Source organism: Actinoplanes sp. NPDC024001, assembly GCF_040638955.1.
Taxonomy (GTDB): domain Bacteria; phylum Actinomycetota; class Actinomycetes; order Mycobacteriales; family Micromonosporaceae; genus Actinoplanes.
Genome location: NZ_JBEZZB010000092.1, coordinates 1 through 41861, shown reverse-complemented (window position 1 = coordinate 41861; position 41861 = coordinate 1). Strand labels below are relative to the sequence as shown.

Below are 41861 nucleotides of genomic sequence, written 5' to 3'. Positions count from 1 at the left end.
GCCGCGGCGGCGGCCGGCCGGCCCGCCGCCGCGGCCAGCGGCGCGGTGCGCCGGAACCGGACCCGGGCCCGGGCCAGGTGGCTCCCGATCTGGTTGACCGCGATCGCGGCCAGCCACGGCCGGAAACTGCTGGGCGAGCGCAGCTTCGGCAACTGCCGCAGGGCCCGCACCATGACGTCCTGCACGACGTCGTCGACGTCGGCCTCGTCCGGCAGTGCCTGCCGGACGAGGTTGTAGACCATCGGCAGATGACGACGGGCCAGCTCGTTCATCGCGTCCCGGTCGCCGGTCCGGGCCGCGAGCACGACGGCGTCGTCGTCGATGCGCGAAGGCTGCGTCACGGGGGTGTCCTGACTTCGGGGGCGGGAACGATACGGGGTCAGTCGCCGGTGAACGCGCGGCGTCGGGGTTTGTTGAGAGCGCTAACACTCTGTTTCGTGAGATTGCCAGATCGTTTCGGCACATTCAAGAGAAGCTTTGCTCGCCGTGATTTCGGCGGGTGACGACCACGCAGAGCCGATCGGCATAACAACTTTCACCATCCTTTCCGGTGCCGCTGAGTGGTGGTCACCCGCTGCGCTGTTCGCTGCGACTCACAACGTCCTCCTGATGACTGCGAGGCCCTGGGTCATGGCCGCTTCGATGCGCGCGGCGACCCCGTCGGGCAGCACGTCATGGATCCAGATCAGCCGGCAACCGTGCCCGTCGTCGACGACCTGCATCGACGCGTTGTCGTGCTCGGGACCCACCAATGCGTAGACGATCCGGCGAGCGTCGTGGTCGACGGCGATCAGCCGCTCCTGAGCCACCGTGCCGTCGGCGAAGGTGACAGTGCGCTGGTCGCCGTCGGCGCGGGTGTCGACGACGAACCCCGGCGCCATGCGCGAAGGACCGGTGGCGAAGTCGCCGATCACCTTCCAGGCGTCGTCGGCAGTGGAGCTGAGCTGAACTTCCTTGCGGATGGAAGCCATGTTTCCTCCCTCGGTGGTCTGTCCGCAGCCTCCTCCGCCCGCGCGGCGCCGTCTTGAAGATCCTTGCGGGCGAACTTGTCAGACCCCGGGCGTACGTTCGGGTCGTGCTCTCGTCGGATGTGGTGGCCGCCCGGCCCGACTTCACCATCGCCGCCGTGACCTGCCGCGACGACCACCGAAACTGGTCGCCGGCGGAGTCGCACGACAGCTTCCGGCTCATCCTGGTGCGCCGGGGCCGCTTCCGCAGGCGGGTCGGCGGTGTTCGCACCGACCTCGACCCCACGGTGGCCTATCTGGGGGCGCCCGGCGAGGAGGAGTTCTTCGCCCATCCCGCCGGCGGCGACGTCTGCACCTCGATGTTCCTGAGCCCGGCGCTGTGGCACGGCATTGCCGGCGATCGGCAGTTGACCAGCCCAGTGGTGTATGTCGACGCCGAGCTGGACCTGGCGCATCGGCGGCTGCTGGCTTCCGCCCGCGCCGGCGATGTGGACCATGCCGTCGCCGAGCACCTGCTGCACCTCATGAGCCGGGCCGTCACGCAGGCGGTCGCCCAGCCCACCCCGGCCGCCGGCGCCGCCGACCGGCCGTTGGTCGCGGCAGCACGTGAGGCGATCGGCGCCGGCCATCCCGCCGCCGGCGGTCTGCTGCCGCTGGCGGCGCTGCTCGGCGTCTCACCGTTCCGGTTGAGCCGGGCGTTCAGCGCGCAGATGGGGGTCTCGCTGACCCGATATCGCAACCGGGTGCGGGTCGCCCACGCGCTGGACCGGCTGGAGGCCGGCGAGGCCCAGCTCGGGTCGCTCGCGGCCGATCTCGGCTTCGCCGATCAGGCCCACCTGTGCCGCACCGTGCGCGCCCATCTCGGCCACACACCGACCGCGCTGCGCCGCCTGCTGGCGCTCACCCGATGACGGGCCCCGCCGGCATCGCGCGGCCATCCGCGCATGCGTGTGCGTCCCGCCCATCAGCCGCGCGCCGCGCCTGCGGCCCGCCGGCCCGACCTGCCCGTGGGTCGCCAATGCACCGGGCTGTCGGCCTCGCTGATCTGTCCAGCCGGCACTTGCCGGCCCGCGCGGCTGGTCCACCAGGCCGGCCGGCTGTCGACGAGCGCTGCCAGCGGTCGCTGGCCCGCTCAGCTGGCGGGCTGCTCGCTCTGTTCTCCGCTTCGCGCTTTGAATCACCAAGCCGGAGGCTGTCGATCCGCGCTGCCGGCGGCGACCGGCCCGCCCGACTGGCCGGCTGTTTGTCTGTCCCGCCTGCGGGTCGACGGTCCACCCGGCGGGCTGGCTGCTGGTCGAGCGGGCGGCGGGTCGCCGCGCCGTCTGGGCGGCGCTTTCGGCAAGTGCGGTCACGAGGCAAGCGGCCGGGAGCTATCGGCAGGTCGGCGTGTAGCGGTGGATGCGCAGGCCCCGGAATTCCAGCTCGTTCGCGGTCTTGCCGACGAAGACCAGACCGCGCGCCTCGTTGACGGCGGACTCGAACGAGTGCGCCGGAGCGCCCAGCTCCGGCACGGCCGACCACGCCTGCGGCCGGAGGCTGAAGAACCTGGTCACCATCCGCCCGCGGGTCGACGGCACCCGGGTGGCCCACTGCGCGCCGCCGCTCCAGTGCGATGCCGGCCGCAACTGGACATGAAGGTCGTTGGTGGCGCTGTAGGTGAGCAGGAAACCGGCGGACCGCGACAGGTCGGCCTGGCCCTCGAACTGGTTGTCCAGCCAGACCACCGCCACGTGCCACTCATCGTTCAGGAAGGAGATTTTCGCGGTGTAGCGGGCGGTGCCGCGAATCGGCACCAGCATGCTGCCGGTCGCGGGCACGGTGGTGCCCTCGCCGCTTGCCAGCCAGTGCTGCAGGCGGTGGATCGACGGGGTGGCGCACTCGCGAAGGTGACCGGAAGCGGCGCCCGCGGCCTGAGCTGGTGCCGGCGCGGCCAGCATCGCCAGTGTGAGTGCCACCGCTGCCGTCAACTTCCGCATGTGCCGCCCCTGAGCCTCGAATTAGTAAGGATTGTTCATGATTACCCGAGGGGCGGGGACGCAGTCAAGGACATCAATGCTGTCGATGTCCGCGCCGGGGCGGGGCGACTCCGCTCAGAGGGCGTCAAGGTGGCCGAGCTCGCGCTTGGGGCGGGGCGATTCTGCTCAGGGCGTCGATGCGGCCGAGTCTGCGTCGGGGCGGGCAGCTCAGAGGGCGTCAGGGCGGCCGAGCTCACGCCTGGGGCGGCGCGATTCAGCTCAGAGGGCCGTCAATGCGGCCGACTCTGCGCCCGAGGCGGCGGGATTCAGCTGAGAGGGCCGTCAATGCGGCCGAGTCCGTGCCCGAGGCGGTCGATTCAGCTCCGATGAAGTCAGTGGAAAGGACTGCTGGCCCGCGGTCAGCAGTGGGGAGAGACGGCAGCGGCCGGCTGGTCACAGGGTGAGCAGGAGCAGGGGAGCCGCAGCCGCCCACGCCTGCGGGGAGCACGAATGCGGATAGGGCACCGGACCGCAGCCGCGCTCGCGGGTCAGGCCGGTCATCACCTCCGGGAGCCGGCCCTCGGTGTAGGACGCCGCGGCGAGGAGGCCGTCGGCGATGCGCTCGGCGTCGGCTCGGCGGCCGGCGGCGGCCAGGCCGGCCACCGCGATCGCGGTGTCGTGCGGCCACACGCCGCCGCGGTGGTAGGACATCGGGTGGTAGGGGAGCTGGCCGGCGGCGAGGGTTCGCACGCCCCAGCCGGAGAAGAAGTCGTCGTGGGTGAGGCGTTCGGCGACCGTGGCCGCCCAGTCGTCGGCGAGCAGGCCGCACCACAGCAGGTGCCCGGCGTTGGAGGCCAGCGCGTCGACCGGGGTGCCGGCCGCATCCAGGGCGAGCGCGACGAAACCGTCCGGCAGGCGGAAGTCGGCGGCGAACCGGGTGCGCAGGTCGGCGGCGGTGGCGGTGAGCGTCGCGGCCCAGGCGGGGTCGTCCCACACCCGGGAGGCGAGGCGGGCGGTGCCGAGGAGGGCGCGGTAGGCGTACCCCTGGGCCTCGGCGACCGCGATCGGCCCGGCGGCCGGCGTGCCGTCGCGGAAGATGATCGAATCGCCGGAGTCCTTCCAGCAATGGTGGACGAGGCCCGGCAGGTCGGTGCGGTAGCGCAGGTAACCGCCGGTCAGGCCGCCCGGCCCGAGCATCCAGCCGACGGCGGCCCGCGCCGCCGGCTCCAGCTGGGCGGCCAGCCGGTCGTCTCCGGTCAGTTCGTGGTGGGCGGCGAGCAGCATCAGGAACAGCGGCGTCGCGTCGACCGAACCGTAGTAGCGGGCGTAAGGCACCTCGCCGGTGGTCGCGAGTTCGCCCCGGCGGGTCTCGTGGATCACCTTGCCCGGTTCCTCGACGCGCGAGTCGTCGGTGGTCCGGCCCTGCGTAGCGGCCAGCACCCGCAGCGTTCCCGCGGCCAGCTCCGGCCGATGGTGCAGCGCGAACAGCGAGGTCAGCAGGCTGTCCCGGCCGAAAACGGTGAGAAACCAGGGCGCGCCGGCGGCCGGCACGACAGCGCCGGGCACGCCCGGCGCCGGCATGCTCAAAGCATCAAGATCAGAGAGCCCTTTCCGTACGCAACGCGCCAGGTCGTCACGCGCGATCGTCGGGGCGCCGCGGTCGGCAACCGGATCAACGGCCTCGGCGGGCGGCGACGCCGTCACGCTGATCCGCAGCGTCACCGACCCCTGCGGCGGCAGCGTCACCGTCCACCGCACGCCGTCATGGCCGAGCACGCCGACCGGCGCCGCGCCGGCCGTCGTCACGCCGGTGAGTTCGCCGGCAGGCGTGGTGTCTGGCGTTGTGCGGGCCGGCTCGGCGGAAGCGGCGACGTCGACCGTTGTCGCGCGGGTGACGCCGCGCCGCGCATACGAGAAGGTGAGCCGGCTGGGGGACACCTCGGTGGTGCGGACGGCGTCGGACTTGTCGAACGTGCGGGCCGAGCGCAGCTCGAACTGGTCGGCGAAGTCGGCGGCCAGGTCGTAGGACACCTGGACGGTGTGGGGAGCGGCTACGAAGCTGGTCAGCTCCAGCGACTCGACCAGCCGGCCGGGCGTGACCTCGCGCCGGCGGGTGAGGGCGTAGGGCGGGTCGGCGTGGCGGCCCGCCTCCGGTGTGTAGACCGTCGACGTGGCGTCGCTGCGCAGGACCCGCAGCGGTGGGCCGGGCACGTGCAGGATCAGCCGGGACAGGTGGCGGCAGTCGTCCACGAAGAAGCCGTCGGTGGCGGAGCCGGTGACGTCAGGACCTTCGGCGGTGAGCAGGCAGGTGGTGCCCGCGACCGTCGTGTGGCCGGTCACGGGACGCGGAGCAGGTCGAGGACCAGGGCCGCGGTCCAGGCGAACTCGTCGGTGCCGTGGCCGGTGCCGGTCAGCGGGTCGAAATATTCGCGGAAGCCGGCGTCCCGGACCCGGTCCAGCAGGCCCTGCCGGAGGTCGTCCGCGAGGGCCGGTTCGCCGTGCAGACGCAGGCCGTGCCAGAAGAGCCAGGCGGTGTTGACCCAGCCGGGGCCGCGCCAGTAACGGCCCGGGTCGTGGTCGGCGGCGGTCAGGTCGTAGGAGGGCAGGGGACACGCGTCGCGCAGGCGGAAACGGTCGCTCAGGGCGGTCTTGATCAGTTCCGGGGCTACCGGCAGATCGGGCACGACCAGGGGCATCAGACCGCCGACGGAATGGGAGCGCAGGTGCGTACCGGTGTGTGCGTCACGCGGGAGGAACATGCCGGCGCCGGCGTCGTACAGGATGGTGGTCAGCGTGTGGGTGAGGCGGGCTGCAGCTGACCGGTGAGGCTGAGGGTCGTGGCCGATCTCCGCGGCGATAGCCGCGAGGGCGTGCTCGCCGGCGGCGAGCAGCGCGTTGCACAGCGGGTCCTCCACCGCGAAGGCGTGCCCGCGCAGCGAGTCGGCGTAGCCGGCGTCGCGGTAGTCGCGGGCCAGGCGGACATAGCGGCCGTAGTCGGTGTCGGTCGGGCGTTCAGCGGCCGCGGCGTGGTTGAGATCGCGGCGGGTGAACTCGGTGGACGGCACCGGGGTGATCCGCGACAGCGGCGCGTCCCAGGCGGGGCTGTTGTCCATCCCGGACTCCCACGGGTGCACGACACACATCAGACCGCTTCCGGTCAGGTCCCGCCGGGTCGTCAGATAGCGGTGCCAGGCGACCAGCCGCGGGTAGAGCCGCGGCAGGAAACCGCGGGCGCGAGCCGTCGACGGGTCGGCCTGGAAGGTGAGCCAGGCGGCGAGAGCGTGCGCCGGCGGCTGAATGATGCCGGAGGTCGGCACCCCGGGTGCGCCGGGCACGGCAGTGGAACGCCAGAACGACGGGCCGGGAAAGTAGGCGTCGGCGGGCACGTGCGGGTCGAAGACGATGTGCGGCAGCCGGCCGTCGGACCACTGGGCGCCGAACAGGGACTCCAGTTCGCGCTGGGCCCGGGCGGGGGAGAGGTGGCGCAGGCCGATGGCTACGAACGCGGAGTCCCAGCTCCACTGGTGCGGGTAGAGCCGGGCGGCCGGCACGGTGGAGTGGCCCCGCCAGTTGGTGAGAAGCACCCGCCGGGCGGACCGATCCAGATCCTCGAGTGAGCAGCGCACGTCGTGCCGCTCGGTGCAGGCGGTCATGCTGTGTTCGATGGGCATGCCCTTCTGGCCCTCGCCTGCGGCGTTGTTGTCGGGTGCGGCTGGGTGCCGCTCGGTGCAGGCGGTCATGCCGGCACGGTGACGTCGTGGCGGCGCAGGAAACCGGGGATGGCGGCGACCGCGACGGACGGCTCGCCGCGCAGGCGGCACTCCACGGCCAGGTGACCGGAGTAGTCCAGGGCGTCGAGGGTGCCCAGCAACGCCGACCAGTCGAGGTGGCCGGCGCCGGGCTGCAGGCGGTTCGAGTCGCTGACCTGGACGTGACCGAGGTGCGCGGCGGCCTTCACCAGCGCCGTCGTGGGCTCATCCTCCTCGATGTTCATGTGGTAAGTGTCGGCCAGCACCTTCACCGACGGCAGGCCCACCGCGTCGATCAGCTCGACCGCCTGGTCCAGCCGGTTGACCATGTGATCCTCGTAGCGGTTGAGCGGCTCCAGCGCGAGCGTCGCCCCCACCTGCGCGGCGTGCGCGCCCAGCTCGGCGAGGCCTTCGAGCAGCACCGCCCGGTCCTCCTCCGCGCTGCGGGGCGGCTCGAACGGCGGCAGCCGGCGGGAGAACATGCCCCAGGACGCGGGCGTGCAGGCCACCGCGCCCGGACCGCCCACCTCGGCGATCACCGACAGCTGCGACTTGAGCTGCGCGACGGCATCACGGCGCAGCTCCGGGTCGAAGGCGCCGAAGAAGTGCGCCATGTCGACACACACCGACGGCATCGGCACCCCGTCGCGGGCGGCCAGGCGCAACTCCGGCAGCCGGTCGCGGAACGCGAAGTCACCGCGGGCGCGCAGCTCGATGCCGTCGTACCCGGCCTCGCGCGCGAAGTCGAACTTCTCCTGCAGCGTCTCGCCGGGCAGCAGCTGCTCCTGGCACAGGATTTTGATCATGGGAAGGTCAACACCACCTGGAGTGCCTCGTGGGGACTGCGGTCGAGCATCTGGTAGGCGGCAGCCGCCTCGTCGACCGGGATGACGTGCGTGACCAGGCCGACCGGGTCGATCTGCTGGTCGGTGGCCAGCCGCAGGAACGTCTGGTTGAGCCGGATCTGGTCCCAGCGGCCGACGACCGCCGGCGGCACCCCGCCGATCTGCGAGCAGACCAGGCCCACCCGGTTGTGGTGGAACTCGTCGCCGAGGCGCAGGCCGACGCCGTCGCCCTGGTAGAAGCCGGCCGCCACCACCCGGCCGTTGACCGCGACGGCGCGGATCGCCTCGTGCAGGGCCGGGTACGAGCCGCTGATCTCGATCGCCACGTCCGCACCACGGCCGTCGGTGAGCCGGCGGATCTGCTGCCCGACCGTGCCCTCGCGGGCGTCCAGGACGGTGTGGGCGCCGTACTCTCGTGCCTTCTCCAGGCGGCCGGGCACCGCGTCGACCGCGACGACCGTGCCGCCGGAGAGCTGGACGAGCCGGGTGGTGAGCAACCCCAGCACGCCCTGGCCGAAGACGGCGACGGTCTCACCGAGGTGGATGTCAGCGGCCAGTACGGCGTTGAGCGCGACCGCGCCGACCCGGGCGAAGGTCGCCGCGATCGGGGCGAGGCCGGTCGGCACCGTGCAGCCGCGCAGCTTCTCGGCGGCCAGGACGGCTTCGCCGCGGTGGCCCCAGATTCCCCACACGTGCGCGCCGACCGGCGGCAGGCCGGGGTCGTCGGCGACGTCCGGGGCGACCTCGACGACCTGGCCGACCTCCGAGTAGCCGAGCCCGGCCACCGGATAGTGCAGGCCGCTGGTGTCGTCGACGAACAGTCGCAGGTCGGGATCCCACGACTTGTTCAGGTACGGGTTCGAGCCACGGTAGGCGGTCAGTTCGGTGCCGGCCGAGATGCCGGAAAAGATGGTACGGACGCGTACCTGCCCGGCGCGCAGGTCCGGGGTGGGCTGATCGATCACCTCGACGCGATGCGGCGACGTGATCTGCACTGTCTGGGACACTCTGACATTTCACCGCATTTAGCCGCAATCGCGCGGCAAAACGCCGGACGTTAGGTCGGGGAACCGCACGACTTATGTCTGGTGACCAGGCATTAGTCGCTGCCTGCGGTGGGTGAATTCACCGTGGACCGTCCGCGCCCCCAGCCGTGGTCGCAGCGTTGAACCTCGTCATGACCGCCAGCGACCCGTGTCACCCACCGCATCGCAGATGCATACGCTACGCACATGAACGTCTCCGGAGGATTGACGGCCTGTGCTGACCAGGGATAGACGGGGAGGCAACCAGAACTCGGCGGGGCACCTGCTGTGGCTGGTGCGTACCGGGCGCGCCCGTACGCGTGGCGAACTGCAGAGCTACACCGGCCTGTCCCGCTCCACCACCACGCAGCGCATCGACGTGCTGCGCGCGGCCGGCTATCTGCGTGCCGGTGGCGTCGAGGGGTCGACCGGTGGCCGGCCGGCCGAGGTGCTGGAGTTCGACACCGCCCACGGGGTGGTGCTCGTGGCCGACCTGGGCGGCAACCACGCCCGGGCGGCGGTCGTCGACCTCGGTGGGCAGCCGCTGGCCGAGGAGCACGAGCCGATCAAGATCGGTACGGGGCCGGAGGCGGTGCTCGGCTGGATAGACAGCGCGTTCCGCCGGGTGCTGGCCAAGACCGGGTGGGACGCCGAGCAGGTCCGTGGCATCGGGGTCGGTGTGCCCGGCCCGGTCGAGTTCGACTTCGGCATGGTCACCCAGCCGCCGCTCATGCCGGGCTGGGACGGCTATCCGATAGCCGAACGCCTGCGCCGCACCTGGCGGCGCCCCGTCTACGTGGACAACGACGCCAACCTGATGGCGCTGGGGGAGCAGGCGGTCCACTACCCGGACTGCCCGGCGCTGGTGCTGGTGAAGGTCGCGACCGGGATCAGCGCGGGCGTGGTCATCGACGGGCAGGTCTACCGCGGCATCGACGGCGGGGCCGGCGACATCGGCCACATCCGGCTGTACGAGCATCGCGAGGCCCGCTGCGAGTGCGGGCTCTACGGTTGCCTGGCCGCGGTGGCCAGCGGGCTGGCGCTGGCGCAGCGGCTCACCGCCGAGGGGACGCCGACCTCCTCCGGCGCCGAGCTCGTCGAGCGGATCCGTTCCGGGCACGCGGAGGCGGTGCACCTGGCCCGTACGGCGGGCAAGCTGGTCGGCGAGGTGCTGTCCACGGTGGTGTGCATGGTCAACCCCGCGGTGCTGGTCATCGCCGGCGACCTGGCCGACATCCACTTCGTCACCGGGGTGCGCGAGGTGCTCTACCAGAGCGCGCTGCCCCGCTCGACACGCCACCTCGAGGTCAGCACCAGCCGGCTGGGTCCCCAGTCGGCGGTGATCGGTGGGTACGCGATGGTCGTCGACCAGGTCTACGCCCCGGCGGCGGTGGACGCGGAACTCGCCCGGATGATGCCCGCCGGCGAACCGGTGACCTGCTGACCCTTTCGGGCAGAATGTCCGCTATGAAGGATGCCTCGCCGGTCTCGGTCGGTCTCGTCGGAGCCGGACCCTGGGCTGCGACGATGCACGGGCCGGTGCTCGCCGCCGGCCCGGAGACCCGACTCGCTGCCGTCTGGGCACGGCGCCCCGGAGCCGCCGCGGACCTCGCCGGCCGGCTGGGTGCGTACGCCGCCGGCTCGTACGAGGAACTGCTCGACCGATGTGAGGCCGTCGCCTTCGCCGTGCCGCCGGACGTGCAGGCCGCGCTGGCGCCGCGCGCCGCGCGGGCCGGCAAGGCCCTGCTGCTGGAGAAGCCGCTCGCGCTCGATCTTCGGGGCGCGCAAGCGCTCGCCGACGCCGTCGCGGACGCCGGTGTGGTCAGCCAGCTCGTGCTGACCAAGCGTTACCACCCGCGGACGCGGGAATTCCTCACCGAGGCGGCGGCTTTCGACGCGGCCGGCGCTCGCAGCCGGTATCTGCACGGCGCCTTCCTGGACGGCGAACTGGCGACCGGGTGGCGGCTGACGATCGGCGCCCTGTACGACCTCGGCCCGCACCTGCTGGACCTCGTCGACGCCGCGCTCGGGCCGATCGAGGAGCTGCGTGCCGCCGGGGACAGCCGCCGCTGGATCGAGGTGACCTGCGAGCATCGCGGTGGCGCGGTCAGTCAGCTCTCGCTGTCCGGCGCGGTGGGGCTGCCGTCGTCGCAGGCCGGCATCGAACTGTTCGGCCCGGCCGGCACGCTGGCGCTCGACTTCGGAACGGTCGATCACGGGCAGTGCTGGCCGGTGCTGCGCGCCGAGTTCGCGGCGGCGGTGCGTTCCGGGGTGCCCCACCCCCTCGACGCGCGGCACGGGCTGATGCTGCAGGAGCTGCTCGACCGGATCCGCCGATGAGGCGGCGGCTGGCATCCGCGGTCGTTGCGGCTCTGCTCATGGCGGGTTGCTCGTCCTCCTCGGAATTCTTCGATCGTGCGGTGGTGCCCGCAGGCGAGGCCAGGCTGGGCGACGCGGTCATGGCCTTTTTCGTCGGGCCGCAGATCAATGAGGGAGGCGGCCCGGGATATGTGATCCTGGTGAACGCCGACGGGTCCCTCCGCGCCCTGCGGACCAGGGGCATGGACATGATGAGAATGGCCTGGTCCCGCCACGGTCTGTACTTCGCCGACAAGAGCGCTGACTACCGGCTGACCGCGTCCGGGCTGACCACGACCGCGAACCCGAAGAGCGCGGCCCAGAACCTGATGTTCGCACTGCCGGACGGCGGGGCCGTGGGCGTCTACAACGGCGGCGACGTCACCGAGGTCGCCGCCGACGGCCACCGGTACGACGCCCAGGGCACCTATTTCACCGGCGCCCGCTGCGACGGGCAGGTCTACGGCATCGCCGAGAACGCGGGTGCGCACCGGAGCCAGGCGCCCACGTCAGCCGGATGGAAGTCGACGGTCAGTGACACCTTCACACCCCAGATGCTGGCCCGCCTCCACCCGGCCGAGGGCGGTGAGAAGGTCATCGGGTGGCGGCAGTCCTTCGGTGGCACCCCGCCCGGAGAGGTGCCCTGCCACGACGGTGTCATCACGTTCCTGTCCTGGGACGCCGACGCCTACGGCACCAGCCGGGCGAAAGTGGTCTCCTGGGACACCGCCACCGGTGAATCCACGAGCCACCCGCTGACCTTCGAGGCCGGCGTCCACCTGAACGCCGAGGACTTCGGCTATGTGCACCAGGGCTGGAAGGACGGCCGGCTGCACTGGGTCTACGCCGACGGGCGGGTGTTCTCCACGGACAGCGGCACCGGGAAGACCACCACGCTGTTCGCGAACGCCCCGGCGACCGGCGCGGGACGGCCGATACAGACGTTCTACGCGTTCACCGACACCGAACTGCACGCCCTCAGCACGGTCCGTGAGGCTGAGGGCAGCCTGACGTACCGGGTGCTCGACCGCGCCACCGGGGAAACCCTGCGCGAGGTGGCTGTCGCGATTCCGCACACCGAGGTCAACGTCCAGGGTCTGAACCTGTCCCACCTCGCCGTTCCTCCCGCAGCAGGCCAGCACGCAACGCCGGCAGGGCGGCCGCCCCGAACGGGCGCATCACCGGCTCGTAGCCGATGACGTGCCGCACCGCCGCCGACCGGGCCGCGGCGTCGACGGCGATGAGCGCGCCGTAGCCCCGGCCGGCCAACCGCACCGGCTCGCCCAGCGTGGTGAGCCAGGCGAGCAGGTCCAGCACCTCGGTCTCGACGTCGTCGCCGCGGCTCACAGCCAGTTGGACTCGGTGGCGATGCGGATGGCGTCCAGCCTGCTGCGGGCCTCGACCTTCTGCGTGATGGTCGACAGGTAGGTGCGGACGGTGCCCGCCGTCAGGAACAGCGTGGCGGCGATGTCGCGCCCCGACATGCCCTCGGCGGCGAGCCGCAGCACGTCCTGTTCGCGGGGGGTCAGCGGGTTGGGCCGGCCGTTGAGCATCGACGCGGCGATCGCCGGTTCGATGAAGCTCTCCCCGGCCGCCACCCGCCGCACCGCGTCGACCAGGTCGTCGAGGTGGCAGTCCTTCTTCAGGTACGCCCGGACCCGGCAGCCGAAAGCATGCCGCAGGGCGGCCGACGCGGCGACCGTGGTCAGGACCAGGACGGCGCAGTCCGGGCGGTGCTCGGTGAGGATGCCGACGGCGTCGCTCACCGAGCCGTTCAAGGTGTCGAGGTCGACGACGACCACGTCGGCGTCGACGTCGCGGGTCACCTGCGCGGTGGTGCTGTCGGCGACCACGTGGAGTCCGGGCTCGTGCGACAGGGCCCGGCGGAGTGCGGTTCTGAGCAGGCAGGCGTCAGCGACCAGCATGATGCGGATCACGGTGGGTTCCTTCCCGGGTTCGTGCGCTCTGCCCGGTTCGGCCGGGGTGGTCACGGTGGCGAACCGGCAGCTGACAAGGGCACGGAGTCCCGCCGGCACACGACGGCGCCGGCGTGGACGGGAAGGTTCAGCCAGGCGGTGCCGCACAGCCGGGGCAGCGCCCCCGGCGGTGCACGGAGTCGGTCGCCGTGGTGGCGACCGGGGCCGTGTCCGGCCGCCACGCGGCCGAGGTGACGGCCCAGGCCCGCGGCGCGGAGTCAGCTCCGGCCGTGGCCCAGGAGTTCACCACCCCCCAAGAAGCCGGCGTACGCGGGGGAGCGGTTCCCGGGCCGGTCCGCGCCGCCCCGCTGTGCCGGCCGACCGGCGCGTGCGTGTCGCACAGCGGCCGAGCGCCGTGGAACGAGGCCGCCCGGTGCGCCCCTTGGACCGCCGCTTCATGCGCCGCCTCCGGCCTGCTGTCGAGCGCGGCTATCGATGCCGCGGGCAGCGGGGAGATCGCGGCCACTGACTGGCCAGGCAGCTCGGTGGAAGCCACCCGCGGCAGCACCGGCGTGAACGACTCGACAGCGGGCTTGAGTGGCGCAGTGACCTGGCGGAGGGGCGGGTCGAGCGACCCGGTCACTGGCTCGACGGCCGAGGTCACGGGCGTGAAGGCCGAGGCCACCGGCTTGATCGCCGAGGTCACGGGCTCGATGGCCGTGGTCAGCGGCCCGGCGACGGTCTCGACGGTGGTCACGATCGGCGCTGCCACCGGCCGAAGCGTCTCGCCCAGCGGTCCGGTGACGGGTTTCAACGTCTCGCCGAGCGGTTCGGTGACGGGCTTGAGCGTCTCGCCGAGCGGCTTGGTGACGGGCTCCAGCGTCTCGGCCAATGGCTTCGTGCTGCGCTCCAGCGTCTCGCCGAGCGGCTTGGTGACGGGCTCCAGCGCATCGCCGAGCGGCTTGGTGGCGCGTTCCACCGTCTCACCAGCGGGCTTCGTAACGGGCCGCAGCTTCTCATCCAGCGGCGCGATGGCGCGTTGCACCGCCTCGCCGACTGGCTTGGTGGCGCGTTCCACGGTCTTGCCGGCCGGTTCGGTGGCGCGCTCAACGGTCTCAGCAGCCGGTTCGGCGGCGCGTTCCACGGTCTTGCCGGCCGGCTTGGTGACGCGCTCTACGGTCTCACCAGCCGGTTTGGTGGCGCGTTCCACGGTCTTGCCGGCCGGCTTGGTAACGCGTTCTACCGTCTCGCCGGCCGGCTCGGTGGCGCGGGGCGCTGCCTCTTCGGCCGGGGCCTTGACGGCTTCGACCTTCCGCTCCACCGGCTTGCGCACCGCGTCGACAGCCTCGCGCGACCGGTCCCGCTCGGCGCCCTCCGGCTTCCCGCGCTCGACCTCCCGGGGGACCTGATCACGCGCCGGAGCGTCCTTCTTCCGCTCCGAATCCTGCGGCACGGCTTTCGGCGGACCGCTGTCCGGCGCGACCGCCTCCACGACCTCGCCCAGACCGGGAACCGCGGGTTTCTCGTCGGCTTGGGCCGCCGCCGCGCTCACCAGCAGGTATGCCACCACCGCGAAGCCCGAGAAAACGATCAGCCGAAGGAAAACGGACAGGCGGCGCCGCACCGTTCGATCAGGCAGTTCTGCCGTCACCACGGGAACGCTCTCCGTCCTTCTCCGCCGGACCGGTCCAACCAGGACGCTAACCCCGCATCCCGGAGATCGCACATCGGAGAACACCGAAGGGGTGACGACCGCCCGCGCGTTTTCCCCCCGCGCTTTCCGCTAAACGCTGCGTTTGTCAGCAATACCCGGTGAATCGTGTGACCCACTCTCTGACATCGGCGACTGGCCCGCCTTCCCCGGCCTCGACAGGATTGATGCAGACCGATGAGGGAGGCCGAAGTTGGACCGCCGCTACGACGCCTACTGTGCCGCTGACCCGCTCTTCTACGACTCGCTGGCGATCTCCCAGCGCGCGGCCGGGGACTTCCCCGCCGCGCGCCGGCGGTTGCCGGCCGGGTGGAGTATCCGGGCACACGAGGACTGGCTGATCGCCGGTCCGGACGGCGTGACGCTGCCCCGGCAGGGGTGGAAGATCCATTCCTCGGGCCGCCCGGAAAACGCGCAGCGGATCGTCGACACGATCTGGCACTACTGCGTCCCCCGCGGGATCTCGTTCAAATTCCTGCGCTCCGCACAGGTCCTCTTCCTGCGTAACGCGAAATACGCGCCGCGTGCCGCCAGCGGCAAGCTGGCCACCATTTATCCGGCCGACGAGACCGCCGCGCAGGCCATCCTGACCGAGCTCGGGGCGCTGCTGACCGGCGAGTCCGGCCCGTACATTCTCAGCGACCTGCGCTGGGGCGACGGCCCGCTGCACGTGCGCTACGGCGCCTTCGCCCACCTGTACTGCGTCGCCGACGACGGTGACCTGGTCCCGGCGCTCGCCGGGCCGGACGGCACCCTCGAACCCGACCGGCGGCAGGCCGTCTTCAGCCTGCCGCCCTGGCTGGAGCTGCCCACGTTCCTGCGGCCCCACCTGGACGCGCGCAACGCGGTGACCACCAGCGACCTCCCCTACCGGATCACCCAGGTCCTCCACTATTCGAACGCGGGCGGCCTCTACGCCGCCGAGGACCAGCGCACCGGCGAGCGGGTGGTGCTGAAGGAGGCGCGGCCGTACGCCGGGCTGGACGGCCGCGGCGACGACGCGATCACCCGCCTGCGCCGGGAGCACGAGATGCTCGACCGGGTCGCCGATGCCGGCTTCACCCCGCGGGTGCTCGACCGGTTCACGCTCGGCGAGCACGAGTTCCTGGCCATGGAGTTCGTCGACGGCCAGCCGCTGAACCGGCTGATCGTGGAGAAGTACCCGTTCACCGATCCGGACGCCGACGACGCCACAATGCGCGACTACACCCAGTGGGCGCTCTCCGTCCACCACCAGGTGCGGCAGGCCGTCGCCGCCCTGCACGAGCGCGGCGTCGTCCACGGTGACCTGCACATGTTCAACATCATGGTGCGGCCGGACGGCCGGATCGCGCTGCTCGACTTCGAGGTGGCCGCGCCGGCCACCGTCGGGTACCGGCCGGGCCTGCGCAATCAGGGATTCGCCGCGCCCCGGGACCGCGCCGGGGTGTCGCTGGACGAGTACGCCCTGGCCTGCCTGGCGATCGCGCTGTTCCTGCCGCTCACCCCGCTGCTGCGGCTGGACCGGGCCAAGGTGCGCCACCTCGCGGACGTCGTCGCCGAGCACTTCCCGGTGCCGCGTGACCTGCTGGACGACGCCGCCGCGGTGGTGCAGGGCCCGTCCGCCGCGCGGATCGCCGCGATCGGCACCCGGAACTGGTCGGTCTTCGACCCGGACCCGCACGCCTGGCCCACGGCCCGTGACCTGCTCGTGCGCGCCATCCTGGGCAGCGCCACACCGCAGCGCACCGACCGGCTCTACCCGGGCGACATCGAACAATTCCGCCTCGGCGGGCTGGGCATCGCCTACGGTGCGGCCGGGGTGCTCTACGCGCTGGCCGAGAGCGGTGCGGAGATCCCCGGCGAGCACCGGGACTGGCTGGTGAAACGGGCCGCCGACCCGGGGTTCGACCCACGCCACGGCTTCCTCGACGGGCTGCACGGCGTCGCGTACGTCCTGGACCGTCTCGGTGAACGCCAAGCCGCGCTGGACCTGGTCGATCGCTGCCTGACCGCGGGCTGGGAGGGCCTGGGCCCGGACCTGGCCGGCGGCATCGCCGGCATCGGCCTGAACCTGCTGCACCTGGCCGGCCGCACCGGGGAGACCGGGCTGCGGGACGCTGCGGTACGCGCCGCGGACCTGGCGCGGGACCGGCTCGGCGACGCCGAGTCGGTGCCGGAGATCAGCGGCGGGCGGCACCCCCACGCCGGCCTCACCCGCGGCTCCAGCGGGGTGGCGCTGCTCTTCCTGCGGATGTACGAGACCACCGGTGACGCCGAATTCCTCGACCTGGCCGCCACCGCGCTGCGGCAGGATCTGCGCCGCTGCGTGACCCGGCCGAACGGGGCCCTGGAGGTCAACGAGGGCTGGCGGACCATGCCCTATCTCGCCGAGGGCGGCACCGGCGTCGGCCTGGTGCTCGACCGCTACCTGCGGCACCGGCCCGACCAGCGGTTCCAGGACGCCTCCGCGGCGATCGCCCGCAGCGCCCGGTCACCGATGTACGTGCAGCCCGGCCTGTTCGCCGGACGTGCCGGCATCGTCGCCTACCTCGCCGGCCGCCACGACCCCGAGATGGTCGCGCAGGTGCGCCGGCTGTCCTGGCACGCCCTGCCGTACGGCGGCGGGCTCGCCTTCCCGGGCGCGCAACTGCTGCGCCTGTCCATGGACCTGGCCACCGGAACCGCCGGTGTGCTGCTGGCGATGGCCATGGTCCGCCACGAGCGGCCGGTGACCTTGCCGTTCCTGGATCCGAACCCGACCGAGACCGAGAGGAGGTGAACGACCATGGCGCTTCTGGACCTGCAGGGCATGGAGCTGACGACCGAGCAGCGCGGTGGCGGCGGCAGCCAGGCTTCGCTGCTGCTGTGCGGCGACAGCTCGCTCAGCGTGACCACCTGTAATTGACCATCCGCACCGAGTCCGTACCGAAATTTCGAAGGAGAACTCTCATGGCACTTCTCGACCTGCAGGGCATGGAACTGACCACCGAGCAGCGCGGTGGCGGCGGCAGCCAGGCTTCGCTGCTGCTCTGCGGTGACAGCTCGCTGAGCGTCACCACCTGCAACTGACGTCGATCGGCCCCCCACCGACGTCTCGCGGCCCCGGCACCGGCTACCAGCCGGTCCCGGGGCCGCGCGGCACCGCCGAACAGGAGGAGACGTGACGCTGCCGCTGCTCGCGGTCGCCGCCGCGGTGGCCGCCGTCGCCCAGCTGGCCCTGCCGCTGGCGATCGGCCGCGCGGTGGACGCGGTCGTCGCCGGAGGCGCCGCCGGCCCCCGGCTGACCTGGGTCTTCGCGCTGGTCGCCGTGCTGATGGTCGCCGATCCGATGCGTGACCTGCTCGCCGGGCTGGCGCCGGCCGGCCGCACCGGGCAGCTGCGCCGCCGGCTGGTCCGGCACACGCTGGTGCTCGGCGCCCGCCGCCCGGACCCCGCCGGTGACGTGGTGAGCCGGGTGCTCACCGGCGCGGCGGAGGCCGGCCAGGGCGGGGTGGCCGTCGTCCTCGCCGTGGTGAGCGTGGTGCCGGTGGCCGGTGCGGTCGCCGCGCTGGCCTATCTGGATCCGTGGCTGATCGCCGGCTACCTGGCCGGCGTCGTGGCGATCGCCGCGCTGCTGCGGCGGCATGTCCGGGACACCTCCGACACGGTGGTCCGCTACCAGCGGGCCCAGGCCGAGATCGCGGCCCGGCTCGCCGGCGCCCTGGCCGGCCGGCGCACGATCGCCGCCGCCGCGACCGTGCGGGCCGAGGTCGCCCGCTGCCTGCGCCCGCTGCCGGAGCTGTCCGCCGCGGGGCACGGCATGTGGCGGGTGCTGGCCCGCTCGGCCGGGCAGAGCGCGCTCGTCGGACCGTTGCTGCAGGTGTCCGTGGTGGCCGTCGCCGGCTGGCTGCTGGCGCGAGGCCGGCTCACGCCGGGTGAGCTGCTCGCCGCGGTCCAGTACGGGGCGCTCGGCGCCGGCATCGGTGGCCTGGTCGCCGGGTTCACCCGGGTGGCGCGGGCCCGCGCGGGCGCCCGCCGGGTCGCCGAGGTGCTGGACCGGCCGGTGCCCCGTCACGGGCGGCGTGACCTTCCGCCCGGGCCGGGCGTGCTGGTCTTCCGCGACGTCACCGTCCGGGGTGACGGTGCGCCGATTATCGACCGGGTGAGCGTGACCCTGCCCGGTGGCCGGCCGGTCGCCGTGGTCGGCCGGTCCGGCTCCGGCAAGTCGACCTTCGCCGGCCTGGCCGCCCGGCTCACCGACCCGGACCGGGGCCAGGTGCGCCTGGACGGGGTACCGCTGCCCGAGCTGGCCGCGGACGTGCTGCGCCGCGAGGTCGGTGTCGCCTTCGAGCGGCCGGTGCTGGTCGGCGCGACGGTCGCCGACGCGGTCGCCCTCGCCCACGACCGGCCGGAGGACGCCACTGTGGCCGACACGGTCGCCCTTGCCCACGACCGGCCGGAGGACGCCACTGTGGCCGACACGGTCGCCCTTGCCCACGACCGGCCGGAGGACGCCACTGTGGCCGACGCGGTCGCCCTTGCCCACGACCGGCCGGGTGACGCCACGGTCGCCGGTGTCCTGGAGGCCGCCTGCGCGTCCGGGTTCGTGTCGCGGCTGCCGCAGGGCGCCGCCACCGCGCTGGCCGAGGCCCCGTTCTCCGGCGGCGAGACCCAGCGGCTCGGCCTGGCCCGCGCCTGGCACGCGCGGCGCCTGCTCGTCCTCGACGACGCCACGTCCAGCCTGGACACGGCCACCGAGGCGGAGATCCTGCGGCTGCTGACGGGCGACGTACGGCGTACCCATCTGATCGTCGCGCACCGGGCCGGCACCGCCGCGCAATGCGCAACCGTCGTCTGGTTGGACCGCGGCCGCGTGCGCGCCGTCGCGCCGCACCGTGACCTGTGGGCCGACCCCGCGTACCGCGCGGTCTTCGGAGCCGTGACATGAGTGCCGGCCGGGAGACCGCCGCGGCGCTGCGCCGCCGGCGCCGCGCAGTGATCCGGCTGCTGGCGTGGTCGCTGCCGGAGGCCGCGCCCGCCGTGCTCTCCGGCCTGGTCGTGGCCCGCGCCGTGGACGACGGTTTCCTGCGTGGCCGCCCGGTGGCCGGCTGTGCCTGGCTGAGCCTGCTGCTGGTGGCGGCGGTGGCCGGCGCGTGGGGCGCCCGGCAGACGAACCGCGCGGTCGCCGGGGTCGTCGAGCCGTTCCGCGACGAGCTGGTCACCCGGGTGGTCACCGCGTCGCTGCACGCCGCCGCCCCGGCCGGCGCGGTGGCCCGGATGACCCAGCAGGTGGAGACCGTGCGGGACGCGTTCGCCGGTCTGGTGCTGGTGTCCCGCGGTTTCGTGGTGACCGTGCTCGCCGCGCTGCTCGGCACCGCGTCGCTGGCCGCCCCGCTGCTGATCGTGCTCGCCCCGCCGCTGCTCGCCGGCCTTGGCCTGTTCGCGCTGGCGCTGCGGCTCGGCGTGCGCTGGCAGCGCGAATACCTGGCCGCCGGTGAACGGCTCGCCGACCGGGTGACCGCGGCCGCCGAGGCGGCCCGCGACGTGGCGGCCTGCCGGGCCGCCGAACGCGCCGCCGGGCATGTCGACGAGGCCGTCGCCGCCCAGGCCCGGGCCGAGCGGGCGCTGGCCCGGCTGGCCGCGTTCCGGTCACTGACCGTGGTGGTCGCCGGCTGGCTCCCGCTGATCGCGGTGCTGGCCGGCGCCGGCCCCGGCATCAGCACCGGCGCCCTGATCGGCGTGCTCACCTATCTGGCGCAGGTGCTGGTGCCGGCCCTCGACCTGTTCGTCGCCACGGTCGGCAACGCCGGCCTGCGCTTCGTGGTCACCCTCGGCCGGCTGCTGCCGCTCGCCACCGGCCCGGTCTCCCGGGGCGCGGCCACCGCGCCACCCGGCCCGCAGCCGCGCCTGGAGCTTGTCGACGTCACTTTCCGGTACGGGGCAGCCGCCCGCCCGGTGCTGCGGAACCTGGACCTGACCGTCGCAGCCGGCGACCACCTGGCCGTCGTCGGGCCCAGCGGCGCCGGCAAGTCCACCCTGGCCGCCCTGCTCTGCGGCACCCTGCGACCGGACCGCGGCACCGTCCGCTACGGCGGTGTCCCGGTCACCGACCTCGACCCGGCCACCCGCGCCCGCTGCCGCGTGCTGATCCCGCAGGAGGCGTACGTCTTCGGTGGCACCGTCGCGGACAACCTGCGCTACCTGCGGCCGGAGGCCGGCGACCCGCAGCTGCTCGCCGCCGCCGACCGCCTCGGCGCGACCGCACTGCTGACCCGGCTCGGCGGCCTGCGCGCCGAGCTGCGCCCCGGCGACCTGTCGGCCGGGGAACGCCAGCTGCTCACGCTGGTCCGTGCCTACCTGGCCCCGGCGCCGGTGGCCGTGCTGGACGAGGCCACCTGCCACCTCGACCCGGCCGCCGAGGAACGGGTGGAACGCGCGTTCGCCGCCCGCGGCCCGCTCGTGGTGATCGCCCACCGGATCAGCTCCGCCGAACGCGCGAGCCGCGTGCTGCTGCTCGACCCGGACGGCCCGCTGCTCGGCGACCACGAGAGCCTGCGCGTGCGCAGCACCCGCTACCGGGAGATGACCGGATACTGGGCGGCCGGTTCACAGCCAGCCGGCCCGGCGGGCCCGCTCGACGGCGTCGGCCCGGCTGCGCGCGCCCACCTTGGTGGTGATCCGGCTCAGCCGGTTGCGGACCGTGCCCGGTGACAGCGCCAGCTTGCCGGCGATCTCCTCGACCCCGATGCCCTCCGCGGCGAGTGCCAGCACCTCCCGTTCCCGGCCGGTCAGCGGGTTCTCCGGCTGCACCAGCCGGGCGGCGATCAGCTCCGGGTCGATCACCGCGTTGCCGGCGGCCAGGTTGCGCACCGCCGACAGCAGATGGTCGAGGGAGGCGCGCCGGGTCACGAACCCCACCCGGTCCCACTCGTCGGTCGCCACCCGGGTGAGCAGGTCGTGCCGGTCCGCGTCGATGAGGATCAGCACCCGCGTCCGCGGCACCGCGGTGCAGATCGCCGCGGCGGCCAGCAGCGGATCCTCGTCGCCGCCGAAATCCAGCACGGTGAGGTCCGCCGGCTCGGTGAGCGCGGTGGCCTCACGCCAGGCGGCCAGCTCGGCGACGACCTCCAGGTCCGGCTCGGCGCGCAGGGCGGCGGCCAGCGCCCCCCGATACAGCGGCGAGTCCTGCACGACGGCTATGCGCACAGACCCGGCATTCGGCACGCGACCACCATGGCATGAAGAGACAGTGAACGCGACCGCGTCCTACGTCGGATATCGGCGTCGATACCGGCCAGGTGACGCGCCGAACTCCCGTTTGAAAGCCCTCGCGAAGGCGAACTCCGAGCTGTACCCGGCCCGCGCGGCCACGGCGCTCAGCGAATCATCGCTGTCGATGAGATGCCGGGCCGCCGTGGTCATCCGCCACCAGGTGAGATAGGCCATCGGCGGGCGCCCGACAGCGTCGGTGAACCGGCGGGCGAACGTGGCCCGGGACAGCCGGCCCCGGCCGGCGAGTTCGGCGACCGTCCACGCTCGGGCGGGCTCGCGGTGGATCGCGTCCAGCGCGGGTCTGATGACCGGATCGTGCAGGGCGAGCGCCCATCCACGGGGGTCGCCGTCGCGAGCGCGGTCGTCGAACCAGGCCCGCAGGATGTAGAGCAGAAGCAGGTCGACGAGCGCCGGCACGCCGGCGCCGTCGGTCTCCAGCTCCTGGCCGAGCAGGTCGATCGCGGACCGCAGGGCGGGGTACCGGCCGGGTGCGGCCGGTAGATGGATCACCTCGGGCAGCTCGCGCAGCAGCGGGTGCGGGCGGGTCAGATCCCAGTGGTACGCCCCGCAGAGCAGCACCGTCCGCGCCCCCACGCCCGTGGTCGTCACGTCAGCCGGCGGGAACGGCCGCAGTGGAGTCGCCGGGTCGTTGGCGAGGCCGTGCCCGCGCCCGCTGCGGAGCAGAACGACGTCGCCCGGCCCCAGCGCGACCGGATCGCCCTGCGGGGCGAGCAGCCAGCAGGACCCTTGGAGTACGACGTGGAATCCGGCGCCGGGCACCTTGTCGAACCGCAGGCCCCAGGGTGCCCGCAGATCCGTGCGGGTGGATCCGGGGCGGCCGGCCCGCATCGCCGCGACGGCGTCACCGAGCAGGTCCATCGCCGGATGGTATCGCCGTCTCGCTGCTGAGACGCACGGCTATGAAAGGCAGACGTGCAGTGCTGTCCCGTCTCATTCGCCCGGCCATATCGTCGGTGCGGGAGGTGCGACGTGCCAGCACTGATGACAGCGATCCGGCAGCGCCGACACGGCGGCGCCGAGGTCCTCGAAGTCGCCGAGATCGGGCGACCGTCACCCGGCCCGGAGGAGGTTCTGGTCCGGGTGCGGGCGGCGAGCGTGAACCCCGCCGACTGGAAGATCCGCTCCGGGACGGCGGCGTTGCCGGTGACCATGCCCTTCATTCCCGGCTTCGACCTGTCCGGCACCGTGGTAGCGGTCGGCGACCGGGTCACCCGGTTCCGCCCCGGCGACGAGGTCTTCGGCATGCCGACCCCGTTCGCCGGCGCGTACGCGCAGTACGTGCGCGCCCCCGCCGCCGACCTCGCCCGCAAACCGGAGGGGATGAGTCACGTGCAGGCCGCCGCGCTGGCCTCGGTCGGGCTCACCGCGTGGCAGGCGCTGGCCGGCATCGCCCGGGTGAGCACGGGACAGCGGGTGCTGGTGCACGCGGCCGCCGGTGGGGTCGGCCACGTCGCCGTGCAGATCGCCAAGGCGCGGGGCGCCCACGTGATCGGCACGGCCCGGACAGCCAACCACGCTTTCCTCGCGGAGCTGGGCGTCGACGAGCTCGTCGACTACGCCACCGACGACTTCGCCACGGCGGTGAAGGACGTCGACGTCGTGCTGGACACCATCGGCGGGGCGTACGGCCCGCGGTCGCTGGACACGCTCACCCGGGGTGGCCTGCTCGTCAGCGCGGTGTGGGACCGGCCCGGAGTCACGCAGGCGGACGCCCTCCACCGTGGAGTGCGCTTCGAGACCGTGCGGGTGCACCCGTCAGCCGACGACCTCGTGGCGCTCGCCAACCTGGTCGAGCAGGGCCTGCTCCGGGTGCGGATCGCCGGTGTGCTGCCGTTGCACGAGGCGGCCGCCGCGCATCGGCTCAGCGAGAGCGGCCGGGTGCGCGGCAAGCTGGTCCTCACTCCGCCGAACGAGCGCAGCGCGTCAGCTGGGTCGGCTGGCTGACGGCCAGTGTCGTGCGGGAGCGCCGGAGCGAGCACTGCGGGTCAGCCGCCGCAGCCCGAACCGGGAACCGCAACGCGGAGCGTGCCCCGGAGAGTCACTAGGTGGCGGTGCAGGCCGTGCCGTCCAGGCGGAAGTCGGTGGGGCGGGCGTTGGTGCCGGTGTAGGTAGCCTGCAGGCCGAAGGTCACCGTCGCGCCGGCCGCCAGGGTGCCGTTCCAGCCGGCGTTGCGGGCGGTCACCGCAGCGCCGGACTGGGTGACCGTGGCGTTCCACGCGTTGGTGACGCGCTGGTTGCCGGGGAAGGTGAAGGTCAGCGCCCAGGAGGTGCGGGCGGCGCCGAGGTTCGTCACGGCGACGTTGGCGGTGAAGCCGGTGCCCCACTGGTCGGCCGTCCACCGCACCGAGCAAGCCGTGGCCGGCTGGGAGGTGGGCGGCTGAGACGTCGGCGGCTGGGAGGTCGCCGGTGAGCTGGGGGAGCCGATCGGCGGGAAGCGCAGGATCCGGTCGTCGTCGGCGGCCGGGGTGCCCCGTCCGTCGCGGTTGCTGGTGGTCACCCACAGGGCGCCGTCGGGGGCGCGTTCCACCGTACGCAAGCGGCCGTAGCGACCCTGGAGTTGCGCGACCGGCGCGCCCGCGCCGCCGGCGCCGTCGAGCGGCACCTGCCAGAGGCGCTGGCCGCGCAGCGCGGCGACATAGAGCGTCTGGCCGTCGATGGCGGCGCCGCTGGGTGAGGCCTCGGCGGTGCTCCACACCACGATCGGGTTGATGAAGCGGGGATCGTTGCCGCGGCCCTCGACCGTCGGCCAGCCGTAGTTGCCGCCGGCGACGATCAGGTTCACCTCGTCCCAGGTGTTCTGGCCGAACTCGGCGGCGTAGAGCCGGCCCTGTGCGTCCCAGTCGAGGCCCTGCGGGTTGCGGTGGCCGAGGCTGTAGACCAGCGAGTTCGGGAACGGGTTGCCGGTGGCGGGCACGCCGCCGTCCGGCCGCATCCGCAGGATCTTGCCGTTAAGGCTCTGCTGGTTCTGAGCGTTCGCCGTCACGTTCGCGTCGCCGACGGTGGCGTAGAGCATGCCGTCCGGGCCGAACGCGATCCGCCCGCCGTCGTGGATGCTCGCCCGGGCCAGTCCGCTGAGCACCACCTGCTGGGTCTGCGGGGTGTCCAGCCGGAAGCGGACGATCCGGTTGTCGCCGGCGGTGGTGAAGTAGACGTAGATCAGGTTGTCCTGCGCGAAGGTGGGGGAGACGGCCAGGCCGAGCAGGCCCGCCTCGCCGGTGGCGGTGACGCCGGCGATGGTGGTGACGGTCGTGGGGGCACTGCCGGGGGTCACGCGCAGCACGCGGGCACTGTTGCGCTCGGCGACCAGCGCGCTGCCGTCGGGCAGGAAGTCGAGGCCCCAGGGGACGGTCAGGCCGCTCGCCACCACCTGTGGGCTGGCCAGGTCGGGCTCCAGGGCGGCGGCCGGTGGCCCGGCCGCGACGAGGGCGGCGCTCAGGGCGAGCGCGGCGAGCGAGCCACAGACGGCGATCGTACGGCGCATGGGGCACCTCCGAACCTGATAGACAGCAGTCAATCTACGCCGGACCTGGGAGCGCTTCCACTCGGGAACGGAATCGCCTGGTCAGCGAGGATGCGTCCAGAAAAGGATGACTCCGCCCGCGCAGTCAGCAGTCCTACTCCTTCGGCCTTTCCTTCGGTATGCGGAACTGCGCTGATCCGATCGCGAGCAGTACGGTGGCGCCCGCGATTCTGAGCACCAAGCGGCGTTGTAGCTCGCCCGAGCATGCCACGAGAGGGGCGCACGCCGCCCGGATGCGGCAGGGGAGAGGTGTTGCTGAGGTTTCACGCCCTCGCCATGCGCGGGGTGGATGCGGCCCGGCAGAATGATCACCGTCATTGTCCACAAGTGAACAGGCGGAAGATGCGCAAGATCGCACGAGTTCTCCACCGCGGCGCTGCCGTCGCGGCGACCGCGGTGCTGGCGGTGACGCTGGCGCCCCAGCCCGCGCAGGCGGCCATCGACATCATCGGCACGATCACCAAGGAGGAGGGCGGCTACGAGCCGCGGTTCCCGTCCTTCGTCGAACTCCAGGACACCAACGACCGGATCATGGCGGTCTGGCACCGGGCCCTGGAGCACGCGGGCACGGTCGGCCGGATCGAGCTGTCGATCTTCGACGAGGTGGCGGGCACGTGGAGCGCCCCTGTTCCGGCGCTGAGCAAGCAGACGCCGTGGGCGGACATCGACACCCGCGACCCGCACCTCACCCGGATGCGCGACGGCAAGGTGATCATGACCTTCTTCGCGCAGGGCAAGGTGTACTACTCGTACTGGCAGCCGGGGTGGACGCGCTTCGCCGACCCGGTGGAGCTGCGCGTCGCGGGCATGCCGGCCAGCGTCGCCAGCCACGGCGGCGTCCTGCCGCTGACGAACACGGCCAGCAACGTCGACGAGGTGCTGGTCCCGTTCTACGCCGACGGCTCGGGCGGCGGCGCCTACTACATGCGGGCGAAGTACCAGCCGGGCACCGGCGCGCTGCTCAGCCCGCAGTCGTTCCGCCGGATCATCGCGAACGACGACTCGCCGGCCACCGAGAACCTGCGGTACACCGAGCCCGTCCTCGTGCAGGTCGGTGACACCGTCATCGCGGGCATCCGCGCCGAGGCCATCCTCGCCAGCCCGCCGGCCGGTCAGACGGGACGGCACGCGCGGCCGTTCGTCCTGGCCCGGTGGAACGCGTACAGCGACACGGCGGCCTTCAACATCCACCGGCCGCTGATCAACGGGTCCGGGTTCCTCGCCAGCTCGCACCACCTGCTGAAGGTCGGCGACCCCAGCAACCCGGACATCTTCATCACCTACGGCAACCGGTACGACTACAGCCACCGGCCCACCCGCGGCGTGCTGTTCAAGGAGCCGCTCGCCGCCACCTGGACCGCCACCGTGACGAAGCAGCTCTACGACTCGGGCCACTACGACCAGGCCAACCCGAGCAGCATCGAGCGGGAGCGGGACTGGTACTGGACGCTCGGGTTCAACGTGAACGCGAACTCCGCGGACTACGCGAAGCTCCAGATCGTCCGTAGCCAGCGCGCCGATTTCTGACGCCCGAGGTTACGACCGCAGCCGGCGTGCCGCCGTCGCGAAGTTCGCGAGGGCGGCCCGGTAGAAGCTCGGCCCGTAGGACACCCTCGCCACGCCTGCCGCCCGCAGCGTGGCGAGGTCGAGCTCGTCCGAGGTGTTGCCGTTGATCGGGGCGGGCACCTCGGCGACCAGGGCGGTGATGGTGTGCCGGTCGCGTACCCCGATGGGGTAGACACAGTCCGCGCCGGCGGCGCGATAGAGCCGGCCGCGCCGGATCGCCTCGGCGAGCCGGTCCGGTTCCGGGATCCCGCGGTCCGGCAGGAACGTGTCCACCCGGGCGTTGAGCACCAGCGGCACGCCCGCGTCGGAGGCGGCGGCGCGAACCGCGGCCAGCCACTCGGCGTGTGCCTCCGCGCCGGCCAGGCCGCCGGTGCGGTGGTCGGTGTCCTCCAGATTGCAGCCGGCCACCTCGATCTCCAGCAGCCGGTTCACGAGTTCGCGCGGCCGCAGCCCGTACCCGGCTTCGGCGTCGATCGTGACCGGGACCGGCACCGCCCGGGCGATCCGGCCGGCCGCCGCGAACATCTCCTGCCACGGCGCGCCCTCGCCGTCGTCGTATCCGAGCATCGCGGCGATCGCGGCGCTCGTGGTCGCGACCGCCGGGAACCCGGCCTCGGCCACGACCGTCGCGCTGGCCACGTCCCAGGCGTTGGGCAGGACGAGCATCTCGCCGCTGTGCAGTGCGCGGAGTTTCTCAGCGCGGGCTGTGATGTCCATGGGTGGTTTCCCTCTCTGCGGCGGTCTCGGCGGGTTTGAGGAAGCTGGTCGCCCAGGCCACCGGGATGGCGGCCACGGCGATGATCAGGGCGGCGACGACGGCCGCGGAGACGTCGAAGGCGCCGAGCGCCACGCCGCCGGCGAACGAGCCCGATGCGATGCCGATGTTGGCCGCGGAGGCGGGCAGCGACTGGGCGAACGCGCCGCCGGGACCGGCCAGGCTGATCACGCGGTACTGCATCGACGGGGCCATCGCCATGCCGAACAGGCCGGTGCCGAACAGCGCCAGCGCCACCAGGACCGCGAACGAACCCCCCAGCAGCAGCGCCAGCAGGCAGCCGGCGACGCCGATCGAGGCGACGACGAGGGTACGGGCGGCGTCGGCGTCCGCGAAGCGGCCACCGCCGAACGAGCCGACTGCGGTGGCCAGTCCGTACGCCAGCAGGAACACGCTGATCGCCGCGCCGGAGACACCGGTGACCGTCTGCAGGAACGGCACGATGTAGGTCAGTGCCGCGTAGACCGACGCGAACACCAGGACGGTCAGCGCGAGGATCGCCAGTACCGGTGGCGCGAACGCGTGCCGGACCTGGCTGCCCGCGCCGCCGCCGCTGCTCGGCACCGACGGCACCAGCAGCAGCGTGGCGACGAGCGCCAGCGCGGCCAGGACCGCGGCGGCGGTGAACGAGCCGCGCCAGCCGAGGGCCTGTCCGGCGAGCGTTCCGAGCGGCACGCCCAGCGCACCGGAGACGGTCACCCCGGAGATCACCACGGCGATCGCCCGGCCCATCCGTTCCGGCGGGACGACCGCGGCGCCCGCGGCGAACGCGGCCGCGATGAACACGCCCTGGAACGCGCCGGTGGCCGTGCGAGCGATCAGGAACAGGGCGTAGTCGCTGGTCAGCACGGTGATCAGGGTGGTCACCACGAACAGCGCGAGCATCGCCGCCAGCAGTGTCCGCTTGTTGAACCGGATGGTCAGGGCGGTCAGCAGCGGGCCGCCGATGGCGAGGCCGAGCGCGTACGCGGTCACCAGCGTGCCGGCCGCCGGGATGGAGACCCGCAGGTCGGTGGCGACGAGGTCGAGGACGCCGACGATGAGCAGTTCGGTGCTGCCCATCACGAACATGCCGAGGAAGAGCGTGGCCAGGGCGGGCATCAGGCAGCGACCGTGTGCGCCAGGCCGAACAGCGGCACGAGGCTGGTGTCGTGGAACGCGGTGATCCGGGCGATGCGGGACCCGCTCAGCGTCAGCACCTCGACCCCGTGCGCCTCGTAGTGATCACCGCGGCGCAGGTAGGCGACCGCCGTGGGCTGGCCGTTGGCGCGGGTGGTGACCATCCGCCAGCGGTCCGGGCGCAGCACCCGCGCGGCCAGGAAGCCGACCACGGCCGTCCGGCCGGTGAACCAGGTCGGGATCGGCGGCATCTCCAGCTCGACGTCCGCGCGCAGCAGGCCGACCAGGGCGTCCGGGTCGGCCCGGGTGAACGCGTCGACGTAGCCGTCGAGCAGCGCCCGCTGGGTCTCCTCGGCCGGTTCGGCCAGGTCGTCCTGGACCGGGCGGGCCTCGGCGAGGCCGGCCCGGGCACGGCGCAGCGTGCTCTCGACCGCGGCCGGTGTGGTGTCGAGCATCGCGGCCACCTCGGCGGTCCGGAACGCGAGCACGTCCCGCAGGGTCAGCACGGCCCGCTGCCGGGCCGGCAGCAGTTGCAGCGCGGCGATGAACGCCAGCCGTACGCCGCTGCGGCCGGCCACGATCGTGGCCGGGTCGTCGGCGCCGAACAGCGCGTCGGGCGCCGGCTGCAGCCACGGCACGGTCGGGTCGGCGGGCCGCAGGGCCACCCGGTGGTCGTCGGACGGCGCGCCCAGCCCGGACGGCAGCGGCCGCCGGGAGCGGGACTCCAGCGCGGTCAGGCACGCCATGGTGGCGATCCGATAGAGCCATCGTCGCAGCGAGGAGCGGCCCTCGAAGCTGTCGAAGGCCCGCCAGGCCCGCAGGTAGGTCTCCTGCACCAGGTCCTCGGCATCGTGGACGGACCCGAGGATCCGGTAGCAGTGCGCGAGCAACTCGGGCCGGAACGGTTCGGACAGGGCGGCAAATTCGGCGTCGGACGGCATCGCGGCCTCTCTTGACGGGCGTACGCATCGATATCCAGACCACCGGCCGCAGGGAAACCGGTCGCCGGCGTCGGGTCTGTGACGCGGCGCACACCGCAGTTCGCTTCGGCGCAACGGCGAACTCACGCCGTGGACCGCAGGCGGTCACCCTTCCCTGATGGGGTCATGGCGCCTACTGTCCACTGTGGGCTTATGGAGGTTTGTCTATGTCTTTCCCGGTAACCCGCCGTGCGCTGCTCGGCGCTGCCGCCGCCGGCGCGATCCTGGCGCTGCCCGTCGCGGCACGCGCCGCCGAGCCGGCCGCTTTCGCCGCCTTCCGCCTCGTCCGGTCCCAGCCGGGCGAGCCGAGCGTGCCGGAGATCGTGCTGCCGGCGGGTTATCAGTTCGTCCCGGGCGCGAAATACCATAACCCCAGCCGCGCCGACTACTACACGTTCGTCACCGGCCCCAGCAGCGCCGAGGGCATCGAGGTCGAGGCCTACTGGCCGGACGTGCCGGTGAAGGCGGTGGTGTACCTGGACAGCCGGCTCGCCATCCGGCCGGATCCCGCCGACCCGCACCGTTTCCGCTTCACGCTCCCGATCACCCGGACGACGGCCAGCGCCAACCAGCCGACCATCCAGATCTGGAGCTATCTGGACCAGTCGCCCGGCATGGAGTTCATCCTGGTGCACAACGACCCGGACCGGGCCGCCGGGCCGTGGCTGACCGTGCCGTGGCCGGCGAACGAGGTGAGGTCGCAGATCCACCAGGTGTTCGCCGCGCACACCATCCTGACCGCCTCCGGGCTGAAGGCCGCGGCCGCCGCCAAGGGGCACCGCTGGTTCGTCCAGGGCTTCGAGACCAACAACACGCTGCACACCGACAACCCGCCGCACTGGAACCTGAGCTACAACTCGGGCCCGAGCTTCAGCTACCCGACCCACAACTCGCACCTCTGGCTCAACAGCGAGGCCGACAACTTCTACAACGGCATGGACGTCACCGGTCTCGGCCGCCTCAAGCACTACGTGGGTGACCCGGCGCTGATCTACGACTTCGCGACCGATGCCAACGGCGGTCGTGGCGACCTGGTCGCCACCCTGACCATCCGCGCCGACGGCGGCGTCGACATCGCCCCGCCCACCGGCCCGGTCTACGCGATCGCGGCCGGCCGGGACGGCACCCTCCTCCAGGAGGTCACCGTGCTGCGCGACGGTCAGGCGTGGTTGCGCATCGAGACCGAGGATCGGTACGACCGGGGCAAGACCACCGTGCGGACCACCGGCCTGCAGGCGGACGTGCCGAGAAGGAGTGTGCAGGTGTACCGCTACGACCCGCTGACCGGGGCGCTTCTGCCCGGGAGCTGACGCGGGCTCGTCACGGGGCGCCGACCGGCCGGGTGCCGGCGCGAACCAGCGCCGCGGTGCCGTCGGCATCGAGCGGGCAGTGGGTGCCGGTGAAGATGCTGGCGGCGCACAGGTTGCCGTGCGTGCACAGCGAGCGGGCCGCCGGGTCGCGCCGTAGCCGGTTGATCAGATCCGGCTCCCGCAGCAGCGCCCGTGCCATCGCGACGTAGTCGAAACCGTCCCGCATGGCCGTCCGCATGCCGTCCAGGTCGGTGACGCCACCGAGCAGGATCAGCGGCATCGACAGCTCGCGGCGGAACCGCAGGGCGTGGTCGCGGAAGTACAGCGGCTCGTACGGATAGTGGCGGAAGAACCGGCGGCCGAACAGCCGGATGCCGGGCCGCACCCAGGGCGGCAGCGCGCCGGCCATCGCGCGCAGCGGTACGTCGCCGCGGAACAGGTACATCGGGTTGAGCAGCGACGACCCGCCGGTCAGCTCCAGGGCGTCCAGATGCCCGTCGGCCTGCAGCGTCCGCGCGAACGGGATCGACTCGTCGAGCCAGAAGCCGCCGCGCACCCCGTCGGCCATGTTCAGCTTGGCGAGGACGGCGACGTCGTCCCCGACGGCCCGTTTGACGGCGGCGAGGATGCGACGCGGGAAATCGGCGCGGCGGGCCGGGCTGCCGCCGAACTCGTCGCGGCGCCGGTTGAGCTTCGGCGACAGGAACGCCCCGGCCAGGTACGTGTGCCCGAGGTGGACCTCGACCGCGTCGAAGCCGACGTCACGTGCGGCGATCGCGGCCCGGGCGTGGGCGTCCACGACCCGCTGGAGGTCGGCCCGGCTCGCGGTCCGGTCGAAGCTCAGCGACAGCGGGTTGAAGCGCCTCGAGGGCGCCAGCGACGGCGACCCGGTCGAGCGGGAGTTCGCCAGCGGGCCGGCGTGCCCGATCTGCGCGCTGATCCGGGCGCCGGTGCCGTGCACGGCCTCGGTGAGCCGGCGCAGCCCGGGCAGCGCCGCGGGCTGCCAGTGGATCTGCCCGCGCTGGATGCGGCCCTCGGGGGAGACCGCGAGGAAGGCGACGGTTGTCATGCCGGCCCCGCCGCGCCCCACGGCGGTGTGGTACTCGATCAGCCGGGGGGTGACCAGGCCGTCGGGCGTCGCCCCCTCGAAGGTGGCGGACTTGATGACGCGATTGCGCAGGCTGACCGGCCCGAGGGTGGCCGGAGCCAGCGGGTCAGCGGCGGTCATCCCCCCATTGTGGGCGCGGACCGGGCCGGTCCGCGCCCCTCAATGCATCGATCAGGGCAGATCGATCGGGCGCAGCACCCGGTCGATGCCGTGTGCGATCTGCTTGTTGCCCTTGTTGATGTCGAAACGGATCACCCGCGGGTCGCGGTCGCTGCGGTCCGCGTCGATCAGCTTGACCCGCTTCCACCAGTGGCCGTACACGTCGACCTTGACGGTGCCGCCGCCCGCGGTGGTGAGCTTCGCGCCGTCGGACTTGAGCGCGGCCTTGCGGTCGATCGTCGCGCCCGGCACGACGTGGTAGAGCAGGACCGCCTCGACGGTGTCGATGCCCAGGCCCGCCACCGCGGTGAAGGTCTTCTTCTCGCTGGGCAGCCGGCTGTCCTGCAGGTCGGCGACCAGCTTCTGGAAGGCCCGGTCGGTCGGGATGAACGCGGTCAGCGCGGTCTTGCCGTCGGCGAGCACACCGACCGGGCTGCCCGGCTTGGCCTTCAGCACCGCCTGCACGGCCGCGGCCAGGATGTCGTAGTCGTGGCCGTTGCGGTCGAAGCCGCTCTTGTCCGCCGTGAGCACGGCGGCCAGGGACTTGGTCTTGAGCGGCTTCTTGCCGTGCGCGGCGGCCGGCGCGGCGGAGAGGGCGGAGGCGACGATGGCGGCGGTGGCCACGGCGGCGGCGCGCTTGCCCAGTCGGGTGATCCTCATTGTCGAGCGTCCTTTCCGGTACGGGATGGTGGCTGCGGTGCCACCACCCCGTCCTTCGCTCGCGTCGCCGCGTTTGGATGCGGCTATGAGGTGAGAGTTCCGCGCAGCAGGCTGCGGCCCGAATGGGTGGCGTCGCCGTCGTGCGGTTCGTCGCTGACGTCGACCAGGCGGAACCGGTTCAGATCGGTGCCCGGCGGCACCGGCAGCACGGCCTCCGCCCGGTCCGCCCGGTCCGGCAGGTTGCCGACGGCCACCATCTTCGTCGGGTCGTCCGGGTCGAGCAGCCACACCTCGTGGAAGCCGCTGGTCAGCGGCAGATCGCGCACGTCGATGCGCATCTGCCCGTCGGCGAACACCTGCACGTCGCCGCCCGCGGTCGGCGGCACCGTCTCCAGCGGGGTGAGCGTCGCCCGGGCCGTCGCCTCACCGGGCGCGGGCCGGGAGACGAGGCGATCGACCGCGAGGGTGCCGGCCACCGCGAGCACCGCGGCCGCGGCGGCGCTGATCGCCGGCAGCAGCCAGCGGGAACGCGTACGCCGGGCCCGCTGCCGCCGCTCGGTCAGGTCGGCGACCGGCGCCGGCGGAGCCACCGGTGCTGCCGGTGCTGCCGGTGCTGGCGGGGCGATCGGCGCCGGTGGGGCCGCGATGCCGGCCTCGATGGCCCGCCAGACGTGCTCCGGCGGCGGGGGCAGGTCCCGCAGGTCCTGCACCTGTGAGCCGATGTCGGCGACGCCGCGCAGCGACTCCATCTCGTGCCGGCAGGCGGCACAGTGTACGAGGTGATCCGCCTCGCTCAGCTGCTCATCTTCCTCAGAGAGCGCGAGAAGGACCAGCCGATCGGGATCCAGATGCTGCACCGTCCACCTCCCAACGACGTCGCAGGTTCGCCATTCCTCGTCGGATGTGGCTCTTGACCGTTCCGAGTGGCAGCCCGGTGGCTGCCGCTATCTGTGGATGGGTCAGGTCGTCGAAGAACGCCATCTCCAGTGTGCGTCGCTGTTCGTCGGGCAACCGGCTCAACTCGTCGGCGACCACCAGCCGGTCCACGATCCGCTCCGGAGTCTCGCCGGTGTCCACGGGCGGCTGCTGCGCCCGTACGGTCGCGGTGTTGCGATCGTCTCGCGCTGCCGAGCGCAAGCGGTCGACGGCCTTGCGCCGGGCGATCCCCAGCAGCCAGCCGAGGATCGTGCCGCGCTGCGGATCGAAACCGTCCCGGCCGTTCCAGGCTGCCACGAACGTCAGCTGGGTGACGTCCTCGGCGTCCGCCCGATTGCCCAGCAGCCGCTGGGCCAGGTAGAGCACGGCCGCGCCGTGCCGGTCATAAGCGGTGCGTAAAGCCTTCTCGTCGCCGGCGCGTAACCGCTCGGCGAGCTCGTCGTCGGAGCTCATCGCCCTCCTTCCCGCACATCGATTCTCCGGTCCTCGGTCTCGGTTTTCCGCCGGCTGCATCCATCCGTGGTCGCCGGTGCGAAGGACCGGGCGTAACCGAATCCATGACGATCAGCTGGAGGAGATTCGATGAGCATTCTGCCTCTCCGCCGTACGGCCGCCGTCGCCGCGGTGTCCATGCTCGCGCTCGGCACGGTCGGGGCACTCGGCGCCTCGCCGGCCTACGCCCGGGCGAACTCGCAGGTATCGGTCGTGCACGGCATCCCGGGCCAGCCGGTGGACGTCTACGTCAACGGCGAGAAGACCATCCCGGACTTCCAGCCGGGCAAGGTCGCCGGCCCGCTCAGCCTGCCCGCCGGGCAGTACGACATCGCGCTGACCAAGCCCGGCGCGGCGATCGGTGACGCGCTGCTAACCGTGGACAACGCCGAGGTGCCCGGTGACGCCAACATCAGCCTGGTGGCGCACCTGAACGCGTCCGGGGAGCCGACGCTGACGCCGTTCGCCAACGACACCGCGAAGCTGGACGCCGGCAAGACCCGGCTGATCGTGCGGCACACCGCGGCCGCGCCCGCCGTGGACATCCGCGCCGGTGGCGAGCCGGTGTTCGAGGGTGTGACCAACGGCAAGGAGGGCAAGGCCGACCTGGACGCCGGCAGCGTCTCCGCCGACGTGGTGCTCGCCGGCACCGACACCCGGGTGCTCGGCCCGGCCGACCTGGACCTGGCCGAGGGCACCGCGACGATCGTCTACGCGGTCGGCTCGGCCGAGGACGAGACGCTCGACATCGTGTCGCAGAGCATCAAGGGCCTGCACTCCGCGCCGGGCGGCGTGCCCAGCGGTGACGGCGGCCGGGCCGACAGCGGGGCCCCGCTGCCCTGGTACGGCGTCGGCGCGGTCGGCATCCTGCTCGCGATGTTCGGCCTCGCCCGGCTGGCGTTCGCCCGCCGGTGACCCCCGCACGGCAGGACGGCACGTCCCGGCGCTCGCCGGGACGTGCCGCGGGCGTTCAGCCCTGGTCCGTGGGGAACGGCGCGGCGATCTGGGCGGCGAGGTGCCCGGCGCCGTACCCGTTGTCGATGTTGACCACGGCGACGCCCGGCGCGCAGGCGTTCAGCATGGTCAGCAGTGGGGCCAGGCCGCCGAAGGCGGCGCCGTAACCGACCGAGGTCGGTACCGCGACCACCGGCGCCGCCACCAGCCCGGCGACGACGCTGGGCAGCGCGCCGTCCATGCCGGCGGCCACCACGATCGCGCGGGCGCGGCGCAGCAGGTCCAGCCGGCGCAGCACGCGGTGCAGGCCGGCCACCCCGACGTCGACGACCAGTTCGGTACGACGGCCCAGAAACCGTGCCGTGTGCAGCGCCTCCCGGGCGACCGGCAGGTCCGAGGTGCCGGCCGCGGCCACCACCACCAGCCCGCCGTCGGGTTCCGGCGGCTCCGGCGGCCAGGCCAGCAGGGCCGCGTCGGTGTCGTGGAAGGCGTCCGGCAGCTCCGACAGCACCGCCTTGGCGTGCTCCGGCCCGGCCCGGGTGAACAGCGTGACCACGTCCGGCCGGGCGCGCACGGCGGCCGCGATGGCGGCGACCTGCTCGGGTGTCTTGCCGGCGCAGTAGACCGCCTCCGGGTAGCCGCGGCGTGCCGTCCGGTCCAGGTCGAGCTCGGCGAACGGCAGCTCGTCAGGCATGGGTGGCCGTGACCAGCGGGAGGGTGAAGGCGCCCGACTGCACCCCGGCCAGGTCGACGGCGGCGAAGCGGAAACCGGCGGCCACCACGGCGTCGCGGACCCTGCCGCGCACCGGGTCGGTGACCGCCCGCAGCAGGTCCCCGGGCGGCAGCTCGATCCGGGCGAGTTCGCCGTGGTGGCGTACCCGCAGCTCGGTGAAGCCCAGCCGGCGCAGGCCGGCCTCGGCCTGCTCGATCTGGCGCAGCTTGGCCGGGGTGACATCGGTGAAGTGCGGGATGCGCGAGGCCAGGCAGGGCGCCGCCGGTTTGTCGGCGCAGGGCAGCCCGAGCGCGTGGGCGATGCCGCGCACCCCGGCCTTGCCGATCCCGGCGTCCGCGAGCGGCCGCAGCACCCGGTGGGCGACCGCGGCGCGCGCCCCGGGACGGTCCGGCCGGCGGGCGTCGTCGGCGTTCTCCCCGTAGGCCACGGCGTCCAGCCGGTACGCGGTGACGACCTCGTCGCTGATCCGGGTGAACAGCTCGTCCTTGCAGTGGAAGCACCGGTCCGGCCCGTTCGCCCGGTACGCGGCCAGGTCCTGCTCGTGGGTGGTGACCTCGACGAGCGGGACGCCGATGTGCCGGGCGACCTCGTGCGCGGCGGTCCGCTCGTCGGCGGCGAGGCTGGGCGAGACCCCGAGGATCCCGATCACCCGGTCGGCGCCCAGAGCGCGGGTGGCCAGCGCCAGCAGCACCGAGGAGTCGACGCCCCCGGAGAAGGCGACGCCGAGGCGGCCGATCCCGGCCAGCCGGTCGGTCACACCGGTCGTGTCAATCATCGTGGTCCCCTTCGGCGTCGCTGATTCCCCGGCAACCGGTTGCCGGGGGTAGGGCTGGTGACTAGCGTCGGTTCGTGGTGAAACGGCCGACCATCGACGACGTCGCCAGGGCGGCCGGCGTCGCGCCGTCGACGGTGTCGCGGGCCTTCTCCCGTCCCGGCCGGGTCAGCTTCGAGACCAGCGAGCGCATCCACCGGGTCGCCGCCGAGCTGGGGTACCGCACGACCTCCCTGGCCCGCGCGCTGCCCAGCGGGCAGACGTCGATGATCGCGCTGGCGATCTCGGACATCACCAACCCGTTCTACAACGAAATCATCCGGGGTGCTCAGGTGGCCGCGTCCGAGGCCGGATACACGATCCTGCTCGCCGACACCCAGGAGTCCGGCGTCCGCGAGCGGGCGGCGCTGGACCGGGCCGCGTCGACGGTCGAGGGCATCGTGCTGGCCACGACCCGGATGTCCGACTCGGCGATCCGCATGACGGCGAAGAGCCGTCCGGTGATCGTGCTCAACCGGGCGGTCACCGATGTGCCGTCGGTGGTCACCGACAACCCGCGCGGGGTACGCCGGGCGGTGGAGCACCTCGCCGAGCTCGGCCATCAGCGGATCACCTACCTGGCCGGCCCGGAAGCCTCCTGGGCGGACGGCATGCGCTGGCGCTCGCTGCTGGAGACCGTGACCGAGCTCGACCTGCACGCCCGCCGGCTCGGCCCCTTCCCGCCGACCGTGGCGGGCGGCGCCCGCGCGGCGGCCGAGTTCGCACCGCACCCCACCTCCGCGGTGATCGCCTACAACGACCTGATGGCCATCGGCGCGATCCGGGCGCTGACCTCGATGGGCGCGCGGATCCCGCAGGAGGTCAGCGTGATCGGGTTCGACAACATCTTCGCCGCCGAGCTGGTCACCCCGCCGCTGACCACGGTCGCCGCGCCGCTGGCCGCGATGGGCCGGACCGCGGTCGGCAACCTGCTCGCCATCGTGCGCGGCGCGCGGCCCAGCAACCCGGCGCCCGTCACCCTGCCGTGCCAGCTCGTGGTCCGCCGGTCGACCGCTCACCGCAGGCGGTACAGGACCTCGCCGGCCTGGGCCACGACCAGCGTGTCCGGCTCGGCGGCCAGCGCGTCCAGATCCACCGACGCCGGGTCGAGATAGTCCAGGTTCGCTGCGCGAACCACCTCTTCCGGGATGCCGGTCGCCAGCGTCACGGTCACCCGGCCACGTTCGCCGAGCACCGGATCGTACGTGCCGGCGCCGCGCAGGTGGGTGGAGTGCGCGAGCACACCCCAGTGGTGGTGCGCGAACCGGTCCCACTGCTTCAGGAAGTAGTCGCGGCAGTGGTAGCCGATCTGCTCGATCTCCGGGTGCATCGCCGCGATCCGGGTGATGTGCGGGGCGTAGACGATCACCTGACCGCCGTCGGCGACCACCGGCTCGACCTTGTAGAAGCCCTTCGCGCCGGTCCACATGTCGTCGTACTTGACCGGCACCACGGAGACGACCCGGCGCACCGGGGCGTCCAGATATCGCACGTGGGTCTGCGCGGACACGTCGGCACACGACGCCCACGCGGCCTCGGGCGAGCCGAACGACAGCGCGTAGAGGCCGCCGGTGCCGGACTGCACCACCAGGCACAGGGCCAGGCGCCGGCTCGGGATCAGGGAGGCCGCCTGGTCGATCAGCGCGCGGACCGGGGTGATGCCGCGGGTGCCGATGATGTCGGCGCTGGTGATCAGGGCGCCCAGCCAGTGCGAGAAGTCGATGATCTCCTGTCCCGCGACGCCCGGGAAGAAGTACTTGTTGCCGCCGGAGAAGCCGACCACCTCGTGCGGGAAGACCGGGCCGATCACCAGGCACACGTCGTGCTCGACCACCGCCCGGTTGAGCGCCACCCGGACCGGCTGCTTCAGGCGGCCCTCGGACAGCTCGGCGACCCGGTCCGCGTCGATCTCGCCGAGCGACACGAACGTCTCGGGCTTCCACCACTCGTGGTTGAGGACGGTCCAGCCGGCGTACGGGCCGCCCAGGTAGGCCAGCAGCTGCGCCGGGCCCATCGCGGCGTGCGTGCCGAGGGCCACCAGCACGGTCACCCGGGTGGCGCGGCCGGCGAGCGCCCGGTGCACCTCGCCGAGCAGCAGCGGCATCGGACAGGTGCGGGTGGCGTCGGGAACGATCACGCAGACGCTGCGGCCGTCGAGGTCCGCGCCGGCCAATGAGCGGGCCACGAACTCGCGCACCTGGGCCTCGTCGAGTATGTCGTGAGGGCCGCCCAACGTTTCGGTCATACCTGCACCCTCCGCCGGGCCGGGAGCCGGGCGCAAGTACGCGAGGCAAGACATGGCAACGGATTGCCGCCGGTGTGTCCCCGGGACCACCCTGGAGCCATGGCGTCCGTGAACGCACCCCTCAGCCTGCACCCGGACCGGCTCCTGCCACCCGACCCGGAGGTGCGACCGATCGCCCGCCGGCTCTACGCGGCGGTCCGGGACCTGCCCATCGTCTCGCCGCACGGGCACGTCGACGCGCGGATGCTCGTCGCCGACCAGCCGTTCGCCGACCCGGCCCACCTGCTGCTGCAGCCCGACCACTACGTCACCCGGCTGCTGCACGCCGCCGGGGTGCCGCTCGCGGACCTGGGCGTGGGCAGCGGGCCGCTGCCCGAGGACCGGGCCCGCGCGGCCTGGCGGCTGCTCTGCGCGAACTGGCAGGTGCTGCGCGGCACCCCGGTGCGGTTCTGGTTCGACACCGAGCTCGCCGACATCTTCGGGGTCACCGAGCGGCCCGGCGCGGCGAACGCCGACGCCCTCTACGACCAGATCTCGGCGGCCCTGCGCGATCCGGCGTGCCGGCCGAAGGCGCTGCTCCAGCGGTTCGGCATCGAGTTCCTGGCCACCACCGACGACCCGGCCGACGACCTGGCGGCGCACGCCGCCCTCGCCGCCGACCCGGCGGTCACCACCCGGGTCGCCCCGACGTTTCGCCCGGACCGCTATCTGGAGCCCGCCTCGCCCGGCTGGGCCGGCGCCGTCGACCGCCTCGGCGAGGTCGCCGACGTCGACGTGGGCGACTACGACGGCTACCTGACCGCGCTGGCCGCGCGGCGGCGGTACTTCGTCGCGCACGGGGCGGTCTCCGCCGACCACGGGCACGCCGACGCGATCGCCGCGCCGCTCGATGCGGCCGTGGCCGCCGGCATCTACGCCCGCGCCCGCAAGGGCGAGGCCACCGAGGCGGAGGCGACGGCGTTCCGGCGCGCCATGATGCTGGAGATGGCCCGGATGTCCTGCGAGGACGGCCTGGTCATGACCCTGCACCCGGGCATCCACCGCAACCACCACCCGCCCACCCACGCCCGGTACGGGCCGGACACCGGCCACGACATCCCGGTCGCGGTCGAGTACACCCGGGCCCTGCAACCGCTGCTGGAGCGCTTCGGCACCCACCCGCGGCTGCACCTGGTGCTCTTCACCGTGGACGCCGACGTGCTCAGCCGCGAGATCGCCCCGCTGGCCGGCTTCTACCCGTCGGTCTACGCCGGGGCGCCGTGGTGGTTCCTGGACAACCCGACGGCGATCCGCGAGTTCCACGGCGCGGTGACCGAGATCGCCGGGCTGAGCCGGCTGTCCGGGTTCATCGACGACACCCGCGCGTTCTGCTCCATCCCGGCCCGCCACGACATGTCCCGCCGGCTCGACGCCGGTTTCCTCGCCCGGCTGGTGGCCGAGCACCGCCTCGACGAGGACGAGGCCACCGACAGCCTGATCGACCTGGTCAGCACACAGCCCCGAAAGGTCTTCAAGATATGACCGCCGCCCGCCTGACCCGCACCGGCGGCGCGCCGCCGGTCCGCATCGTCCACCTCGGGCTCGGCAACTTCTTCCGCGCGCACCAGGCCTGGTACACCGCCGCCGCGCCGGACGCCGCCGAGTGGGGGATCGCCGCGTTCACCGGCCGCTCGGCGCGGCTCGCCGCGGCGCTGACCGGCCAGGACGGGCTCTACACGCTGGTGGTGCGGGCCGCGGACGGCGACCACTGCCAGGTCGTCGGCAGCGTGGCCGCCGCGCATCCGGGCATGGACCTGGACGCCTGGTACGACTACCTGGCCCGGCCCGAGGTCCGCATCGTCACGCTGACCGTCACCGAGGCCGCCTACCTGCGCGGGGCCGACAGCGGGCTGGACGCCGACCTGGCGGCCCTGCGGTCGGACCGGCGTGCGGCCGTGACCACCGTGCCGGCCCGCCTGGTCGCCGGGCTCGCGGCACGCCGGGCGGCCGGCGCCGGGCCGCTCACCGTCGTGCCGTGCGACAACCTGCCGGACAACGGCGCGGTCGTCGCCCGGGTGGTCACCGAGTTCGCCGAACGGGTCGATCCGGGCCTCGGCGGGTGGATCCGGGACACCGTCTCGTTCGTCACGACCATGGTCGACCGGATCACCCCGGCCACCACCGACGACGACGTGCGCGCGGTCGCCGAGCTGACCGGGCGGGCCGACGCGGCGCCGGTGGTCACCGAGCCGTACGCGGAGTGGGTGCTCCGGGGTGACTTCCCCGGCGGGCGGCCGGCCTGGCACGCGGCGGGCGCCCGGTTCGTCGCCGACGTCACGCCGTACGAGCAGCGCAAACTGTGGCTGCTCAACGGCGGGCACTCGCTGCTCGCGTACGCCGGCAGTGCTCTCGGTCTGGAGAGCGTCGCGCAGGCTGTCACCGATCCGCGCTGCCGGCCGTGGCTGGAGCAGTGGTGGGACGAGGCGGCCGGGCACCTGACCCTGCCGGCCGGGGAGATCGCCGATTACCGTGCGGCGCTGGTCGACCGGTGGTCGAACCCGCGCATCCAGCACCGGCTGGCGCAGATCGCCGCTGACGGGTCGGTGAAGCTGCCCGTACGCATCCTGCCGGTCCTGCGTGCGGAACGTGCCGCCGGCCGGATGCCGGCCGGCGCGGTCCGGGCCGTGGCGGCCTGGATCGCGCATCTGCGCGGGTCCGGCGCGCCGGTGCGCG

At 73.2% G+C, this 41861-nt stretch carries 38 protein-coding genes; 16 read left to right on the top strand and 22 right to left on the bottom strand.

Annotation, left to right across the window (positions count from 1 at the left end; translation table 11 throughout):
• Positions 1–341, bottom strand: a 341-nt coding sequence (locus AB0F81_RS30925; RefSeq protein ID WP_360202904.1) for a sigma-70 family RNA polymerase sigma factor, incomplete at its 3' end; no start/stop codon positions are given.
• 252 nt (positions 342–593) lie between these two features.
• Positions 594–971, bottom strand: coding sequence for an SRPBCC family protein (locus AB0F81_RS30920; protein ID WP_360202902.1), 378 nt, complete (start codon positions 969–971; stop codon positions 594–596).
• A 104-nt stretch (positions 972–1075) separates the two neighbouring features.
• On the opposite strand from AB0F81_RS30920, the gene AB0F81_RS30915 reads away from it, so the two are divergent.
• Positions 1076–1879 (top strand): helix-turn-helix transcriptional regulator, encoded by an 804-nt coding sequence (locus tag AB0F81_RS30915; protein ID WP_360202901.1) that lies wholly within the window; start codon positions 1076–1078, stop codon positions 1877–1879.
• A gap of 459 nt (positions 1880–2338) precedes the next feature.
• On the opposite strand, the gene AB0F81_RS30910 is transcribed toward AB0F81_RS30915, so the two are convergent.
• The 5 genes from AB0F81_RS30910 to AB0F81_RS30890 form a co-directional block, all read right to left on the bottom strand.
• On the bottom strand, positions 2339–2944 hold the full coding sequence (locus AB0F81_RS30910; RefSeq protein ID WP_360202899.1) for a hypothetical protein: 606 nt from the start codon (positions 2942–2944) through the stop codon (positions 2339–2341).
• A gap of 432 nt (positions 2945–3376) precedes the next feature.
• Positions 3377–5263, bottom strand: coding sequence for a glycogen debranching N-terminal domain-containing protein (locus tag AB0F81_RS30905; RefSeq protein WP_360202897.1), 1887 nt, complete (start codon positions 5261–5263; stop codon positions 3377–3379).
• A complete protein-coding gene (locus AB0F81_RS30900) occupies positions 5260–6663 on the bottom strand; it encodes a trehalase family glycosidase (RefSeq protein ID WP_360202896.1) in 1404 nt (467 codons plus the stop codon). The genes AB0F81_RS30905 and AB0F81_RS30900 overlap by 4 nt, the downstream gene beginning before the upstream one ends.
• Complete coding sequence (locus AB0F81_RS30895) at positions 6660–7478, bottom strand: sugar phosphate isomerase/epimerase family protein (RefSeq protein ID WP_360202894.1); 819 nt, start codon at positions 7476–7478, stop codon at positions 6660–6662. The genes AB0F81_RS30900 and AB0F81_RS30895 overlap by 4 nt, the downstream gene beginning before the upstream one ends.
• Positions 7475–8524, bottom strand: a complete 1050-nt coding sequence (locus AB0F81_RS30890; RefSeq protein ID WP_360202892.1) for a zinc-binding dehydrogenase — start codon at positions 8522–8524, stop codon at positions 7475–7477. The genes AB0F81_RS30895 and AB0F81_RS30890 overlap by 4 nt, the downstream gene beginning before the upstream one ends.
• Before the next feature lie 253 nt (positions 8525–8777).
• Here AB0F81_RS30890 and AB0F81_RS30885 point away from each other — a divergent pair, with 253 nt between their 5' ends.
• The 3 genes from AB0F81_RS30885 to AB0F81_RS30875 all read left to right on the top strand — a co-directional run bounded on the left by AB0F81_RS30885 (position 8778) and on the right by AB0F81_RS30875 (position 12099).
• Complete coding sequence (locus AB0F81_RS30885) at positions 8778–9986, top strand: ROK family protein (protein WP_360202891.1); 1209 nt, start codon at positions 8778–8780, stop codon at positions 9984–9986.
• Positions 9987–10009: 23 nt separating this feature from the next.
• The gene (locus AB0F81_RS30880) at positions 10010–10882 is read left to right on the top strand and encodes a Gfo/Idh/MocA family oxidoreductase (protein WP_360202889.1); all 873 of its coding nucleotides are present in this window, start codon (positions 10010–10012) and stop codon (positions 10880–10882) included.
• 83 nt (positions 10883–10965) lie between these two features.
• Entirely contained in the window at positions 10966–12099 is a 1134-nt protein-coding gene (locus AB0F81_RS30875) for a hypothetical protein (protein ID WP_360202887.1), read from the top strand.
• Positions 12100–12243: 144 nt separating this feature from the next.
• On the opposite strand, the gene AB0F81_RS30870 is transcribed toward AB0F81_RS30875, so the two are convergent.
• Both AB0F81_RS30870 and AB0F81_RS30865 read right to left on the bottom strand, forming a co-directional pair.
• A complete protein-coding gene (locus AB0F81_RS30870; RefSeq protein ID WP_360202886.1) occupies positions 12244–12837 on the bottom strand; it encodes a response regulator transcription factor in 594 nt (197 codons plus the stop codon).
• Between the two features lie 127 nt (positions 12838–12964).
• Complete coding sequence (locus AB0F81_RS30865; RefSeq protein WP_360202884.1) at positions 12965–14467, bottom strand: hypothetical protein; 1503 nt, start codon at positions 14465–14467, stop codon at positions 12965–12967.
• 253 nt (positions 14468–14720) lie between these two features.
• Here AB0F81_RS30865 and lanKC point away from each other — a divergent pair, with 253 nt between their 5' ends.
• From lanKC to AB0F81_RS30840, 5 genes are all read left to right on the top strand, one after another.
• Positions 14721–17288, top strand: coding sequence for a class III lanthionine synthetase LanKC (lanKC, locus tag AB0F81_RS30860; protein WP_360202883.1), 2568 nt, complete (start codon positions 14721–14723; stop codon positions 17286–17288).
• Between the two features lie 6 nt (positions 17289–17294).
• Positions 17295–17414 carry a SapB/AmfS family lanthipeptide gene (locus AB0F81_RS30855; RefSeq protein ID WP_360202882.1) on the top strand — a complete coding sequence of 40 codons (120 nt, stop codon included), beginning with the start codon at positions 17295–17297 and terminating at the stop codon, positions 17412–17414.
• A gap of 44 nt (positions 17415–17458) precedes the next feature.
• Entirely contained in the window at positions 17459–17578 is a 120-nt protein-coding gene (locus AB0F81_RS30850) for a SapB/AmfS family lanthipeptide (protein ID WP_360202882.1), read from the top strand.
• 91 nt (positions 17579–17669) lie between these two features.
• A complete protein-coding gene (locus AB0F81_RS30845) occupies positions 17670–19436 on the top strand; it encodes an ABC transporter ATP-binding protein (protein WP_360202880.1) in 1767 nt (588 codons plus the stop codon).
• Complete coding sequence (locus AB0F81_RS30840) at positions 19433–21199, top strand: ABC transporter ATP-binding protein (RefSeq protein ID WP_360202878.1); 1767 nt, start codon at positions 19433–19435, stop codon at positions 21197–21199. Before AB0F81_RS30845 ends, AB0F81_RS30840 begins: the two co-directional genes overlap by 4 nt.
• Here AB0F81_RS30840 and AB0F81_RS30835 read toward each other — a convergent pair.
• Positions 21095–21694 carry a response regulator transcription factor gene (locus tag AB0F81_RS30835; protein ID WP_360202877.1) on the bottom strand — a complete coding sequence of 200 codons (600 nt, stop codon included), beginning with the start codon at positions 21692–21694 and terminating at the stop codon, positions 21095–21097. The two genes, AB0F81_RS30840 and AB0F81_RS30835, sit on opposite strands and share 105 nt — an antisense overlap.
• A gap of 60 nt (positions 21695–21754) precedes the next feature.
• Entirely contained in the window at positions 21755–22639 is an 885-nt protein-coding gene (locus AB0F81_RS30830; protein WP_360202875.1) for an AraC family transcriptional regulator, read from the bottom strand.
• 111 nt (positions 22640–22750) lie between these two features.
• Between AB0F81_RS30830 and AB0F81_RS30825 the strand changes: the two genes are divergently transcribed.
• Positions 22751–23725 carry an NADP-dependent oxidoreductase gene (locus AB0F81_RS30825; protein ID WP_360202874.1) on the top strand — a complete coding sequence of 325 codons (975 nt, stop codon included), beginning with the start codon at positions 22751–22753 and terminating at the stop codon, positions 23723–23725.
• Between the two features lie 97 nt (positions 23726–23822).
• Here the strand turns inward: AB0F81_RS30825 and AB0F81_RS30820 are convergent, their stop codons facing one another.
• A complete protein-coding gene (locus AB0F81_RS30820; RefSeq protein ID WP_360202872.1) occupies positions 23823–25262 on the bottom strand; it encodes a PQQ-dependent sugar dehydrogenase in 1440 nt (479 codons plus the stop codon).
• Positions 25263–25628: 366 nt separating this feature from the next.
• Here AB0F81_RS30820 and AB0F81_RS30815 point away from each other — a divergent pair, with 366 nt between their 5' ends.
• A complete protein-coding gene (locus tag AB0F81_RS30815; protein ID WP_360202870.1) occupies positions 25629–26828 on the top strand; it encodes an exo-alpha-sialidase in 1200 nt (399 codons plus the stop codon).
• Positions 26829–26837: 9 nt separating this feature from the next.
• Here AB0F81_RS30815 and AB0F81_RS30810 read toward each other — a convergent pair whose 3' ends face one another.
• The 3 genes from AB0F81_RS30810 to AB0F81_RS30800 are packed head-to-tail and all read right to left on the bottom strand — an operon-like array spanning position 26838 to position 29828.
• Positions 26838–27584 (bottom strand): isocitrate lyase/phosphoenolpyruvate mutase family protein, encoded by a 747-nt coding sequence (locus AB0F81_RS30810; protein ID WP_360202869.1) that lies wholly within the window; start codon positions 27582–27584, stop codon positions 26838–26840.
• Entirely contained in the window at positions 27562–28743 is a 1182-nt protein-coding gene (locus tag AB0F81_RS30805; protein WP_360202867.1) for an MFS transporter, read from the bottom strand. Before AB0F81_RS30805 ends, AB0F81_RS30810 begins: the two co-directional genes overlap by 23 nt.
• Positions 28743–29828 carry a sigma-70 family RNA polymerase sigma factor gene (locus AB0F81_RS30800; protein WP_360202865.1) on the bottom strand — a complete coding sequence of 362 codons (1086 nt, stop codon included), beginning with the start codon at positions 29826–29828 and terminating at the stop codon, positions 28743–28745. Before AB0F81_RS30800 ends, AB0F81_RS30805 begins: the two co-directional genes overlap by 1 nt.
• A gap of 80 nt (positions 29829–29908) precedes the next feature.
• On the opposite strand from AB0F81_RS30800, the gene AB0F81_RS30795 reads away from it, so the two are divergent.
• On the top strand, positions 29909–31051 hold the full coding sequence (locus AB0F81_RS30795; RefSeq protein WP_360202863.1) for a hypothetical protein: 1143 nt from the start codon (positions 29909–29911) through the stop codon (positions 31049–31051).
• A 10-nt stretch (positions 31052–31061) separates the two neighbouring features.
• Here AB0F81_RS30795 and AB0F81_RS30790 read toward each other — a convergent pair whose 3' ends face one another.
• The 4 genes from AB0F81_RS30790 to AB0F81_RS30775 all read right to left on the bottom strand — a co-directional run bounded on the left by AB0F81_RS30790 (position 31062) and on the right by AB0F81_RS30775 (position 34367).
• Positions 31062–32279 carry an NADH:flavin oxidoreductase gene (locus AB0F81_RS30790; RefSeq protein ID WP_360202862.1) on the bottom strand — a complete coding sequence of 406 codons (1218 nt, stop codon included), beginning with the start codon at positions 32277–32279 and terminating at the stop codon, positions 31062–31064.
• Between the two features lie 51 nt (positions 32280–32330).
• Positions 32331–32978, bottom strand: coding sequence for a fasciclin domain-containing protein (locus tag AB0F81_RS30785; protein WP_360202861.1), 648 nt, complete (start codon positions 32976–32978; stop codon positions 32331–32333).
• An 83-nt stretch (positions 32979–33061) separates the two neighbouring features.
• Entirely contained in the window at positions 33062–33835 is a 774-nt protein-coding gene (locus tag AB0F81_RS30780; protein ID WP_360202859.1) for an anti-sigma factor, read from the bottom strand.
• On the bottom strand, positions 33789–34367 hold the full coding sequence (locus tag AB0F81_RS30775; protein ID WP_360202857.1) for a sigma-70 family RNA polymerase sigma factor: 579 nt from the start codon (positions 34365–34367) through the stop codon (positions 33789–33791). The genes AB0F81_RS30780 and AB0F81_RS30775 overlap by 47 nt, the downstream gene beginning before the upstream one ends.
• 177 nt (positions 34368–34544) lie before the next feature.
• On the opposite strand from AB0F81_RS30775, the gene AB0F81_RS30770 reads away from it, so the two are divergent.
• The gene (locus tag AB0F81_RS30770) at positions 34545–35321 is read left to right on the top strand and encodes a DUF4397 domain-containing protein (protein WP_360202905.1); all 777 of its coding nucleotides are present in this window, start codon (positions 34545–34547) and stop codon (positions 35319–35321) included.
• 55 nt (positions 35322–35376) lie between these two features.
• On the opposite strand, the gene larB is transcribed toward AB0F81_RS30770, so the two are convergent.
• A complete protein-coding gene (gene larB, locus AB0F81_RS30765) occupies positions 35377–36054 on the bottom strand; it encodes a nickel pincer cofactor biosynthesis protein LarB (protein WP_360202855.1) in 678 nt (225 codons plus the stop codon).
• Entirely contained in the window at positions 36047–36868 is an 822-nt protein-coding gene (gene larE / locus AB0F81_RS30760; RefSeq protein WP_360202853.1) for an ATP-dependent sacrificial sulfur transferase LarE, read from the bottom strand. Before larE ends, larB begins: the two co-directional genes overlap by 8 nt.
• Before the next feature lie 74 nt (positions 36869–36942).
• On the opposite strand from larE, the gene AB0F81_RS30755 reads away from it, so the two are divergent.
• The gene (locus tag AB0F81_RS30755) at positions 36943–38019 is read left to right on the top strand and encodes a LacI family DNA-binding transcriptional regulator (RefSeq protein ID WP_360202852.1); all 1077 of its coding nucleotides are present in this window, start codon (positions 36943–36945) and stop codon (positions 38017–38019) included.
• Here the strand turns inward: AB0F81_RS30755 and AB0F81_RS30750 are convergent.
• Entirely contained in the window at positions 37920–39149 is a 1230-nt protein-coding gene (locus AB0F81_RS30750; protein WP_360202851.1) for a lactate racemase domain-containing protein, read from the bottom strand. The two genes, AB0F81_RS30755 and AB0F81_RS30750, sit on opposite strands and share 100 nt — an antisense overlap.
• Before the next feature lie 99 nt (positions 39150–39248).
• Between AB0F81_RS30750 and uxaC the strand changes: the two genes are divergently transcribed.
• Positions 39249–40670, top strand: a complete 1422-nt coding sequence (gene uxaC / locus AB0F81_RS30745; protein WP_360202849.1) for a glucuronate isomerase — start codon at positions 39249–39251, stop codon at positions 40668–40670.
• Positions 40667–41861, top strand: a 1195-nt coding sequence (locus AB0F81_RS30740; protein WP_360202847.1) for a mannitol dehydrogenase family protein, incomplete at its 3' end; no start/stop codon positions are given. The genes uxaC and AB0F81_RS30740, both read left to right, overlap by 4 nt.

What these genes read in the sequence shown, in the direction of transcription:
- AB0F81_RS30920 (WP_360202902.1), bottom strand. Translation starts at nt 971, where the DNA reads ATGGCTTCCATCCGCAAGGAAGTTCAGCTCAGCTCCACTGCCGACGAC.
- AB0F81_RS30910 (WP_360202899.1), bottom strand. Translation starts at nt 2,944, where the DNA reads ATGCGGAAGTTGACGGCAGCGGTGGCACTCACACTGGCGATGCTGGCC.
- AB0F81_RS30900 (WP_360202896.1), bottom strand. Translation starts at nt 6,663, where the DNA reads ATGACCGCCTGCACCGAGCGGCACCCAGCCGCACCCGACAACAACGCC.
- AB0F81_RS30895 (WP_360202894.1), bottom strand. Translation starts at nt 7,478, where the DNA reads ATGATCAAAATCCTGTGCCAGGAGCAGCTGCTGCCCGGCGAGACGCTG.
- AB0F81_RS30880 (WP_360202889.1), top strand. Translation starts at nt 10,010, where the DNA reads ATGAAGGATGCCTCGCCGGTCTCGGTCGGTCTCGTCGGAGCCGGACCC.
- AB0F81_RS30855 (WP_360202882.1), top strand. Translation starts at nt 17,295, where the DNA reads ATGGCGCTTCTGGACCTGCAGGGCATGGAGCTGACGACCGAGCAGCGC.
- AB0F81_RS30850 (WP_360202882.1), top strand. Translation starts at nt 17,459, where the DNA reads ATGGCACTTCTCGACCTGCAGGGCATGGAACTGACCACCGAGCAGCGC.
- AB0F81_RS30840 (WP_360202878.1), top strand. Translation starts at nt 19,433, where the DNA reads ATGAGTGCCGGCCGGGAGACCGCCGCGGCGCTGCGCCGCCGGCGCCGC.
- AB0F81_RS30830 (WP_360202875.1), bottom strand. Translation starts at nt 22,639, where the DNA reads ATGGACCTGCTCGGTGACGCCGTCGCGGCGATGCGGGCCGGCCGCCCC.
- AB0F81_RS30820 (WP_360202872.1), bottom strand. Translation starts at nt 25,262, where the DNA reads ATGCGCCGTACGATCGCCGTCTGTGGCTCGCTCGCCGCGCTCGCCCTG.
- AB0F81_RS30810 (WP_360202869.1), bottom strand. Translation starts at nt 27,584, where the DNA reads ATGGACATCACAGCCCGCGCTGAGAAACTCCGCGCACTGCACAGCGGC.
- AB0F81_RS30805 (WP_360202867.1), bottom strand. Translation starts at nt 28,743, where the DNA reads ATGCCCGCCCTGGCCACGCTCTTCCTCGGCATGTTCGTGATGGGCAGC.
- AB0F81_RS30795 (WP_360202863.1), top strand. Translation starts at nt 29,909, where the DNA reads ATGTCTTTCCCGGTAACCCGCCGTGCGCTGCTCGGCGCTGCCGCCGCC.
- AB0F81_RS30790 (WP_360202862.1), bottom strand. Translation starts at nt 32,279, where the DNA reads ATGACCGCCGCTGACCCGCTGGCTCCGGCCACCCTCGGGCCGGTCAGC.
- AB0F81_RS30785 (WP_360202861.1), bottom strand. Translation starts at nt 32,978, where the DNA reads ATGAGGATCACCCGACTGGGCAAGCGCGCCGCCGCCGTGGCCACCGCC.
- AB0F81_RS30775 (WP_360202857.1), bottom strand. Translation starts at nt 34,367, where the DNA reads ATGAGCTCCGACGACGAGCTCGCCGAGCGGTTACGCGCCGGCGACGAG.
- AB0F81_RS30770 (WP_360202905.1), top strand. Translation starts at nt 34,545, where the DNA reads ATGCTCGCGCTCGGCACGGTCGGGGCACTCGGCGCCTCGCCGGCCTAC.
- larB (WP_360202855.1), bottom strand. Translation starts at nt 36,054, where the DNA reads ATGCCTGACGAGCTGCCGTTCGCCGAGCTCGACCTGGACCGGACGGCA.
- larE (WP_360202853.1), bottom strand. Translation starts at nt 36,868, where the DNA reads ATGATTGACACGACCGGTGTGACCGACCGGCTGGCCGGGATCGGCCGC.
- AB0F81_RS30750 (WP_360202851.1), bottom strand. Translation starts at nt 39,149, where the DNA reads ATGACCGAAACGTTGGGCGGCCCTCACGACATACTCGACGAGGCCCAG.
- uxaC (WP_360202849.1), top strand. Translation starts at nt 39,249, where the DNA reads ATGGCGTCCGTGAACGCACCCCTCAGCCTGCACCCGGACCGGCTCCTG.